Origin of the sequence: uncultured Eudoraea sp. (assembly GCF_947258525.1) — a bacterium.
Lineage (GTDB): Bacteria > Bacteroidota > Bacteroidia > Flavobacteriales > Flavobacteriaceae > Eudoraea.
Genome location: NZ_CAMYIP010000117.1, coordinates 1 through 51,754, shown reverse-complemented (window position 1 = coordinate 51,754; position 51,754 = coordinate 1). Strand labels below are relative to the sequence as shown.

The 51,754-nt window shown below is 38.0% G+C and carries 42 protein-coding genes, 2 tRNA genes and 1 pseudogene; 25 read left to right on the top strand and 20 right to left on the bottom strand.

Annotated elements, in window-relative coordinates:
• Both Q0X89_RS08845 and Q0X89_RS08840 read right to left on the bottom strand, forming a co-directional pair.
• On the bottom strand, positions 1 to 853 hold an 853-nt coding region (locus Q0X89_RS08845; RefSeq protein ID WP_297693246.1), incomplete at its 3' end, for an aryl-sulfate sulfotransferase.
• Positions 854 to 1,062: 209 nt separating this feature from the next.
• Positions 1,063 to 1,746 (bottom strand): cell division ATP-binding protein FtsE, encoded by a 684-nt coding sequence (locus Q0X89_RS08840; protein WP_297693244.1) that lies wholly within the window; start codon positions 1,744 to 1,746, stop codon positions 1,063 to 1,065.
• Positions 1,747 to 1,897: 151 nt separating this feature from the next.
• Here Q0X89_RS08840 and Q0X89_RS08835 point away from each other — a divergent pair, with 151 nt between their 5' ends.
• From Q0X89_RS08835 to Q0X89_RS08820, 4 genes are all read left to right on the top strand, one after another.
• The gene (locus Q0X89_RS08835) at positions 1,898 to 4,918 is read left to right on the top strand and encodes a tetratricopeptide repeat protein (RefSeq protein ID WP_297693242.1); all 3,021 of its coding nucleotides are present in this window, start codon (positions 1,898 to 1,900) and stop codon (positions 4,916 to 4,918) included.
• Between the two features lie 17 nt (positions 4,919 to 4,935).
• Positions 4,936 to 6,687 carry a TonB-dependent receptor gene (locus tag Q0X89_RS08830; protein WP_297693240.1) on the top strand — a complete coding sequence of 584 codons (1,752 nt, stop codon included), beginning with the start codon at positions 4,936 to 4,938 and terminating at the stop codon, positions 6,685 to 6,687.
• Between the two features lie 148 nt (positions 6,688 to 6,835).
• Positions 6,836 to 7,927 (top strand): OmpA family protein, encoded by a 1,092-nt coding sequence (locus tag Q0X89_RS08825; protein WP_297693238.1) that lies wholly within the window; start codon positions 6,836 to 6,838, stop codon positions 7,925 to 7,927.
• 54 nt (positions 7,928 to 7,981) lie between these two features.
• Positions 7,982 to 8,395 (top strand): hypothetical protein, encoded by a 414-nt coding sequence (locus Q0X89_RS08820; RefSeq protein ID WP_297693236.1) that lies wholly within the window; start codon positions 7,982 to 7,984, stop codon positions 8,393 to 8,395.
• An 87-nt stretch (positions 8,396 to 8,482) separates the two neighbouring features.
• Here the strand turns inward: Q0X89_RS08820 and Q0X89_RS08815 are convergent, their stop codons facing one another.
• Complete coding sequence (locus Q0X89_RS08815; RefSeq protein ID WP_297693234.1) at positions 8,483 to 9,028, bottom strand: DUF2911 domain-containing protein; 546 nt, start codon at positions 9,026 to 9,028, stop codon at positions 8,483 to 8,485.
• Positions 9,029 to 9,272: 244 nt separating this feature from the next.
• Between Q0X89_RS08815 and asnB the strand changes: the two genes are divergently transcribed.
• Positions 9,273 to 10,940, top strand: coding sequence for an asparagine synthase B (asnB, locus tag Q0X89_RS08810; protein WP_297693232.1), 1,668 nt, complete (start codon positions 9,273 to 9,275; stop codon positions 10,938 to 10,940).
• 180 nt (positions 10,941 to 11,120) lie between these two features.
• Here the strand turns inward: asnB and Q0X89_RS08805 are convergent, their stop codons facing one another.
• Complete coding sequence (locus Q0X89_RS08805) at positions 11,121 to 12,578, bottom strand: DASS family sodium-coupled anion symporter (RefSeq protein ID WP_297693230.1); 1,458 nt, start codon at positions 12,576 to 12,578, stop codon at positions 11,121 to 11,123.
• A 231-nt stretch (positions 12,579 to 12,809) separates the two neighbouring features.
• Between Q0X89_RS08805 and gyrB the strand changes: the two genes are divergently transcribed.
• Entirely contained in the window at positions 12,810 to 14,750 is a 1,941-nt protein-coding gene (gyrB, locus tag Q0X89_RS08800) for a DNA topoisomerase (ATP-hydrolyzing) subunit B (RefSeq protein WP_297693228.1), read from the top strand.
• Positions 14,751 to 14,916: 166 nt separating this feature from the next.
• On the opposite strand, the gene Q0X89_RS08795 is transcribed toward gyrB, so the two are convergent.
• On the bottom strand, positions 14,917 to 15,288 hold the full coding sequence (locus tag Q0X89_RS08795) for a hypothetical protein (protein ID WP_297693226.1): 372 nt from the start codon (positions 15,286 to 15,288) through the stop codon (positions 14,917 to 14,919).
• A gap of 254 nt (positions 15,289 to 15,542) precedes the next feature.
• On the opposite strand from Q0X89_RS08795, the gene Q0X89_RS08790 reads away from it, so the two are divergent.
• Together Q0X89_RS08790 and secDF are read left to right on the top strand one after the other, a co-directional pair.
• Positions 15,543 to 16,469 (top strand): malate dehydrogenase, encoded by a 927-nt coding sequence (locus Q0X89_RS08790; RefSeq protein WP_297693224.1) that lies wholly within the window; start codon positions 15,543 to 15,545, stop codon positions 16,467 to 16,469.
• 287 nt (positions 16,470 to 16,756) lie between these two features.
• Positions 16,757 to 19,717: a protein translocase subunit SecDF gene (gene secDF / locus Q0X89_RS08785; protein WP_297693221.1), complete on the top strand. Its 2,961-nt coding sequence runs from the start codon at positions 16,757 to 16,759 to the stop codon at positions 19,715 to 19,717.
• Between the two features lie 125 nt (positions 19,718 to 19,842).
• Here secDF and Q0X89_RS08780 read toward each other — a convergent pair.
• Both Q0X89_RS08780 and Q0X89_RS08775 read right to left on the bottom strand, forming a co-directional pair.
• Positions 19,843 to 20,003 (bottom strand): annotated as a pseudogene (locus Q0X89_RS08780) (cold-shock protein).
• A 175-nt stretch (positions 20,004 to 20,178) separates the two neighbouring features.
• Positions 20,179 to 21,423, bottom strand: coding sequence for an ATP-binding cassette domain-containing protein (locus Q0X89_RS08775; RefSeq protein ID WP_297693219.1), 1,245 nt, complete (start codon positions 21,421 to 21,423; stop codon positions 20,179 to 20,181).
• A 242-nt stretch (positions 21,424 to 21,665) separates the two neighbouring features.
• On the opposite strand from Q0X89_RS08775, the gene Q0X89_RS08770 reads away from it, so the two are divergent.
• Positions 21,666 to 21,872 (top strand): DUF2892 domain-containing protein, encoded by a 207-nt coding sequence (locus tag Q0X89_RS08770; RefSeq protein ID WP_297693217.1) that lies wholly within the window; start codon positions 21,666 to 21,668, stop codon positions 21,870 to 21,872.
• Positions 21,873 to 21,909: 37 nt separating this feature from the next.
• Here Q0X89_RS08770 and Q0X89_RS08765 read toward each other — a convergent pair whose 3' ends face one another.
• The 6 genes from Q0X89_RS08765 to folE all read right to left on the bottom strand — a co-directional run bounded on the left by Q0X89_RS08765 (position 21,910) and on the right by folE (position 26,569).
• Positions 21,910 to 22,437, bottom strand: coding sequence for a GNAT family N-acetyltransferase (locus Q0X89_RS08765; RefSeq protein WP_297693215.1), 528 nt, complete (start codon positions 22,435 to 22,437; stop codon positions 21,910 to 21,912).
• A 7-nt stretch (positions 22,438 to 22,444) separates the two neighbouring features.
• Positions 22,445 to 22,939, bottom strand: a complete 495-nt coding sequence (locus Q0X89_RS08760; RefSeq protein ID WP_297693213.1) for a DUF192 domain-containing protein — start codon at positions 22,937 to 22,939, stop codon at positions 22,445 to 22,447.
• A 26-nt stretch (positions 22,940 to 22,965) separates the two neighbouring features.
• A complete protein-coding gene (gene lgt, locus Q0X89_RS08755) occupies positions 22,966 to 23,928 on the bottom strand; it encodes a prolipoprotein diacylglyceryl transferase (RefSeq protein ID WP_297693211.1) in 963 nt (320 codons plus the stop codon).
• A 141-nt stretch (positions 23,929 to 24,069) separates the two neighbouring features.
• Complete coding sequence (gene yidD, locus Q0X89_RS08750) at positions 24,070 to 24,291, bottom strand: membrane protein insertion efficiency factor YidD (protein WP_297693209.1); 222 nt, start codon at positions 24,289 to 24,291, stop codon at positions 24,070 to 24,072.
• Between the two features lie 97 nt (positions 24,292 to 24,388).
• Complete coding sequence (gene cysS, locus Q0X89_RS08745; RefSeq protein ID WP_297693207.1) at positions 24,389 to 25,873, bottom strand: cysteine--tRNA ligase; 1,485 nt, start codon at positions 25,871 to 25,873, stop codon at positions 24,389 to 24,391.
• 15 nt (positions 25,874 to 25,888) lie between these two features.
• A complete protein-coding gene (gene folE, locus Q0X89_RS08740; RefSeq protein ID WP_297693204.1) occupies positions 25,889 to 26,569 on the bottom strand; it encodes a GTP cyclohydrolase I FolE in 681 nt (226 codons plus the stop codon).
• 137 nt (positions 26,570 to 26,706) lie between these two features.
• Between folE and Q0X89_RS08735 the strand changes: the two genes are divergently transcribed.
• Together Q0X89_RS08735 and Q0X89_RS08730 are read left to right on the top strand one after the other, a co-directional pair.
• Entirely contained in the window at positions 26,707 to 28,512 is a 1,806-nt protein-coding gene (locus Q0X89_RS08735) for a T9SS type B sorting domain-containing protein (RefSeq protein WP_297693202.1), read from the top strand.
• Positions 28,513 to 28,638: 126 nt separating this feature from the next.
• Positions 28,639 to 30,066 carry a T9SS type B sorting domain-containing protein gene (locus Q0X89_RS08730; RefSeq protein ID WP_297693200.1) on the top strand — a complete coding sequence of 476 codons (1,428 nt, stop codon included), beginning with the start codon at positions 28,639 to 28,641 and terminating at the stop codon, positions 30,064 to 30,066.
• A 45-nt stretch (positions 30,067 to 30,111) separates the two neighbouring features.
• On the opposite strand, the gene Q0X89_RS08725 is transcribed toward Q0X89_RS08730, so the two are convergent.
• A complete protein-coding gene (locus tag Q0X89_RS08725) occupies positions 30,112 to 31,626 on the bottom strand; it encodes an OmpP1/FadL family transporter (RefSeq protein WP_297693198.1) in 1,515 nt (504 codons plus the stop codon).
• A gap of 33 nt (positions 31,627 to 31,659) precedes the next feature.
• On the bottom strand, positions 31,660 to 33,024 hold the full coding sequence (locus Q0X89_RS08720; RefSeq protein ID WP_297693196.1) for a hypothetical protein: 1,365 nt from the start codon (positions 33,022 to 33,024) through the stop codon (positions 31,660 to 31,662).
• A gap of 129 nt (positions 33,025 to 33,153) precedes the next feature.
• Between Q0X89_RS08720 and proS the strand changes: the two genes are divergently transcribed.
• The 4 genes from proS to rpsT all read left to right on the top strand — a co-directional run bounded on the left by proS (position 33,154) and on the right by rpsT (position 35,233).
• Positions 33,154 to 34,629, top strand: a complete 1,476-nt coding sequence (gene proS, locus Q0X89_RS08715) for a proline--tRNA ligase (protein ID WP_297693194.1) — start codon at positions 33,154 to 33,156, stop codon at positions 34,627 to 34,629.
• Between the two features lie 80 nt (positions 34,630 to 34,709).
• Positions 34,710 to 34,781 (top strand) — tRNA-Glu (locus Q0X89_RS08710).
• An 89-nt stretch (positions 34,782 to 34,870) separates the two neighbouring features.
• Positions 34,871 to 34,942 (top strand) — tRNA-Glu (locus Q0X89_RS08705).
• 39 nt (positions 34,943 to 34,981) lie between these two features.
• On the top strand, positions 34,982 to 35,233 hold the full coding sequence (rpsT, locus tag Q0X89_RS08700) for a 30S ribosomal protein S20 (protein WP_297693192.1): 252 nt from the start codon (positions 34,982 to 34,984) through the stop codon (positions 35,231 to 35,233).
• A 183-nt stretch (positions 35,234 to 35,416) separates the two neighbouring features.
• On the opposite strand, the gene rho is transcribed toward rpsT, so the two are convergent.
• Positions 35,417 to 37,012 carry a transcription termination factor Rho gene (gene rho, locus Q0X89_RS08695; RefSeq protein WP_297693190.1) on the bottom strand — a complete coding sequence of 532 codons (1,596 nt, stop codon included), beginning with the start codon at positions 37,010 to 37,012 and terminating at the stop codon, positions 35,417 to 35,419.
• Between the two features lie 331 nt (positions 37,013 to 37,343).
• Between rho and Q0X89_RS08690 the strand changes: the two genes are divergently transcribed.
• Entirely contained in the window at positions 37,344 to 37,754 is a 411-nt protein-coding gene (locus Q0X89_RS08690) for a DUF4293 domain-containing protein (protein ID WP_297693188.1), read from the top strand.
• 190 nt (positions 37,755 to 37,944) lie between these two features.
• Here the strand turns inward: Q0X89_RS08690 and Q0X89_RS08685 are convergent, their stop codons facing one another.
• Entirely contained in the window at positions 37,945 to 38,439 is a 495-nt protein-coding gene (locus tag Q0X89_RS08685) for a metallophosphoesterase family protein (RefSeq protein WP_297693186.1), read from the bottom strand.
• Positions 38,440 to 38,588: 149 nt separating this feature from the next.
• Here Q0X89_RS08685 and truA point away from each other — a divergent pair, with 149 nt between their 5' ends.
• Together truA and Q0X89_RS08675 are read left to right on the top strand one after the other, a co-directional pair.
• On the top strand, positions 38,589 to 39,362 hold the full coding sequence (gene truA / locus Q0X89_RS08680; protein ID WP_297693184.1) for a tRNA pseudouridine(38-40) synthase TruA: 774 nt from the start codon (positions 38,589 to 38,591) through the stop codon (positions 39,360 to 39,362).
• Complete coding sequence (locus tag Q0X89_RS08675; RefSeq protein ID WP_297693183.1) at positions 39,334 to 41,100, top strand: ABC transporter ATP-binding protein; 1,767 nt, start codon at positions 39,334 to 39,336, stop codon at positions 41,098 to 41,100. Before truA ends, Q0X89_RS08675 begins: the two co-directional genes overlap by 29 nt.
• Positions 41,101 to 41,114: 14 nt before the next feature.
• On the opposite strand, the gene Q0X89_RS08670 is transcribed toward Q0X89_RS08675, so the two are convergent.
• The 3 genes from Q0X89_RS08670 to folP are packed head-to-tail and all read right to left on the bottom strand — an operon-like array spanning position 41,115 to position 43,564.
• Entirely contained in the window at positions 41,115 to 41,897 is a 783-nt protein-coding gene (locus tag Q0X89_RS08670) for a DUF3667 domain-containing protein (RefSeq protein ID WP_297693181.1), read from the bottom strand.
• Between the two features lie 2 nt (positions 41,898 to 41,899).
• Positions 41,900 to 42,685 (bottom strand): diadenylate cyclase CdaA, encoded by a 786-nt coding sequence (gene cdaA / locus Q0X89_RS08665; protein ID WP_297693179.1) that lies wholly within the window; start codon positions 42,683 to 42,685, stop codon positions 41,900 to 41,902.
• A 45-nt stretch (positions 42,686 to 42,730) separates the two neighbouring features.
• Complete coding sequence (folP, locus tag Q0X89_RS08660; RefSeq protein ID WP_297693177.1) at positions 42,731 to 43,564, bottom strand: dihydropteroate synthase; 834 nt, start codon at positions 43,562 to 43,564, stop codon at positions 42,731 to 42,733.
• Between the two features lie 113 nt (positions 43,565 to 43,677).
• Here folP and Q0X89_RS08655 point away from each other — a divergent pair, with 113 nt between their 5' ends.
• The 7 genes from Q0X89_RS08655 to Q0X89_RS08625 all read left to right on the top strand — a co-directional run.
• Entirely contained in the window at positions 43,678 to 44,223 is a 546-nt protein-coding gene (locus Q0X89_RS08655; protein ID WP_297693175.1) for a DUF1599 domain-containing protein, read from the top strand.
• Positions 44,224 to 44,241: 18 nt separating this feature from the next.
• Positions 44,242 to 45,339, top strand: a complete 1,098-nt coding sequence (locus Q0X89_RS08650; RefSeq protein ID WP_297693173.1) for a BT_3928 family protein — start codon at positions 44,242 to 44,244, stop codon at positions 45,337 to 45,339.
• An 83-nt stretch (positions 45,340 to 45,422) separates the two neighbouring features.
• Positions 45,423 to 46,172: a triose-phosphate isomerase gene (gene tpiA, locus Q0X89_RS08645; RefSeq protein ID WP_297693172.1), complete on the top strand. Its 750-nt coding sequence runs from the start codon at positions 45,423 to 45,425 to the stop codon at positions 46,170 to 46,172.
• Between the two features lie 39 nt (positions 46,173 to 46,211).
• The gene (gene prmA, locus Q0X89_RS08640; protein WP_297693248.1) at positions 46,212 to 47,012 is read left to right on the top strand and encodes a 50S ribosomal protein L11 methyltransferase; all 801 of its coding nucleotides are present in this window, start codon (positions 46,212 to 46,214) and stop codon (positions 47,010 to 47,012) included.
• A gap of 20 nt (positions 47,013 to 47,032) precedes the next feature.
• The gene (locus Q0X89_RS08635) at positions 47,033 to 47,308 is read left to right on the top strand and encodes an ATP-dependent Clp protease adaptor ClpS (RefSeq protein ID WP_297693170.1); all 276 of its coding nucleotides are present in this window, start codon (positions 47,033 to 47,035) and stop codon (positions 47,306 to 47,308) included.
• Positions 47,309 to 47,392: 84 nt separating this feature from the next.
• A complete protein-coding gene (locus tag Q0X89_RS08630; protein ID WP_297693168.1) occupies positions 47,393 to 50,194 on the top strand; it encodes a triple tyrosine motif-containing protein in 2,802 nt (933 codons plus the stop codon).
• A gap of 237 nt (positions 50,195 to 50,431) precedes the next feature.
• The coding region (locus Q0X89_RS08625; protein WP_297693166.1) for a SusC/RagA family TonB-linked outer membrane protein at positions 50,432 to 51,754 on the top strand (1,323 nt) is incomplete at its 3' end.

Here is a 51,754-nt window from a genome sequence, read left to right as displayed (position 1 = left end):
TATAGGCAATAGCATTAGTATGGGTAAAGTCGGAATGCTGGTTATCCGGAGTGGCATTTGCCGTCATCATGCCCATTTTTATCCCTTGTTGCACCTGTTCTTCGGTCATTGGGGGTAATATTTCCGAAAATACATTAAAGTTTATTTTACGTGGATTTTCAGCCAAAACCCCATAGTTGTTTTTTGTAGGGTCCTGGTCTTGAACCAAATGATCCCACATATGCCATTCCCATACAATTTCACCGCCGGTCTTTCCGGATGGCTTTATTTCTATGATTTTGTCTGGCCAAAGTCCGGCTTTGGTAACGTGTTCAGGGTCTCTTCCCGCAGCAATAGCCTCTTCCTGGGATTTGGCTTCGTAAGAAATGGCCAGAATATTCCCGTTAGGCATTAATTCAATATCATGATGTATAAGTTCATCCTCATCCGCCCATTCAAAATCCCACAAGATATTCCCATCCCAGTCGTATTCCCTTATTCTTCCTGCTTGTCCTCCTGCTGCGAATGTTGGGAAGTCCGGATCAACTTCTAACCTAACAAGGTTACCATTCTCTTTTAAATAGTTATTAACTATAGCTAATTCCCCTACCCAGCTATGAACCACTTCGCCATCGAGATTAATTAGATGTGATTTGGTACTTTCCGGGGGTACAATCATTACATATCCGGGAGTAGCAAGTGTAGTTTTTTCTTTAAGTCCTCGTTCAACTGTGAGGCCTGTTAAACTTCTGGTGTCTTCAGGTTTCCATTGGCGGATTTCAATTGCTTCTGCTACATCCTGTTTGGGTTTTTCCTGCTTACACGAAAATGTAAGGAGCAGGGCGGAGGCAAATAATACTTTAGTTATTTTCATTATTAGTTTGTTAGGTTGATTTAATTGATATAACAGCAGTTTATATTCAACTATAAAATCTGCTAAGCCGAACTTTCTGGTTTACCAGATTTACCCTCTCATAATAGTCATGCTGCTACATCTTGTTAAATATAGCATATTTATTTTGTAAAACCCCAATTAATTATTGGTAAGGAAATGGTTTTGAAGTTGTTTGAAGTCTTCGAATTCTATACTGCTTTCTGAACAACTTCGAATACTTTGGCCCCATCACATTTCAGGGTTTTGGAGGGATATTTAAGCAGCAAAGCATAATCATGGGTAGCCATGAGGATGGTTCTCCCGGCCTTATTTATTTCCTGAAGTACTTTCATCACCTCCACGCTTGTTTGAGGATCCAGGTTACCGGTGGGTTCATCGGCAAGAATAATTTCCGGATCATTTAACAATGCCCTTGCGATAGCAATTCGCTGCTGTTCCCCGCCAGATAATTCATGTGGGAATTTAAAACCCTTGGTCTTCATTCCCACCTTATCCAACACTTCCTCAATTTTGGCATCCATTTTTTCCGGATCCTTCCAACCGGTAGCTTTAAGTACGAACAACAGATTTTTGTTTACATTTCTATCCGGTAGCAATTTAAAATCCTGGAAAACTATCCCAAGTTTGCGTCTTAAAAAAGGGATATCCTTTTCTTCAAGTGTTTTCAGGTTGAACCCTACTATTCGCCCATTTCCTTCTAATAGCGGAAGATCTGCGTAAAGGGTTTTCATAAGACTGCTTTTACCACTTCCGGTTTTACCGATCAGATATACAAACTCACCTTTTTTTACCTCAAGGGAAATTTCGTTGAGCACCATGTTATCCTTTTGGAAAACCGCTACATCTTTCAGATTCAGAATACTTTCAGTCATATTTTAAATGTTGATATAAAAGTAATAAGTTCCTGCTTAATTAGAGCTTACAAGAAGTAAATTTCTATTATTTAGTTGTCTGATATACTTCGTTACAATATTTGACGTTATTATGGAAAATTACGGTACTTCTTAACAGCTAGAGAACATTATGCGAAAGAAAAAAACCGCCTTACTTCTGTATTTCATTGTTTTTGTTATTTCCGGATATACCCAGGAATCAAAAATTTATACACATCATCAAAAACAGTATCAGGACGCCCTGGCTTTGTACAATAATAAGCAATATCAGGCAGCTCAGACCATCTTTGAAAAAGTACAGACTAGTACCACAGATTTTGAAACAGAAGCCAATAGTGCCTATTACGTGGCTAACGCCGCAGTAAGACTAAACCAGCTTGGAGCAGACAGATTAATGGAAAGCTTTGTAGCCAACTATCCAACTTCCACTAAAAGAAATTCTGCTTTTATGGATGTTGCTGACTATTATTTTGAAAATGGAAAATACCCTTATGCCCTGAAGTGGTATAAAAAGGTAGACCAAAATTCTATTTCGGATCAGGAAAAAGACCGGTTCAATTTTAATATGGGGTATTCCTTGTTCAGTTCTAAAAAACCCAAAGAGGCAGAACGTTTTTTAAGCAGGGTAACCACCTCGGCCACCTATGGCTCTCAGGCCAAATATTATCTAGGGTATATAGCCTATCAGCAAGATGATTATGAGGGCGCTAATGAACGTTTTGACCAGATAGCAGATCAGGAATTGCTAAGCGAGAAGCTTTCTTATTATCAGGCTGATATGAATTTCAAGCTTGGAAAATTTGAGGAGGCAATAGAACTGGCTAAATCACAATTAACAAAATCTGACCGGCAGGAAGTTTCTGAACTAAACAAAATTATTGGAGAGAGTTATTTTAATTTGCAGCAATATGCAAATGCAATACCCTATTTGGAATCTTATAAGGGGAAACGTGGCAGGTGGAGCAATACCGATCACTATTTATTAGGCTATTGTTACTATAAACAAGAAGACTACGCAAACGCCATTGGCCAATTCAATAAAATAATTGATGGAAATAATGGAGTTGCTCAAAATGCATATTACCATTTGGCAGAATGTTATTTGAACCTTGAAAAGAAGCAGGAAGCATTGAATGCTTTCAGAAATGCTTCCCAGATGGAGTTTAATGCTGAAATTCAAAAGGATGCTTATCTTAATTATGCACGATTGAGCTATGAAATTGGGAATCCGTATGAAGCGGTTCCAAAAGTGCTGTCCGCTTATCTGGAAACTTATCCCAATGATACTCATTCCAAGGAAATACAGGAATTATTGGTTGATTCCTATATTACCTCTAAGAACTTTGAAGGGGCCCTGGCCTTATTAGAAGAGAATAGTAGTTTCGCCAGTAAAGCAACCTATCAGAAGGTAACCTTCTATCGAGGCGTTGAACTGTTTATGGAAACAGATTATGCATCTGCACATGCCTTGTTCACCAAATCCTTAAATAATGCACCTGATAGATTGTTCGAAGCACGTGCAAGATATTGGAAGGCAGAATCGCAATATTTGCTAAACGCTTTTGAGGATGCCCTTGCCGACTTTCTTCTATTTAAAAGTAATCCTTCGGCATCGCTTACAGAAGAAGCCAATGATTTAGATTATAACCTGGGGTATACCTATTTTAAACTAAAAGACTACAATAATGCAATTTCTTATTACAAGGCATATGCCGATAAAGGAGCGGATATCGACAAAAAAAATGATGCAAATGTGCGCCTGGGCGATTGTTATTTCGTAACAAGCAAATACTGGCCTGCTATTGAATCCTATAATAAAGTTTTGCAATCTGCCAGTTCGGAGAAGGACTATGCAGCTTTTCAAAAAGCTATTAGTTACGGTTTTATTGATAGGAGTGCTACAAAAATTGAGGAACTCAACGGTTTTATTTCAAGGTATTCCAAATCCAGTTTAAAAGATGATGCCTTATTTGAATTGGGCAATTCCTATATTAAAGAAAACCAGGAGGCAATCGGATTGGAAACTTATGACCGGTTAATTAAAGATTATCCAGGAAGCACTTTGGTACCCCGGGCATTGCTAAGACAAGGACTTGTGTTTTATAATTCCAGCAAAAATGAATTGGCTTTAAGCAAGTTTAAAACAGTAGTACGCGATTACCCCAACTCACAGGAAGCAATTCAGGCGGTAGCTACAGCTAAACTAATTTATGTAGATACCGGTCAGGTTAGTGAGTTTGCCCGATGGGTAGAAGGATTAGATTTTGTTGAGGTGTCTGACACCGAACTGGATAATGCCAGTTATGAATCCGCCGATAAACAAAACCTCCAGGGCAGGAAAGAAGCGGCAATTAAGGGATATGAAAACTATATCAGAGATTTCCCAAACGGATTACATGCTATAAATGCCAATTTTAAGCTAGCCCAGTTATATTTTGCGAAAGGAGATAAAGATAAGGCGCTTCCGGCTTATACATATGTTGCAAACAGTGGTGCCAGTGAATATTCAGAACAGGCCCTTACCAGGGTATGTGAGATTTATATTGGAAATAAAAACTATACCTCTGCGCTTCCATTTCTGCAGCGATTAGAATCAATTGCAGATATTCCACAGAACAGAACCTTTGCCCAATCAAATCTTATGAAGGGGTATTACGAGCAAAATAATTATGACCAGACTATATCTTATGCAGAAAAGGTATTGGAAACAGAAAATATAGACGATAGAATTAAAAGTGATGCACAAATCATGATCGCAAGATCTGCTATAGCTACCGGAAATGAAGAAAGAGCAGAGATGGCCTATGCCGAAGTTTTGAAAATTGCCAGTGGAGGATTAGCCGCAGAAGCTTTATACTATGACGCTTATTTTAAACAAGAAGCCGGTTCTTTTGAGGAATCAAATAATTCAGTGCAAAAATTGGCAAGAGATTATGCGGCCTTTAAAGAATGGGGGGGTAAGGGTCTGATTATTATGGCAAAGAATTATTATGCCCTCGATGACGCGTATCAGGCAACCTATATTTTGGAAAGTGTAATTGCAAATTTTGGCGATTATGATCAGATCGTGGCTGACGCCAAGGGGGAATTGGCCATAATAAAATCGAAAGAAGCACAACGAAATTCATCCATTGTTCCGGATGGCAACTAAATAGTTAAGAACACCATATGCAAAGGGAACTAAAAATAACGATAATCGCTTTAATTGGTCTGGTACAATTCTTATCGGCCCAAGACGAAAAAGACATTGGCACGGAAACAGTAACCGTGGTAAGGCCATATTCACCAACAGTTTCGGATGCCTTCAAGGTTAAATCAATTCCAAACCTAAATGATTCTATCGTTCTTCAAAAAAAGAAAATTAATTACAGTATTTTCTCCATACCCGTAGCATCAACTTTTACTCCGGCCAAGGGTAAGGCGTCTGCAGTGCAAAAGGCCAAACCGGAAAAATTATATAATTCCTATGCTTCTGTTAGTATTGGGAATTTCAGCAACGCCCTCGCGGACTTTTATACAAGCCGGGACATAGACAGGGGTAATAAAAGAGTGGATTTCGGACTTAATCATCGCTCCTCAAGAGCAGACCTGGAAGATGTATTGCTGGACACCGATTTTTACAATACAAAATTGAATGCTTCATATAACCAAAAAGGGCGGGATTTGAATTGGCGCGCTGATATTGGATTTCAACATCAGAAATACAATTGGTATGGGCTTCCCGAAGGCATATTTGATGAAGCCACAATTAGTACAATTGATGAAAGACAAAATTATTTTGGCCTTGAAGCCGGTGCTCAGCTCCAGATGGAAGAATCTTTTTTTTCAGGAGGGGAAGTATTATACCGAAGGTTTTGGGATGCTGTTGATTCCGGTGAGAATAGATTCTTGTTGAAGCCAAAATTTCAGTTTCCGGTTTCTTCCGAAATAGTGACCTTAAATGTGCTTTTTGACTATGTAGGGGGGAGTTTTAAAAATTCCAGTATTAATAGCTCAACGAACCTGTTGGGGATAGATTACGGGCAGATGCAAATTGGCGCAAATCCTAATTTGGTCTTATCCGGGGATAGATATACCTTGAATTTTGGGGTTTCACTGGTTTATGGATTAGACACAGAGCAAAGTGATAGTAATTTTTATATATATCCTCAGATAACAGCCTCATACAGATTATTAGATGATTCGGTTATTGCCTATGGAGGGGTTGAAGGGGGATTAGATCAAAATTCATATTATAGTTTTGTAAACGAAAATCCTTTTGTTTCACCCACACTGACAATACTCCCTACAGACAGACAGTATGATGGATTTCTGGGAATAAAGGGACAATTACTACCTAGTCTGAGCTACAATGTAAAAGGATTTTATAGAGCGGAAAACAGAAAACCCCTCTATAAACTAAATCCTCTTAATGATTTCAGGGATGATGAAAAAGGATATTATTACGGGAATTCATTTGAAATATTTTATGATGATATTAAAACCCTTGGGTTATTTGCTGAATTGAATTTGGATATAAACAGGGATTTCACGCTTGGATTAAACCTTGAACTATTTGATTATAATACCGAAACCAACAATCCTGCATGGAACCTTCCCGATGTTAAAGGATCATTACTTTTGGATTACCAGATTGGAGAAAAATGGTTTCTTGGTGCAAATTTATTTTATGTGGGAGAGCGTCAGGATTTAAGTGCCCAGGTGGTAGAAAATGCTCTGCCGGCAGATTTTCCTTCTACTGTGATAACTTTAGATAGTTTTTTTGATGTAAATGCCCATGTTGGATATCATGTAAACGAGCATCTTTCCGTTTTTGCCAGGGCAAATAATATTGCAAATAATGCATACCAGCGCTGGGCGAATTTTAGAGTACAGAGTTTACAGGTATTAGCCGGGGTATCCTACAAGTTTGATTTTTAATCCACTTTACAAAAAATTGGGGAGAATTTAGATCAATCATCTGCTAAAGACACTGTTAAACGGCATAAACGCTATACTTGAGGATTATTTCTTATTTTAGAATGAAGTAAATAGCCCCGCTCTTTTGATTGCAAAGTATACATACCGCTTGTTACTAGCCTTCTTTTGGTGCAGTACATCTCTGCTGTCTCAAAACCTGATTCAAAATCCCAGTTTTGAGCAGTACGAAGCATGCCCGGCACGTCTGGGCAATTTTGAATCTGATGTCACCCATTGGAGTACGCCAACAAAAGGTTCTACAGACTATTTTAATAGTTGCAGTACTATTATGGGCACACCTGAAAATTTCAATGGTACTCAACCCTCTGATTTTGGCAAGGGATATGCCGGAATTTATCTATATGCCCCGGATGATTATAGGGAATATGTGCAGGTGCCTCTTACTCAAACCCTTGAGAAAGGTAAAACCTATCAGGTTTCTTTTTATATCAGTCTAGCAGAACGTTCTGATTTTGCCGTAAAGGATTTTGGGGTATTGTTTTCGAAGGAAAAATTATCCCTTGATATAAAGAAAGAACTTTCCAAAATGCATAGGTATAAAGTTGAAGGTAACTCGTATAATTCTATGGAAATTGGATATACAAATTTTTATAGAGACACCAGAGATTGGGTATTGGTGAGCACCAGATTTGAAGCTAAGGGAATCGAAAATTATTTGATAATCGGCAATTTTAAAAATAATGCCGGTACCAGAAAGTTTAAGACAAAAAGAGGAGCAAAACAAGGCGCCTATTATTACCTGGATATGGTTGTCTTACATCCGGTACCATTATCTGAGACTTTGGTAAATTCAAAGTACGATGCGGATCTTGTGACCGAAGATTACGAACTCGATAAAATCCATATTTTTAAAAACGTACTATTCAATTTTGATGAATTTAGGTTATTAGACTCCGCCAAAACAGATGTTCAAAAAATCTATAACTATCTGGATGCAAACAAATCGCTTCAGATAAAAGTAGATGGTCATACTGATAATATTGGCACTAAAGCATATAATCAGTATTTGTCAGATAGGCGTTGTTCAGCCGTTGCACAGTATCTATTAGAGCTGGGACTTTCGGAAGATAGGATAAGTTGGAAAGGTCATGGTGGCATAGCGCCTATAGCAAGCAATGACACGGAAGAGGGTAGGCAAAAGAACAGGCGTGTGGCATTTGTTATTTCCAAAAAGGACTAATTCTTACTTAAAAAAATTGCTGTACATTTAGGTATAAATTTAATAACTTTTCAAATGAAAACTATTTTAAAGAATTTCGGCCTTATAGTGGTTTTATTAATATTTTCTAACGGATATTCCCTTGAAATTTGCGATACAAATGATCTTGAAACGGTTTCAACCATTCCAATAAAAAAAAAGAAATGGACTGGAAGTTGGGATTATTTAGTTAAAGATGTACCAATGGAGTATAGTTCCGGGATATTACATGTTTCCAGAAAAAAGAGGGTATATTCTGTGGCATTGGAGATGCCGGGCGGAAAACTACCTGCGGATAATGTAAAGGTCGATAAAAACAAACTTACATTCTCAGTGGATATAGAAGGTAGCAGTGTTGATGTTTCCCTTATTATGGACGGGGATTCATTTAGTGGTGAAACCTATACGCCGGACGGCACTTTTACTCTTGTAGGAAATCGACGAATTTGAGGTACTACGGAATAAATCCTATCAAATTTTAAACAAAAAAAGCCGAAGTCTTGTACTTCGGCTTTTTACTCTATTATTATAGGTCAATTACATACTTAAGCTAAATGGAACGGCAACTCTGGTAGTGCCCCATCCCATTACCATATGAACTCCACTATCTACTTCTTTGAAAGCAATTGAAAATGCTTCCAGGGAATCTCCTCCTGTACTCACAGATGCTTTTGCACGTGCTACATCTGCAGACTCATCATAGGAATAAGCTCCCCACTGATTTAATTTGCTATTTAAAATTACAGTCCATTCAGATCCTCCCGGTACAGTGAAAAGGGAATAAGTACCTGCTTTCACAGCAGTGTCACCAAACATCATGTCTTTATAAAGTATAATTTCAGCCGCTTCGTTAGCACCTGTTCTCCAAACTTTACCTTCTGGGGCAAGTTGAGAAAGCGACCTATCCTTTAACTGTGGTCTGCTATATACAACCTTTATTAATTTATCGGAAACTTTGTAGCTGGAAGGATATGAAGCAATATCTGCCGGACTTTTATCCATTCCGCTAAAATCTTGTGCGTTAATTTCATTTGTAAAAACTACGGCTAATGCCATGATAGTTAATGTCAATACTTTTTTCATAATTGTGTTTGTTTTTATATTCGTCAAATCTAATTAGTAAACCCATTGAGGTCTTATAAAAAGTCGTTAAAATTTTAGCTGCTTACAATCTGTTTGTTCAAGACTGCCATATTAAGGATATTGATTAATAATTATATCAATTATTATTAAAATAGTAACAAATTGAAATTAAATTACCTATTTATGTTTCAATTTAACGAATAAATAGACATCTTTGCCTAATAATTAATATAAAATAAAGACAATGTGTGGAATAGTATGTGCATTTAATTTAAAGGAAAGTACAGAAACCCTGAGACCCCAATTATTGGAAATGTCCAAGAAAGTAAGACATCGAGGTCCGGATTGGAGCGGAATCTATGCAAACCAGAAGGCTATATTGGCGCATGAGCGTCTTGCAATTGTAGACCCTGCATCCGGTAAACAACCGTTATTCAGTGAAGACCAGAAACTTGTTTTAGCTGCCAATGGTGAAATTTATAACCACCAGGAATTAAGAAAACAATTTGAAGGTGTGTACAATTTCAGTACACAATCAGACTGTGAAGTTATTCTTGCTTTATACCAGAAAAAAGGTCATGAATTTCTCGACGATATGAATGGAATATTTGGTTTTGCCATTTATGATTCAGAGAAGGATGAATATTTTATAGCCAGAGATCATATGGGTATAATTCCATTATATATGGGCTGGGATAAAAATGGGACTTTCTATGTTGCATCAGAGCTTAAGGCTTTGGAAGGTACATGTACCAAAATAGAACTTTTCCCACCGGGGCACTATTTGCACAGCAGTGATGGAGAACCAAAAAGATGGTACAAAAGGGATTGGATGGATTATGAAGCAGTAAAGGAAAACCAGACAAGTATTGACGAAATACGGGATGCGTTAGAAGCCGCCGTCCATAGACAACTTATGTCTGATGTACCTTACGGTGTTTTACTTTCAGGAGGTCTTGATTCTTCAGTTACCTCTGCAATAGCGAAAAAGTATTCACAAAAAAGAATAGAGTCTGATGATACCAAAGATGCCTGGTGGCCGCAATTGCATTCATTTTCTGTAGGATTAGAAGGATCCCCGGATCTCGCAGCCGCACAGATAGTTGCAGATCATATTGGTACAGTCCATCATGAAATTAAGTTTACTATACAGGAAGGTCTTGACGCCATTAAGGATGTAATTTATAATCTGGAAACCTACGATATTACTACTATTAGGGCATCAACACCTATGTATCTCATGGCTCGGGTAATAAAATCTATGGGTATTAAAATGGTACTCTCCGGTGAAGGAGCAGATGAATTATTTGGTGGGTACTTGTATTTTCACAAAGCACCGAGTCCCAAAGACTTCCATGAAGAGACTGTCAGGAAATTGACAAAGCTGCATATGTATGATTGCTTAAGGGCCAATAAATCCCTGGCCGCCTGGGGAATTGAAGGCAGGGTTCCCTTTCTGGACAAAGAATTTATGGATGTAGCAATGCGAATTAATCCAAAAGACAAAATGATAAATGGGGAACGAATGGAAAAATGGGTGGTGCGTAAGGCATTTGAATCTGTTTTGCCCGAAAGTGTTGCGTGGAGGCAAAAAGAACAATTTTCTGATGGCGTTGGGTATAGCTGGATAGATACTTTAAAGGAAGTTGTTGACAAGGAAGTGTCTGATGAACAATTAACAAATGCCAAATTCAGATACCCCATTCAAACTCCGACTACCAAAGAAGAATTTTATTACAGATCTATATTCGAGGGGCATTTCCCGAGCGATGCGGCTGCATGGTCTGTACCACAGGAGCCATCAGTTGCTTGCAGTACCAAAATTGCTCTGGAATGGGATGAGGCCTTTAAAAATATGAATGATCCATCAGGACGCGCTGTTGCTAATGTTCACGATGATGCTTATGAATAGTAAAAACTTTATTTCAGAAATACTGAAATTCTGTTTACGAAACCTTCTTTTTAATAAGAAGTAGCTATTGAATTATTAATTAGTCAGAAGGAAGCACCAATATATTGGTGCTTCTGTTGTTAAATGAATTAATCCCGCCAAATACCACCAGAGTTAAATGCCCAAAGTTTTACAAGACAACTAGTATACTTTGTAAAGAACCATAAAAATAAGCATCACTAGTGCCGTTATGATTAATGGTCCAACCATACCAATCAATATACCGCCGAATCTAAAATCTTTTTGTTCCAATTTATCTGTACTATAGGCAATGGCATTCGGAGGAGTAGATATTGGCAGAAACAATGCAGTGGATGCGCATAAACCGATTACAAGTGGTAATACTATTGGGTTATTGAAAGTCAGGATTATACTTATGGGGATCAATATTGTGGCTGTTGCCGTATTACTCATAATATTGGACATTATTACCGTTAAGAAGCCAAAAGCTATTACGAGGGCGAAGAAATTAAGATCATATTGCTGTATTTTTTCTACGTAAAAGCTTGCAAGACCAGTTTCTTTTATTGCCAGTCCAAGTGCAAGCCCACCCGCTACTAACATCAATGTATCCCAAGGGAGCCTACGAACATCATCTCCGTTGATAATACCTGTCATTGTGAGCAAAATAATGGGAAGTAAGGACACAACAGAAGCAGGTATCCCGTGAACTTTCTCCGTTAGCCATAGAAGTAGTGTAATGGACAGAACGGCAAGTACAATGCGCTTCTTAATTCTATCAAACTTGTAATTGGTGTCATTTTTATCATAAGTTTCTTCTTCAAGTTCAATAACTATTCTTTTTTTTCTGGGGATATATTTTTTGGTAAGAACTATCCAAAATAATAAAGTAAGTATTATAGCTAGTGGAAACCCTACAATCATCCATTCCAAAAACCCAATATCAATTCCGTTGTTATTTAAGGCTTCCACGGCTATAGCATTTGGAGGAGAGCCAATTAGGGTACCCATGCCCCCAAGAGAAGCAGAACCTGCAATACCTATTAGAATGGCTTTGGAGAAAGGAGAATCCTTGTCAAGAGTATTGATAAATGGTAATACAGAAGCTATCATCATGGCAGTAGTAGCTGTATTAGACATGATCATGGAGAAAAGTGCAGTTGTAAGCATTAAACCGAGTAATACATATTTGGGTGTTGTTCCAAATCTGGAAATAGAAATTCTGAAAACCTCCTTATCCAATTTTGTTTTACTCATGGCCTCTGCCATAAAAAATCCCCCAAGCATAAGCCAGATAACACTACTCGACCAGGAATTTATGTAACCTATATAATGAGATTGAACATTTGCTGGGTCTATTTGAGAATAGTAGCTGTTCATTGCAAAAATCAGGAATCCAAAAACCAGTAAACCAACAGCAAATGGAGGAATAGCCTCTGTAATCCAAAGGCCAATAGACAGAAATAAGAGAAAAAGCACATAGATTTGGGCCTGATCCATGGTAGCTTCATAAAGCGCGTAAGTGAGTGCGAAAGAAGAAATAATACTCATTAGAAAGTAGATAACCCTGCTTTGAACGTCTACTACTTTCTGTATATGAGACATTAGTTTTAATGAAGCCGTCCTGGAATCTGCCATGCTTATTTAATTTTAGTAAAGATGGTACAAAAGTAAGCAGTACAGGGCCAAAAATACCTAACAAATGTCATGATAATTACCAAAACACTGTGAATGGTTAAACGTATCACAAATTGTTGTTAAATTGTTGATAACTTAAGTACTACATATATTCACCAACACTATATTTTATAGGGTATTACCTATATTTGTAAGATTGCAAAAAATTAAATTATATACTTAAATTATAGTATGAGCGAAGAAGCTAAAAACAAAGAATATTCAGCTGACAGTATTCAGGCATTAGAAGGGATTGAACATGTGCGAATGAGGCCATCCATGTATATTGGAGATATAGGTGTCAGAGGATTACATCATTTGGTTTATGAAGTTGTGGATAACTCAATTGATGAAGCAATGGGAGGACATTGTGATGCTATTGAGGTTACCATTAATGAAGATAATTCAATTACTACCAAAGATAATGGTAGGGGTATACCGGTGGATATCCACAAGAAAGAAGGTATATCTGCACTGGAAGTAGTAATGACCAAAATTGGTGCGGGAGGTAAATTTGACAAAGATTCATATAAGGTTTCAGGTGGTTTGCACGGCGTAGGTGTTTCTGTAGTAAATGCGCTCTCAGATCATTTAAAAGCTTCCGTTCACAGAGACGGAAAGATATGGGAACAGGAATACGAAAGAGGAAAATCACTTTATCCTGTTAAAAGCGTTGGAGAATCAAAGGAAACGGGTACTATAGTGACTTTTCACCCGGATTCTGAAATATTTACGCAAACCATTGAATACAGTTATGAAACCCTTTCCAACAGAATGAGGGAACTTTCCTATTTAAATAAGGGGGTTACAATTAGTATTACAGACAGGCGACATAAGGATGATGAAGGTAATTTTGTATCTGATACCTTTTATTCAGATGAGGGGTTAAAAGAATTTGTTGCTTTTTTAGATAGCAATAGAGAACCTTTAATTCGGGATGTTATAGCCATGGAAGGTGAAAAAAATGGTATTCCTGTTGAGATTGCTATGATCTACAACAGTAGCTATACTGAAAATTTGCATTCCTATGTTAATAATATTAATACCCATGAAGGTGGAACACATCTTTCTGGATTTAGGAGAGGGCTTACCTCAACGCTAAAGAAATATGCAGATAATTCCGGAATGTTGGACAAGGTGAAATTTGAAGTTGCAGGCGATGATTTCAGAGAGGGTCTTACAGCGATTATTTCGGTAAAGGTTGGGGAACCTCAGTTTGAAGGTCAAACCAAGACAAAGCTTGGAAACAGGGAAGTTTCTTCAGCGGTTAGCCAGGCAGTGTCTGAAATGCTTACCAATTATCTGGAGGAACATCCGGATGATGCCAAAATAATTGTACAAAAAGTGATTCTTGCTGCGCAAGCACGCCATGCTGCTACAAAGGCCAGGGAAATGGTGCAGCGGAAAACGGTAATGAGTATTGGAGGTTTACCGGGAAAATTATCTGATTGTTCTGAGCAGGATCCGAGTTTATGCGAAGTTTTTCTTGTAGAGGGTGATTCTGCAGGTGGAACAGCAAAACAGGGTCGGGACAGAAATTTTCAGGCCATATTACCTTTACGTGGTAAAATCCTAAATGTGGAAAAAGCCATGCAGCATAAGGTTTTTGAAAATGAAGAAATAAAGAACATATACACAGCACTTGGAGTAACTATAGGAACGGAAGAGGATAGCAAAGCCTTGAATCTGGAGAAATTACGCTACCATAAAGTGGTTATTATGTGTGATGCGGATGTAGATGGGAGTCATATAGAAACATTGATACTTACCTTTTTCTTTCGCTATATGCGTGAACTAATAGAAGGAGGCCATGTCTTTATTGCAACACCACCGCTTTATCTTGTAAAAAAAGGCAGTAAAAAACGTTACGCGTGGAGTGATAAGGAACGAGATGAGATTGTTGAGAGTTTTGGAGGTAGTGCTCCAATACAGCGCTATAAAGGTTTGGGAGAAATGAATGCAGAACAACTCTGGGATACTACTATGAATCCTGAGTTTAGAACATTAAGACAGGTAACAATTGATAACGCTACCGAAGCAGACAGGATCTTTTCTATGCTAATGGGAGACGAAGTTCCTCCAAGAAGGGAATTTATTGAGAAAAATGCTGTTTACGCGAATATTGATGTATAACAACTAGCATTTAAAAGCAAAAGTCCCGAAGTGAAAACTTCGGGTTTTTTTATTTAGTATGAATGCAAATGTCTCCGAGCTATTTTTTCATGATAATATTTTAAATTAAAAAGCAGCCCTTTAAAAGGGCTGCTTTTCGTAACTATATGGAAAAAAAATTGGGGAATTACTCTCGTTTTGCCAGGATTTCACCTTTTACATTCTCCAGTAACATTCCTTCCGGAGATTCTTTCATGCTCACAACATCTTTGGTCATATCCGTTCCCGGATAAGAAATTGTGTAAACGCCTTCCTCTGCTTCCCAGCTAAAATCAGTTTTGAAGTCCAGAACAGGACCATTGTATTTTTGGTACCTTCCTAAATACACATCATTGAATATCCATTCTTGTCGGACAGTTTGTTTATTGGTTTCACCGGAGCTGATAACATCAACCCTGTACCAAATACCGATTACCGGATCATTGTTTTCTGGGATTCTGGAACAGTTGCTGGCTAATACAATAGCAACTATCGCCATAAATGAAAAAAGCTTTTTCAATTTTAGTAGGTTTTAGATTTGGGATCTATTGGTATTTCTAACGCCTATTATAAAAGAGGTATTGTTAAAAATCGATGTAATACACTTGAATTAGATATTCTTCGATGAATTGCATTTTATTTTAACATTATTATAAAAAACTTTAGCTGAAATCCATAATTTAAAGGAAAATATATGTCGGTAATGAGTTCTTAAATCTGTTAAAATTCTGTAATTTTGTTGGTCTTATCAATCACTTTAAAATATAGTAAATTATGAAAATTACAGTAGTTGGAGCGGGTGCTGTTGGTGCTAGTTGTGCCGAGTATATCGCAATTAAAAATTTTGCTTCAGAAGTTGTTTTGCTTGATATCAAGGAAGGCTATGCAGAAGGAAAGGCTATGGATCTTATGCAAACGGCTTCACTTAACGGTTTTGATACAACCATTACCGGGACTACAGGAGATTATTCAAAAACAGCTGATAGCGATATTGCGGTGATCACATCAGGTATTCCCCGAAAACCAGGGATGACTCGTGAGGAGCTGATTGGTATTAATGCAGGCATAGTGAAAACTGTTGCTTCAAGTCTTTTAGAACATTCACCAAATGTTATTTTAATTGTGGTTAGTAATCCAATGGATACCATGACCTATTTGGTACATAAGAGTACAAATCTTCCTAAGAACAAAATTATTGGTATGGGAGGGGCGCTAGACAGCGCAAGATTTAAATATCGTTTGGCCGAAGCTCTGGACGCTCCTATTTCAGATATTGATGGAATGGTAATTGGCGGGCACAGCGATACCGGAATGGTGCCTCTTGCAAGTCAGGCTGCAAGGAATAGCGTAAAAGTTTCTGAATTTTTAACTGAAGACCGACTCAAACAGGTTGTGGAAGACACAAAAGTTGGTGGCGCCACACTTACTAAACTTCTTGGAACCAGCGCCTGGTATGCACCTGGTGCCGCGGTTTCATCATTAGCACAGGCCATTGCCTGTGATCAAAAAAAGATGTTTCCCTGTTCTACTTTGTTGGACGGTGAATATGGTTTAAGCGATATCTGTATTGGTGTTCCCGTATTACTTGGAAAAAATGGTATTGAAAAAATAGTAGATATTCCCCTAAGTGATACCGAAAAAGCTAAAATGCAGGAGAGCGCTGTAGGTGTTAGAAATACAAACGGGCTTCTGGACGTTTAGTTAAGACTATTTATTTTGAAATTAAAAAAGCATCACCCAGGTGATGCTTTTTTTTATGGGGAGTTTAGTCGTAAAGAATTTTTTGTAGTATTTCAAGCCTGCAAAAATCTTGAGATTATGATTGAATTACAATTGAAATTTCATCAGAGGAATAAAATAAAGCGTTAAATACAAAGGCCACAACAACTTTCATATCCAGACAAATACTGTAAATAAATTGTCAGTTCTTAAGGGAAATGATATATTTGCACGCTGTTTACAAATTCCATCAAAAAATCAATTAAACCATGCAGAATAAAGGACTTATAAAGCTATTTGCTTTCTTGTTCGGACTGGTAAGTATCTATCAACTTTCCTATACATTTATTACCGCTAAGGTAGAAAAAGACGCAACCTTGTTTGCAACATCTGCTGTATCGCCGTCAGAAGAGGATTATGTGGCCAAAAGAGAAGCGGTTGAAGCTACTTATTTAGATTCCATTGGAGGAAATCCTATTTTGGGTTATACCAGTTATGACGATGCGAAGAAAAAGGAACTGAATAAGGGTCTGGATCTCAAAGGAGGTATCAATGTAACACTCCAGATATCAGTAAAAGATATCCTGAAAGGCCTAGCAGATAATACCAAAAACCCCATCTTTAATAAGGCACTGGCTGATGCTGACGCAGCTTCTAAGGACAGCGATGAGACCTATATAGAACTGTTTTTCGAAGCTTTTGATAATATCAAAGGAGATGCAAAATTGGCTTCTCCGGATATATTTGCTAATAAAGGCTTAAGTGATGAGGTTAATTTTCAAATGACCGATGATGAGGTAAAGCCTATTATCCGACGAAAAATTGATGAATCCGTTGTTTCTGCATTCGAAGTCTTGCGCGAACGAATTGATGGTTTTGGAGTTACTCAACCGAACATCCAACGCGAAGGTAAATCAGGAAGAATTTTAGTAGAATTACCAGGAGCAAGAGATATAGCAAGAGCACAGGACCTTCTGTCCAGTACAGCACAATTGGAGTTCTGGGAAACCTATGAACCCGGAAATCAAAGTCTTATAAATTTCTTTATCCAGGCCAACGAAGAATTGAAAACCTTGGTTGAGGATACAGAAGAAGAAACAGTGGATAAGGAAGAATCTGAAATAGATTCATTACTTTCAGACGTAACCCAGGATTCTTTGGATCTTGCCACGGAGAGAAATCCGTTGTTTGAAAAGTTACAATTAAATGCCCCCGGTTTTGCTGTGGGTATTGCTGCTATTAAGGATACAGCCGAAATAGGCTCCTACCTTCGTATGCCGGAGATCAGACGCTTATTACCGGCAGATGTTCAATTCACAAAATTTTTGTGGGAGCGTCCAACCATAGATTCTGAAGTAGCATCTTTATATGCTCTTAAATCTAACCGCGACAATACTCCTAGAATTAGTGGTGATGTGGTGAGTGATGCCAGGGACCAATTCGACCAGTTTAACAGGCCGGCTGTGGGCATGGATATGAACGTAAAAGGTGCCAAGCTTTGGGAAAAACTAACCAGTGAGGCTAACCTTAATAATACGGGAATAGCAATTGTTCTGGACAATAAAGTATATACAGCGCCCGGGGTTTCTCAGGTAGGTGGAATATCCGGAGGTAGTTCTGAAATTACCGGAACTTTTACAGTAAATGAAACCAAAGATATTGCCAATGTGCTAAGGGCGGGTAAATTACCGGCTTCTGCGGAGATTATTGATTCTTTTGTAGTTGGTCCTTCCTTAGGTCAGGAAGCCATAGATAGTGGCTTTATGTCCTTTCTTATTGCTATGGTTTTTGTTTTAATATGGATGATCTTCTATTACGGTAAGGCCGGGATTTTTGCAGATATCGCTTTAGTCTTTAATATTGTTCTCATCTTTGGCGTATTAGCCAGTTTAGGGGCAGTACTTACTTTACCTGGTATTGCAGGTATTGTATTGACCATAGGTATGTCTGTTGATGCTAATGTTCTGATTTTTGAACGGATCAAGGAAGAATTAGCTAAAGGAAAAGGTAAAGGACAGGCCATCTCAGATGGTTTTGCAAATGCCTTGTCATCTATTCTCGATGCAAACGTAACAACCGGACTTACCGCAATTATATTATTGATTTTTGGAAGTGGACCTATTAAAGGATTTGCTACAACCTTGATTATTGGTATTCTAACTTCTTTGTTTACTGCAATTTTTATTACCAGGTTATTGGTAGATTGGTATATATCCGGAAAAGGAAGAACTCTTGATTTTTCTACAGCAATCACCAAGAACCTGTTTAAGAATTTGAATATTAGGTTCCTGAGTAAACGTAAAATATCCTATGTCCTTTCATTTATATTGGTGGCTGTTGGACTATTCTCTTTAACAACTCAGGGATTGGACGAGGGTGTCGATTTTGTAGGGGGACGAAATTACCAGATACGATTTGTAAACCCTGTCAATCCTTCTGAAATAACCAATGAGTTATCTGAATCTTTAGGAAGTGCCAGCGCAAAGACTTTTGGTGATGCTAACCAGATTATGGTTACAACCAAGTATAAGGTAGATGTTCAGGGAACAGAAGTAGATGATGAAATATTAGGGATATTATATACATCTCTCCAAAAATATTTACCGGATGGAGCCACATACGAAGACTTTATACCTGGTGGGACCAATGGCGATATTGGAGTACTTAAGTACCGAAAGGTAGGACCTACGATCGCAGATGATATCAAGAAAAATGCACTTTGGGCCATCTTCGGTTCATTAGCTATAGTCTTTCTGTATATTTTGCTTCGTTTCCGTAAATGGCAGTATTCCTTGGGAGCCGTTGTAGCGGTCTTCCATGATGTATTGATTGTATTGGGTATCTTTTCACTGACCAGTAAAATAATGCCTTTTAGTATGGAAGTAGACCAGGCATTTATCGCGGCAATTTTAACAGTAATCGGTTATTCCCTGAATGATACCGTGGTGGTTTTCGACCGTATCAGGGAAATGGTTGGTGATCATGGCTGGAAAGGTGGAGATAATATCGATAACGCTTTAAACAGCACATTAAGCAGAACCCTGAATACCTCTCTTACAACTCTTGTCGTGCTATTGTCCATTTTTGTATTTGGAGGGGAGTCTTTGAGAGGATTCATGTTTGCGATGATCATTGGAGTAATAATAGGTACATACTCTTCATTGTTTATTGCTACACCGGTAATGTTTGATACACTCCGCAAAAAAATATTGGCAGAGAAAAAAGTCTAACAAATATTAATACTTATTAAAACCGCAAACTTCTCAGTAAGCTTTGCGGTTTTTTTTAGGTTGTAAACAAAAAAAGCCCGTCTAATAAGACAGGCTTTTAAATAAAATTCGTTAAATATTCAGGATTAAACTACCTCAACATTTATTGCGTTTAAACCTTTAGGGCTTTCTTCTAGATCGTAGCTAACTTTATCTCCCTCTGATATCTCTTCGTGTCTCCTTCATCCGGAGTGATAAAACCAAATCCTTTGGCGTTGTTGAAAAATTTTACTGTACCGTTACTCATGATTATATATTAAATTAGCCGCAAAGGTACGTGAATATCCTTCAAATTAAGTATTTAAGTCATTTATTTTGGTATCAGCATCCTTTTTTCACATTTCCTTAAGAAATAAAGGATTACGAACGCCAGCTGATGGCATTTTACCATCGCTTCACTTGTAAACCTTTTAAATCAATTATTATTTATCCAATACCTTACCTACAGATCCTTCAGGTGTTAATTCCAACTGATAAATAAAATGAGCCTTTAACTCCGGTTCTTTCCTATGTGATACAAAAACTATTGATGTCTGGCTTTCTTGCGCCATTTTATTTACCAGAGTAACTACAAGGGCAGCACTTGCATCATCCAAACCGGCAGTTGGTTCATCCAATATTAATAGTAAGGGATGTTTGATCATTGCCCTGGCACACATAATAAGTCGTTGCTGACCAAGACTTAGGTCATGAAAATAACTGTCTTTCTTGTCTTCCATATTTACCAAAGCCAGCCATTCTCTTGCTACCCGCAGTTGGGCCTCACTTGGTTTAATATATAGTCCAATGGAGTCTAAAAGACCTGAGATCAACATATTTTCCAGACTGTGATAGCCCCGGAATCTGTCTACCATGGCCGGGGTAAAGTAGCCGATATTTTTTTTGATATCCCAAACGCTTTCTCCGCTCCCTTTTCTGGAACCAAACAGGATTATGTCCTGTCCGTAGGCCTTTGGGTTATCTCCTGTAACCATTGAAAGGATCGTAGTTTTACCACTTCCGTTTTTACCCGCCAGTTCCCAAAATTCTCCGGTTCTGATCTTCCAGTTAATATTTTTGAGAATTGGTTTCTCTTCGTAGTTTACGGAGACATTTTTAAAACTCACTAAATACTCATGGGCATAATTCAAAGAATTCAGGGCCTGTGGAACACTTCTGTAAAAAACCTTTCTATTTTTTGGTTCTATTTTGGATAAGTCTTTGATTACAAAGAATTCATTGAAATGGAGACAAGCATAATTTGTTATAAATGGAAGCAGATCAACAGACCTGCTTATAAATTGAACAATAAGGACGTGGCCCGATATATTTGCCAAAATTGTTTTGAGCTGTTTTTGTGAATCCCTGTCCAGATTATCAAATGGGTTATCCAGGATCAGGAAATTGGGTTTTGTCTCTAAAAGATAATTTAGAAGGGCCTTTTTACGTTCCCCACTGCTCATAGATTGAAGGCTTTGGGAGGTTGAAGGTGTAAGCAGCTTTTGATCATGCCTTACTTCTTCTTCGATAAAATTGTCTAAGGCCAATTTGGAGAATAATGCACCTTTTAGTCCTTTTAAGGCTTCTAATTCTGGTGGTGGGTTATCCTGAGTGAGCAAATGCTTAATTAAGCCTTGTTTATTGGATTGATTATCTACAAATACAGCCCAGTGTTGTATATGGGTCATAATAGCCTGGATACGGGTTTTAAGCAAATATAGCAGATAGGTACTAAAAGTTTGATCACTAAAATTATTAATTAAATTGGTTAAGGAATTTTAACTTTATATATTTAGAGTCCCTCCAGAAGCAAATTTTATTCTATGAGTAAAAAGGTAATAAAGCTAATACAGGTTTGTACCATTTGTTTGGGCTTAATAACAGGCCTGGTTTTTTTCTTTGACTTTATGTTTAATTAAAATTAAATACTATGAAAAAGAACATGGGTTCTACAGATCGTACTATACGATTTATTTTAGCAGCTATTTTTATCGTTCTCTATTTTACAAATACGGTAACCGGGATATGGGGTATTGTTTTATTAGTTCTGGCGGCCGTATTTATCCTTACTAGTTTTGTCAGTTTTTGTCCGCTGTATGCTCCTTTTGGGTTGAGCACCTGTTCAAAAAAGGAATAATCTTCTTGATTGGTTTTTGTCGAAAATTTCCTAAAACTTAGGATACACCCGAGAATATCCTAAAAATATGAACCGGGATACCTTTGTAACTGGTCGTCTTATCAAGGTGCATCCCATTATTTATGGCTACTTTTTGAGACCCAATATTATCTATGTGTATGATTGAAATTATGGAATCCGAAAGATTGTGTTCAAAGGCATAAGCCTTGCATTTTTTGGCAGCCTCCGTAGCATATCCCTTTCCCCAGTATTCAGGTAATATAGAATAGCCAATTTCCAGTTCCAGGATCTCGTCTACAGTTTGAATCAACAAACCGCACATTCCCACAAGTTTCCCATCCTGTTTGCTTATAAGGGCGTTGAGGCCTCCTAAATTATTTTCATATCGGGTAAATACCATAGTGAACCAATTCTTGCATGCCACTTCCGGCTCAAAAATTTCACCTGCAAAATATTTTGAACTTAAGGGTTCCTCATGAAATGGTAGCCAGGCAGTAAAATCTGTCTTGGAAACTTTTCGGAAAATAAGCCGTTTGCTTTCCTCCCCTTCAAGTAGTAAGTTCATATTACCTCTATTTCATTCTTATAAACTCAATGCGATCACCAATTTCCAGAGAATATTTTTCGCGTTGACCGGCATTTAGTTCCAGTACATATTGAACAGGGACTTCGGAAGACAGGCCCGTCTCATCCATGGGTTGCGCATTTTCCTTATAACTGGCTATCTTCAATTCCTGGTCAATAAAAATAAGATCGAGAGGAATTTTTGTGTTTTTCATATAAAAGGAATGATACAAAACATCCGGAAAGATAAAGAACATTCCCTGATCCGTTTCCATGGACTCACGATACATAAGCCCTGTTTGAGTTTCATAGTCAGTTTCAGCAATTTCAATACTGTAGCTGACAATTAATGAGTCTGACTGTGCTTTATAGATGCTTAGCTCTCCCTCTTTTGTAAAGGTGATAGGCTCTGTTTTAACGGCACTTTTAGGGGTTTCCTTACAACCACCTAGCAGAAAGGCCGTAGTGATAAGAATAAAACCATAAAATTTTAGTTTTTTCATACTATTAATTGCCGGTATAGCGTGTTCTAGGTAGTTGTGCCTTTTTTCCTGAACATGAAATAAAGCCCCACAAGAATAAAAGGAATACTCAACCATTGACCGGTTGATAATGACCCCAAAGTTTCTTCAAAGCCACCCTGGCTTTTCTTTACAAATTCAACAAAGAATCGGATGGTCCAGAGTAATACGAGGAATAATCCAAATAAAAATCCGGATCGATTTTTTTTGTCGGTCTTCCAGTAGAAATAGTACAGGATCAGAAAAACAAATATATAAGCAACACCTTCATACAATTGAGCGGGATGCCTGAAAGGGATCGCACTAAAATATTCAGCAAATTTTGGATTATTTTCCAAAGCTGCATATGCCGCATTAACCGTTTCTTCTTTGGTAATTTGTAACACGGATCCAGCCGGCATATCATCCGAATCCCGAACAAATTTAGTGGCAAAAATAAAGTTTTCATCTGTGATCTTGCCATTTATCTCGGAGTTAAAGAAATTGCCCAATCTTACGAAAAATGCTCCTATAGCAACGGTAATAACCACCCTGTCTAAAACCCATAGCATTTTCATGTCTTTGTATTTCCTGCTTAAAAGGTACATGCCGATAATTATACCTATCGCCGCGCCATGGCTTGCCAGGCCGGTAAAACCAGTAAATTCATAACCATTGATAATTCCAAACAACGTACTTCCGGCTCGTTCTTTTATAGGGAGCAGAATTTCCACAAGATGATTTTTGTAATAAGGCCAGTCGTAAAAAAAGACATGTCCCAGACGTGCTCCAAGCATTGTAGACAGAACTGTATAAATAAACAGTGAATCTAGTTGTTCAAGGGATTTCTTTTCGTTTAAAAAAATCTTTTTCATTATATACCAACCCAGTGCAAAGGCTACTATCCATGAAAGGTTGTAGTATTTAATCTGCAATACGCCAATTTTGAAAAGGGTATCATCAGGATTCCATATAATTCCTAAAAAGTACATAGTGAAAATTTTAAGCGACTAAGATAAGAAAATTGAACAGAGACTAAAGGCAAATAACAGCTTAACTTTTTTGTGCAATTATGCTATTTAGTGCCGGTGTAATAACTATATTTTGGTATGCTTGCAGCTGAGTTTAAAAGTTCAGGGCACTGGATCATAACCTTGGCCACCCCAGGGATTACAGCTAAAAATTCGTTTTATGGCCAGCCAGCCTCCTTTAAAAAGACCATGTTTTTGCAATGCTTCAAGCGTATACTGAGAGCATGTTGGAGAATACCGGCAACTTGCAGGGGTTAAAGGTGAAATTACGGCCTGGTAGAACCTAACCAAAAGAATAAAAGGAGCAATTAAAATTTTTTTCACCTTAAAGTATAGTATTTGATTTCTGATTTATAACCCTGTTAGTCGTAAGAAATTCTCGAAAGTTAACCCTATGCACTAACCAAATTGATATTGCAATTTATTGGGAGACACTAAACGTTGTACCCTCTTTGCTGTCTTTTAACTGAATACCTAGTGCGGCCAACTGATCCCTGATTTTATCGGAAGTCGCAAAATCTTTATTGGCACGTGCTTCGTTGCGTAACTGAATTAATAATTCCACAACACCCGATAACTTCTCTGAATCCTTTCCAGTATCATTTTTAATTTCTAAACCAAGAACATCAAAAACAAAACCATTCATGGTCTCGATAAGTATGTTTTTATCATCCTCAGAAAGCTGTTCTTTCCCCTCTTTTATGAGGTTAATATGTTTAACTCCTTCAAAAAGGTTTGCAATAAGAATTGGCGTGTTAAAATCATCATTCATTGCATCATAACACTTTTGCCTCCATTCCTTTACATCAAAATCTGAAGCAGTTCCGGTTTTTAAGCCACCCAGATTGGCAATTGCCTCCATGAGTCTTTGATAACCCTTTTCTGAGGCAAGCAGGGCTTCATTGCTTAAATCCAGGATACTGGTATAATGCGCCTGCATCATAAAAAACCGAACCACAGAAGGAGAAAATGCTTTGCTGAGTATATTGTTATTACCTGTAAAAATCTCGTCAGGGAGAATGTTATTCCCCGTAGATTTTGCCATTTTTTTACCATTTAAGGTGAGCATATTGGCATGTAACCAATATTTTACAGGAGAATGACCGTTACTTGCTTCTGCCTGGGCAATTTCGCATTCATGATGAGGAAATTTAAGATCCATTCCACCACCGTGAATATCAAAATTCTCACCTAGATATTTTGTGCTCATGGCTGTACACTCAAGATGCCATCCCGGAAATCCATCTCCCCAGGGGGAAGGCCAGCGCATAATATGTTGTGGTTCTGCTTTTTTCCATAAGGCAAAATCCTGAGAATTTTTCTTTTCGTCCTGAGCCGAAAGTTCCCGGGTATTGGAGATCATGTCCTCCAGCTTTCTTCCGCTCAGTTTACCGTATTCGTAATCTTCATTAAACTTCTTGACATCAAAGTATACCGAATCGTTAATTTCGTAGGCATATCCTTTATCCAGAATTTCCTTAATAATCTCTATTTGCTCTATAATATGGCCCGTTGCCGTAGGTTCAATGCTGGGAGGTAAAAAGTTAAATTTTTGAAGGATATTATGAAAATCTACGGTATAGCGCTGTACCACCTCCATGGGTTCTATTTGCTCTAACCGGGCTTTTTTGGAAATTTTATCTTCTCCTTCATCAGCATCATCTTCCAAATGGCCTGCATCTGTAATATTCCTTACATATCGCACCTTATACCCCAAATGCCTGAGGTACCGAAAGATCATATCAAAAGACATGAAAGTGCGGCAGTTTCCAAGATGTACATTGCTGTATACCGTGGGACCACATACGTACATACCTACATGCCCTTCATTAATCGGCTCAAATAGTTCTTTGGTGCTGGAAAGGGAATTGTAAACTTTAAGGCGTTGGGTTTTATATAATTGCATTGTTGCTATATACAATTAGAAATTTGTCTCAAGGTTGATATAGTCAAGAAACTCTCGTCTGGTGGCTTCTTCTTTAAATTTACCACCGTATTCTGCTGTTACCGTACTACTATCCACATCGCGTATTCCTCGTGAATTTACACATAGATGCTTTGCGTCTATTACACAAGCAACATCTTTGGTACCCAGGACTTCCTGAAGTTCTTTTACGATTTGAATGTTCAGCCGCTCCTGTACCTGAGGCCTTTTGGCAAAATAATCAACTATTCTGTTCATTTTTGAAAGACCAACAACAGTGCCGTTTGAAATGTAAGCTATATGGGCTTTCCCAACTATTGGAAGAAGATGGTGTTCACAGGTAGAATAAACCGTTATATTTTTTTCCACCAACATTTCGCCATATTTATACTTATTCTCAAAAGTTGAGGAATTCGGCTTTTTCTTTGGTTCTAAACCACCAAAGACTTCCTTTACATACATTTTTGCTACCCTGTCTGGTGTGCCTTTTAAACTATCGTCCTCCATGTCAAGGCCCAGCGTTAGCATAATTTCCCTCACATTTTCGCGAATCCGTTCAATTTTTTCTTCTTCGCTTAAAACGAATGCATCTTTTCTCATTGGGGTTTGTTCTGACGAGGATACGTGATCGTTTCCTATCTCTTCAAAATGTTCTTCCAATGTTCTGTCTAATTTCATCTGGATACCTCTTTTTCGAAAGGCAAAGATATACATAATATGGCACTTTATATGCTGTTTAGGGCTATTCACAACATAAATTAGTGTTAAGTTGAAGTACAGGGTATTTTTATAAATTCCAAATCGTATACCTGATTATGAAGGGTAAAAGCTTAATATTCTGGTTTTTAACAATTCTTGGGACCAGTTCACTTATGGCCCAGGTGGCAGCTGATTGCGTCAATGCTGTTCCCATATGCAATAATACCCCTGTTAACGGCGGTACCCAGGGATATGGCGTGGATGACTACAATGGAGCCAATACAAGTGGTTGTCTTGAACAAACAATAACCGGGTCCATAGAATCTAATTCTGCATGGTATCGTTTTCGAACCGGGGCATCCGGACAATTGGGATTCAACATAGGTTTTGATTCTTCAGAAGATTGGGATTTTGCACTCTACAGGGCAGCTGACTGCGGCAGTTTGGGAGACCCGGTCCGCTGCAACTTCTTTGATAATAGTGATGAAGAAACATTTATGGGAGTAGGGGAAGATCCAACCGGAAGTCCAACTACAGTACTTTATGAAGATTGGATAAATGTAATGCCCGGTGAGGATTATTATCTGATGATAAATAACTTCAGCAACAACAATTCCGGTTTTTCAATTCAATTTTCGGGAAATATTTTTATTACAAACCCTTTTGATGCCCTGGATTGTTCCATTATAAATAATCTCCTTGGACCTCCCTTGGCGGCATGTGATAACGAGAATGTTATCCTGGATGCAACAACAGTCAATGCGCTGAGCTATACCTGGTATATTGATACAGGTTCAGGGTTTCAATTAATAGCAGGAGAAACTGGTCCTACTTACCAGCCAATGGTTTCGGCCATGTACAGGGTGGAAGTGATTACAACGACCATGACCAATATAATAAGTGATGTACAGGTGGCATTCAATACATCACCAACAACAAATTCTGTCCCGGATGAAACAGTTTGTTCAGATGTCATGGAATTTGATCTAACTCAAAAGGACGCCCAGGCATTGGGTACTCAGGACCCTGCCTCTTTTATGGTGAGTTATCATAGTACGTTGAATGACGCTATGCTGGGTACAGACCCATTAATGTCTCCATATACGCTGAGCACAGGAACTGAAACCATTTTTATCCGAAATACCTCATTAGAAAATCCTCGATGCTATGACGCTTCTGAACAATTTCAGCTGAGTGTTGTGGAAACTCCTGTTTTAAACATTCCTACCGAGATATTTATATGTGAAGATTCAGCAGGTGTAATCATTGGTGAAACCATACCTGATCCTCACTATGCTTATTTGTGGGATACAGGAGAATCAACGCCGGGTATCACGGTCGCACAGGCAGGTACTTATAACTTAACCGTTACTAATAATCAACTGGGACTGTCCTGTTCTTCCTCTGCTTTAATCACAGTGGTTGTTTCTGAAACTCCGGTCATAACTGATGTGATTATTGATGACCTTCAAAACAATAATACTGTCGAAGTTATTACCGATGTTGTAGGTAGTTTCGAATACCAAATAGACAGTGGAGCATTTCAGACAAGTAATATTTTCACTAACGTCTCACCGGGAATTCATACGGTTACCATCAATGACCTCAACGGATGTGGTTCGGTAACGGAGACCATTACGGTTGTAGGATTTCCCAGTTTTTTCACACCTAATGGCGACGGAACTAATGACTATTGGCATATTTTAGGAGTTTCCAACCTGGAAGATCCTATGGTTTACGTATATGACAGATACGGTAAACTATTAAAACAATTAGATAATTCAACCCTTGGTTGGGACGGTACTTTCAATGGTAAGGAATTGCCCTCCACAGATTATTGGTTTAAACTCACCTATACAGATTCTGAAGGTCAGCGAATTGAGGCCAAGTATATCAATAACCATTTTTCATTAAAAAGATAAAAGTTCCCAATTTTTAACGACTGGTCGTTTATCGATTAAGTGCAGAAAAACTTCGGCGAGATATACTAAATTTTAGGCCTTGGAGTTATAGTATTGATTATTTGTATAATGTTAGCCCCTTAATCTATGCGAACACTCGTTAGCTCCCTGTTTTGCACGCTCTTCTTCTGTATTGGAGTTGTAGCTCAGAACTCTGCAGATTGCCGTAGTGCCATCCCTGTTTGTGCTGATGCGCCAATACTATCATTTACTGATGGCCTTGGTGATGTAGATGATTTTGATCCTGATAACATAAGAGAAACCGGTTGTTTGGAAAAGGGAAGTGTTAGTTCCGCAAATATTGAAAATAATACATCCTGGTATGTTTTCAGAGCTGGAACAGATGGTCAAATTGGTTTTGATATAGAGGCATTACCCGCTGTAGGCACAACAATTACGGCAGAATATGATTTTGCATTATACGGCCCGGATACGGATTGTGCTGATATTAGTAATGGAACGGCACAACCCATTAGATGTAATTACGAAGTAAATAGCACAAATTTTACAGGGCTAGGAGTTAATCCGGAAAATGGTCAGGAAGGTGCACCACCTTTAACAGCAAACCAAAATACGTATGATGAATGGATAGATGTTACCGCAGGAGAGATCTATTACCTTTTGATCAATAACTTCAATACAAACTTTGATGGAAACCCTGAGCCTTTTTCGTTAACCTTTACGGGCAGTTCAGTAGATGCAGATCAGAATACTGCACTCGATTGTACACTTAGGGATGAATTTTTAGGATTAGATATTATTGCCTGTGAAGGTGATCCCGATATTACTTTAACGGCTTTAAATTCACCTGCCGGACCAGATATTGCCACCGTTACGTGGACGGTAGATTACGATGATGACGGAACCATAGACGCAACCCTTCCGGGAAGCGGACCACTTGGTGCAGAGCTGGTGGTAACCAGCCCAAACTCAGGGAGGTACTTTGTATCAATATTAACTACACTGGCTACAACAATCACAGATGACATATTAATTACGTATTACGGAATTCCTGTTTTATTGCCTGATCCGGATGGGATTGTTATTTTGGACGACCTGTCCGATAGCAATAATGTAGAGTTTTTTGTAGATGGTGATGGGGATTACGAATATGCAATAAACGGAGGTGAATTTCAGGATGAATCTGTATTTATGGATATTCCGCCCGGATTGAATTCCGTTATTATAAATGACAAGAATGGATGTGGAACTACCGAGCCCATTGAATTTTTAGTAGTAGGATACCCCAAGTTTTTTACACCTAATGGTGATGGTATTCACGACGCATGGAATATTCTTGGAATTGAGACACTAACAGATCCAGTCGTTTTTATTTTCGACCGCTACGGCAAATTATTAAAACAACTGGATGAAACTACTATAGGTTGGGACGGGACTTTTAACGGAAGGCCCATGCCCTCATCTGATTATTGGTTTCGCCTTGAGTATGCCCGCGATGAAGATGGCGTGCAGGTAGCCAATACCATACGAACGCATTTTTCTCTTGTGAGATAAAAAAAGCCCTGATCTAATTTAGGGCTTTTTTCTTATTATTTGAGTTTAGAAATTAATGGTGTATCCGAAGCTATAATTATTCATAACGGCATTTATACTTGCCGGTGTGTTTATGCCGACATCCACAATTTGAGTATTACCATCTCTTTCAGACCTGCTATAAGTGAAGTCTAATCTGCTACCTCCAAAGTTATAACCTATACCCGCAGAAAATCCATTTAAATCGCCTATGGTAATTCCATTTGCATAAGGAGATTGTTCATAGCGATAACCTCCGCGAAGACTTAATTTTTTAATTCGGTATTCGCCACCAACTCTAAAAGTAGATACGGCCCTGAGTTCTCTGCCAATATCGGAGTTAACTGTAGCAAAGCTGGCATCTGATGTAGGCCGCAATTCGGCATTGGACATGTCCTGATAGCTGTAATCAAAACTTAAAAGACCATTAGGGCCAAAGACAAAAGCCATACTTCCGTTAAACTTGCCCGGTGTCTTTATTTTGTACCTTGGGAAAAGATTTACAATGTTAAAATCTATAAAGGTTATATCCGGATTCCTTACGGGCGAATCAGAATTTATTCTTTGTGCAAGATCATCTGTCAGATCATACCAGGTAGGGGATTGATAACTTCCTCCCAGCCTTACATATTTATTTAACCTGGCAATAAGCCCTAAGCTGAACGAAAATGCGTTACCTCTTGACACGAGCAGGTTATCAAAATTTATAAACTGAATCTCTGAGGCTGTATCAAAACCCCTTTCGCTCAATTGTGTGTATTTCTCATAATAAATACTATGAAAATTCAAGGAAGCACCCATATATAGAAAATCCTTGTATTGTGTACCCATATTCATAGTAAACTTACTGTTATACCCCCTGGTAGACTGTAAAAATTCCTGGTTCACGCTGTTATAGTCAGCATTGGAAATATAATCAGTATTGTTGTCATCATTGATATCTACGGGATCAATTATCCCGGACTGAAATCCTAAAAATGCCTGCTGAGGCCCAAAACCCAGACTGCTTCCTATATCCAGATAGGCTTGCTCAATAAGCTCCCCATCCTGAACGAATAATGGGCCCAAAGGCTGACCCTGAGCGAAGGCAAGAAAGTAATTATCAATACCTTCATTACTGTTCCCATTGACAAAAAACTGGTTACTAAAATTATTTACCAGGTCATAATTAAAAGCCAGGGAGTATTTTTTCCAATCGGCATTTTTATCATAATTCTTAAAAACCATTACACCTCCCGCCTGATTTATTTTAAACGAATTAAGCCGGGATCCTGCTGTGCTTCCAAAATAGGTTGCAGTGTTATCCCGATTGTAGTTTGTGCCTGTCATGGTGAACTGGCTATTATTATAAACGGCTGAACCCGCGGGATTTACATTCAATGATGAAAGATCTCCTCCAAGAGCTCCAAAAGCTCCGCTTAAACCCTGAAAACGAGTTGTTCCATGGGTGTTTTCAATACTGTATCTGAGTACATCCTCAATGTTTTGAGCGCTTACAGTTGCACATATCAATAACAGGATGAAAAATGTAGTTCTTTTCATTTTATAAGATTTTAATACTACTGATTTTTGGAATTATTGTCTGCCGCCTCTGCTGCCGCCGCCCCTGCTTCCTCCGGAACTTCTCATGCCGCCGCCAGAACTTCTCATGCCTCCCCCGGAACTTCTCATGCTTCCTCCGGAACTTCTCATGCCACCACCGGAACTTCTATAGCCCGAACTTCTTCCAGAACTTCTTGATCCTGAACTTCTATAGCCCGAACTTCTTGATCCTGAACTTCTTCCAGAACTTCTGTAACCTGAGCTTTTTGATCCAGAACTTCTTCCGGAACGATAACCTGAGGTTCTTGGCATAGAGGATGAAGACCTGGAATATCCGGAACTACGTTGTGTGGTGCCGCTATAAGACCTTCTTGCCGTGCTCGATCTGTTTGTTGTTGAGCCTCTGTTATATGTGCTGTTTCCGGGAGAATATCTCCTGTATGTATTACCGCTGCGTGCGCTGCGAGAATATCCCGGAACAGATCTTGTACTTCTGCTTGTTCTATATGCTCTGTTTCTTGCAATGGCATCCGGGCTTACTGATCTTCTCGCTGTTGCTCCGGACCTGTATGCACCGGAACTTCGCCCTGCAGACGCAGTTCTGGCTGTTCCCGATCTAGAAACATTAGACCTGGATCTGGAAGCTGTTCTTCCGTTTCCTGATGTTAGACTAGATCTTCCTCTGCCTGAGGTAAGATTAGACCTTCCCCTAAGTGAATTTGAAGTTAAAGGATTCGTATAATTATTACCGTAATAACCTCTTCTACTCCTGTTATATGAATATCTTCCATAGCCATAGTAAGGATAGCCCCAGCCATAACCTGGATAGCCCCAGCCATAACCTGGATAGCCCCAGCCCCAGCCTGGATAGCCCCAATAGCCACCCCAGCCCCAGCCATAACCTGGATAACCCCAGCCCCAGCCATAACCTGGATAGCCCCAGCCCCAGCCTGGATAGCCCCAATAGCCACCCCAGCCCCAGCCAATGCCTATACCAATACCAACGCCACCCCATCCCCAACCAGTGTTGTAGTTGTTGATGGTTACATTAGATTGATTGTCACCCCATCCTGCATTTCCTGCATAGTCATTATAACCTTCATAGTAATTTGCTTCCGGTACAACCGCAAGACTATCGTTCACAACGTCTCCTCCATAATAATCATCTACATCCGTGAAGACTTCACCTTCTATGAATTCATCTATTTGCTCTGCTTTCTGACCAAAATAATCACCATAAATACCATCACTTTCCTGCTGTTTCGGCTGCTGTTTTTTCTTTGTATAAACTGCAGGGCTCTCTTCAGCGTAGATACCATCATTATCATAATAGGAAGCTTCCTGATAGGATCCACAGGAAACCAATATTATGGCCGCAACAAGTAAAGTTGTAGTCATTTTTAATTTAGGTAGGGGTAGAGATTGTATCATCGCCTTAAATTTATATTGTTGAACATTTTAAAAATAGTTAGTTTTACCAAACTATTTCGATAATAAGGTCACAAGATTTGTGCCAAAGTATATTTAATGGGAAAAAAATTAACTAAAAGGAGCGAGGATTATTCCAAATGGTATAATGAACTCGTCATCAAGGCTGATCTGGCCGAAAACTCTGGTGTTAGGGGCTGTATGGTCATAAAACCTTATGGTTTTGCCATTTGGGAAAAAATACAGGCTGGCCTGGATAAGATGTTCAAAGACACAGGACATCAGAATGCTTATTTCCCTTTGTTTATTCCAAAATCATACCTGAGTAAAGAAGCGAGCCATGTTGAAGGATTTGCTAAGGAATGTGCCGTTGTAACTCATTACAGATTAAAAAATGCGGAAGACGGAAGCGGTATTGTTGTAGACGAAGATGCTAAACTGGAAGAAGAGCTAATCGTAAGACCAACCTCTGAGACCATAATCTGGGATACCTATAGAAAGTGGATTCAGTCTTACAGAGATCTTCCCCTATTAATCAATCAATGGGCTAATGTAGTACGATGGGAAATGAGAACGCGCTTATTCCTTCGCACAACTGAATTCCTATGGCAGGAGGGACATACGGCACATGAGACCGAAAAGGAAGCTGTTGAGGAATCGGAATTGATTCTGAATATTTATGCAGATTTTGCAGAAAATCATATGGCTGTGCCCGTGATTAAGGGAACAAAAACAGAAAGTGAACGTTTTGCAGGAGCCGTGGAAACCTATGCCATAGAAGCTCTGATGCAGGATGGCAAGGCTTTACAGGCTGGAACTTCACATTTTTTAGGTCAGAATTTTGCCAAAGCCTTTGATGTAAAGTTTGCAAGCAGGGAAGGAAAACAGGAATACGTATGGGCCACTTCCTGGGGTGTTTCAACTCGCCTGATGGGTGCGCTTATTATGACTCATAGTGATGATAACGGTTTGGTCTTACCTCCTAAGCTGGCTCCAATTCAGGTTGTTATAGTTCCAATTTACAAGGGTTTAGAACAACTGGATGCAATTTCAGAAAGAATAAATCCTTTGGTAAAAGAATTGCAGGATAAGGGGATTTCCGTAAAATACGACAAACGCGATACCCATAAACCCGGGTTTAAATTTAATGAGTATGAATTAAAAGGAGTGCCCGTTAGAATTGCAATAGGACAGCGTGACATGGAGAATGGCACCTATGAATTGGCACGCCGCGATACCCTGGAAAAAGAGGTTGTGGAAGCAGATGGAGTAATTGCACGCATTGAGTTTTTAATGGAAGACATACAACGAAATATATTTGAGAAAGCGCTGAATTATAGGGAGGAACATATTACAGAGGTTGATGGGTATGACGAATTCAAAAAGGTTTTAGAGCAGAAAGGCGGATTCATTTCAGCACACTGGGATGGTACTTTGGCTACAGAAGATAAGATAAAAGAAGAAACAAAAGCAACTATTAGATGTATTCCATTAGACTTTAATAAAGAAGCTGGTAAGTGCATGGTTACAGGAAAACCTTCTTTACAAAGGGTACTCTTTGCAAAGGCATATTAAGCATAATCAAAAAAAAATATAATGGAGTTGGTATAGTAAAAAATAATTGTATTTTTGCATCCGCATTTATGCGATCTAATGGCCCGTTCGTCTAGGGGTTAGGACGCCAGGTTTTCATCCTGGTAACAGGGGTTCGATTCCCCTACGGGCTACTAAGTATATTGAAATATTGAAATGTGATTGATGAGAACAGTTGAAAGACACGTAGCTCATTTATTACAGGAGCATTTAAAAAAATAATGGCCCGTTCGTCTAGGGGTTAGGACGCCAGGTTTTCATCCTGGTAACAGGGGTTCGATTCCCCTACGGGCTACAAAAAAACATATAGCCCGAATAAATAAAATATAAAAAAATGGCAAATCACAAGTCGGCATTAAAGAGAATCAGAAGAAATGAAGTTGTGCGGTTACGTAACAGATATCAGCACAAAACAACTAGAAATGCAATTAAAAAATTAAGGAGCGAAACCGATAAAAAGAAGGCTCAAAAGCTCTTTCCTGCTGTTGTAAGCATGATAGATAAACTTGCAAAGCGCAATATTATTCACACTAATAAAGCAGCTAATTTAAAAAGTAAGCTTACAAAGCACATTGCCGCACTTTAGGCTTTAAAAATATATTCTTTCAGGGCCCTGACTTAACTGTTGGGGCTTTTTTTATGGTTGGATTTGAGATAACAAGATGGAAATTGGTCGGGAATAATTCCGTTTAATTTTTCTTGTAGCTATTCCAAAAAAAAATCCCGATGATCAATAACCATCGGGATTCCCTAATTTAAAAGAATTTTTTTATTGACTCATAGTCATCAAAAACTCCTCATTATTTTTAGTTTGTTTTATTCTTTGTTCCATGAATTCCATAGCCTCAATCGGATTCATATCAGCCAGATACTTACGCATTATCCACATACGCTGAATTGTATTTTCATCCAATAGAAGATCATCTCTTCTTGTAGAAGAAGTTACAAGGTCTATTGCCGGGAATATTCTTCTGTTGCTAATTCGTCTGTCTAATTGTAATTCCATATTACCGGTACCTTTGAATTCCTCAAAAATAACTTCATCCATTTTAGACCCGGTTTCTGTAAGGGCGGTAGCTATTATAGATAAAGAACCACCGTTCTCAATATTACGGGCTGCTCCAAAAAATCGTTTTGGTTTGTGCAGTGCGTTGGCGTCTACCCCGCCACTAAGTACTTTACCGGAAGCAGGTTGAACCGTATTGTAGGCTCTTGCCAGACGGGTAATGGAATCCAGAAGTATTACTACATCGTGCCCGCATTCTACCAGTCTTTTTGCCTTTTCCAATACAATATTGGCTACCCTGACATGTTCGGTAGCTTCTTTATCAAAGGTAGAAGCAACTACTTCACCGCTTACATTGCGCTGCATATCGGTAACTTCCTCAGGACGTTCATCTATTAAAAGAATAATCTGATATACTTCAGGATGATTTGCCGCTATAGCATTTGCTATATCCTTTAAAAGCATTGTTTTCCCAGTTTTTGGTTGAGAAACGATCATTCCCCGTTGTCCTTTTCCAATTGGTGAAAACAAATCAATAATTCGTGTAGAGAGGGTACTTTGACGTTCTGCCAGTTTAAATTTTTCCTGAGGGAATAATGGAGTCAGGTGTTCAAAAGAAACCCTGTCTCGTACTACCTGAGGGTCCATTCCGTTAATTTTATTAACCTTTATTAATGGAAAATATTTTTCACCTTCTTTTGGAGGGCGTACATTACCTAAAACAGTATCTCCTGTTTTTAAACCAAAGAGCCTGATTTGCGATTGAGAAACGTAAATATCATCGGGAGAAGAGAGATAATTGTAATCAGATGATCTAAGAAATCCATAACCATCCTGCATGATATCCAGAACGCCTTCGCTTTCAATAATACTGTCGAATTCGTATTCCGGCTGCTTGTATTTATTTTTCAGGTCCTTATCAAAATTACTGGTCTTACCATCCTGACCGTTCTTATGATGCTGAATCTTTTTGCCATGTGGGCCTTTGCTGTGCTGAGGTTTATTCTTTTGCTGCTCTTTAGAATCCTGATTTGAATGGCTCTTTTGATGCGAAACTTCATGTTTAGCTACCTTTTCGGTAGGAGCCTGGGTTTTGGGTGGAGCGCTCTTAAATCTTTCCTTAGCAACGTTGGGTCTATGTTGTTTTGGCGGAGTTTTTTCCGTTACTCCCACTGTAGTTGCTTGCACTGCTTTCACTTTAGTTGCTTGCACTGCTTTGGGATTACTGGCCTGTAAATCAAGAATTTGATAAACTAAATCCAGTTTCTTTAAGGTCTTGTATTTGGGGACACTTAATTCTTTTGCAATATCCTGAAGCTCAGGCAGCTTTTTTGCTTTTAAATCTGAAATCTCAAACATTGAGTATAAAATAAATTATAGTATATAAAAATTGAAGTATATAGTTTCTTTTGGGTATTACATGGGATTGAGACCCCAATAGGTAGGTGTTATATCTACTAACGCCACAATATTACAAATTATTTTAAACAAAACATCTGTTCTTACTTATTTAATTTATCTCCTTCCACTTTTGTTTTGGCAAATGATTCGCCAAAACAGGCTGTATTTATGCTGCTTGGGAATAATTGTTACCATTATCTTAGTCCACAGAAGCACTATTTTTATTTCAATTTTTATGGTAATGTTTTAAAAGACATGTACTTTTGCACTTCTATTTTTTCATAAACTTATGATTCAACGCATTCAAACCGTTTACTTAATTTTGGTCGCTCTGTTTACCGGCGCGTTGCCTTTTTATTTAAACCTTTGGACAGGGACTGAAGGAAATACTGTTTTTGCAAGAGATATTAGTTGGCTTGCATTGGTATATGCAGCTTCTTCCGCCCTGGCGGTTATCACCATTTTTTTATTTAAGAACCGAAAAAATCAATTTGTTTTTAACAGGTTGAATATAATATTGAATCTTTTTTTACTGGGATTTTTCGTTTACCGATCACTAAACTTATCCGGAGAGACCGCTGTTTCTGAGAAGGGTATTGGGATGCTGATTCCTGTATTTTCTATCGTTTTTTTGGTCCTGGCCAACAGGTCCATAAAGAAGGATGAAGATCTTGTAAAATCTGTTGATCGCTTACGTTGAACCTAACATCTTAGTAGTATTAGTGCGTGACCCTGAGGCAAGTTTATCTCTGCTTCAGGGTTTTACGTTATAAATAAAGGCTTTTTGGGCGCTTCCTACTTTGCCCTCAAAACTTTCGGGCTATGTAGAACCGGGCATTCGGTAGTCGCTTTGCGCCTAATGCACAAGAGCTCCAACAATACCTCATTCCCTAGCGCTTGCCCAACTCTATAACTTCAAGGTTCTTTATTTCTTCCCCGTCAATATCAAACCTGAGCATGGTCCTGATCTGATGAAAACCGTTCTTACCACAAGAACCGGGGTTCATGTGCAGTAGATTTAGCTTTTTATCCCACATTACCTTAAGAATATGAGAATGGCCCGAGATGAATAGTTTTGGTGGGTTCTTTTTGATCTGCTCCCTGATTCTCCTGTCATACCTATTGGGATAACCCCCAATATGGGTCATCCAAACATCCACATTCTCACATTTAAACCGGTCGTCCAAAGGAAATTCTTTCTGTAACCGATGATCATCAATATTACCATAAACGGCACGAACAGGTTTTAACGCGCCGAGGGCATCGGTAACATCAAAGGAGCCAATATCACCCGCGTGCCATATTTCATCCGCCTGGCTGGCATACTTAAGAATAGTGTCATCTAAAAAGCCATGGGTATCCGAAAGAAGTAAGATGCGGGTCATTTATTTCAGCAATTGTTTAAAAAGGCATTCAAGCACAATAAGTCCGTTGTATCTATTAAGAATCTGTTCAGATCAGCACAGGGGAGAAGGTCCTTAATTCTAAAGGCTATCTTCGCTATCTTTACCGCTCACAAAAATAGAATAATAGCTTGAGATATTTTGTAGCTTTTTCTTATTTCGGACAAGCCTACCACGGATGGCAGAGGCAGCCTAATGCATCATCTGTTCAACAGTTGATGGAAGAATCATTAAGTACATTGTTAAAATCTACCATAAGCCTTGTTGCCGCGGGGAGGACGGACACCGGAGTTCATGCAAAAAACATGTATGCGCATTTTGATTTTCAGGAAATCAAAGATTTAGCAGAACTCACCTATAGGTTCAATACCTTTTTACCGGAGGATATTGCTATTCAAAAGATTAGTGAAGTTCCTGAGGACGCGCATGCTCGTTTTGATGCCTTGGAACGCACTTATGAGTATTGGATAGTGCAGGAAAAGAACCCATTTTATAAGGATTCTGCATATTATATAAAACACATATTGGATATTCCTTCCATGAATAAGGCAGCAGCCATTTTATTGGAGTATGAGGACTTCAAATGCTTTTCCAAATCAAATACAGACGTTAAAACCTATCTGTGTAAAATTAAATCCGCATCCTGGAAAACTAAAAAAGATAAGCTCGTATTTACCATTACCGCAGACCGCTTTCTTAGAAATATGGTTCGTGCAATTGTGGGGACTTTAATAGATGTCGGACTCGGAAAAATAACACCTGAAGATGTTAAGACTATTATAAAAAGCAAGGATCGGCGAACTGCCGGTGCTTCCGTCCCGGCAAAAGGATTATATTTGACTAAAGTTTTATACCCTTCAACCATTCTGGAATTTAATGGATCAAGACACCGGAAAAGCATTTGATTTTAGATTATTCAATCGAGTATTAGCCTATACTAAACCCTATAGGTTAACTTTCTATGGTGTGGCCATTGCTGCTATTTCTATTTCTGCCTTTGCCGTATTAACTCCGCTTATTGTAGGTGAAATAATTGACGGTGCTGTTAAGCAAGCCGATTCGGAAAAGCTTTTATTCCTTATCCTCACCATGGCTGCCGTGCTTTTCGGGCAGGTAATCAGCCAGCTTTGCTTTAATTATTTCGCCAATTGGCTCGGAGAATCGGTAATCAGGGATATCCGGATTTACCTTTTTAAAAAAATGCTCGGGTTTAAAATGAAATATTTCGACAATTCTTCTATTGGGTTGCTTGTTACGCGCGCAGTAGCAGATTTGCAGCGTATAGGTGAGATTTTTAGTCAGGGTTTTTTTGTTATCGTATCCGACCTGCTTAAAATGATTGTAGTGGCCGTGGTAATGTTGGTTATCAATTGGAAATTAGCACTAATTGTGTTCGCTGTATTACCCGTAATTCTTTACGCCACCCGTTTATTTCAGCGTGCTATGAAGAAGGCCTTCATAGATGTTAGGGCTCAGGTTTCCAACCTCAATTCATTTGTCCAGGAGCGTATAACAGGAATGAAAATAGTACAGCTGTTTACAAGAGAAAAAATTGAAAGCGATAAATTTCGGGAAATTAATAAGAAACATATGAATGCCTGGCTAAAAACGGTGTGGTATAATTCTTTTTTCTTCCCTATCGCAGACATTGTTTCATCTATTACGGTAGGATTAATTGTTTGGTACGGGGGTCTTCAAAATGTTACCAGTATTGAACGAGATGAATACGGGATAATTTTTGCCTTTATACTTTTATCAAGCATGTTATTTCAGCCTCTAAGGCAGATAGCCGATAAATTTAATACGCTTCAAATGGGGATGGTAGCCGCAAACAGGGTTTTTAAAATTCTGGATACTGAGAGCAATATAGAGGATTTAGGGACTGTCGAGAAAGATCATGTACTCGGAAATATTAAATTTTCAAACGTTCACTTCGGTTACCTTGAAGATGAGGAAATTTTGCACGGCATCTCCTTTGATGTAAAAGTAGGTCAGACTGTTGCCATTGTGGGTGCTACAGGAGCCGGTAAATCAACCATTATTAATCTCTTAAATCGTTTTTACGAAATTAATTCGGGTGAGATCCTGGTAGATGATATAAATATCACTAATTACAAATTAGCATCTCTTCGCAGGAATATAGCAGTTGTACTACAGGATGTCTTTCTTTTTGCAGACACCATAGCCAAGAATATCTCCCTGGGAGACGAAACAGTGACATTAGAAAGTATTGAGGAGGCTGCAAAGCAAATTGGGGTGCATGAGTTTATCAACAGCTTGCCAGGTGGCTATCAGTACAATGTAAAAGAAAGGGGAACTATGCTTTCCAGTGGTCAGCGCCAGCTAATTGCTTTCTTGCGCGCCTATGTAAGTAATCCAAGTATATTGGTACTGGATGAAGCCACCTCCTCGGTAGACACTTATTCTGAGCAGTTGATCCAGAAAGCGACGGAAAAGATCACTTCCGGCAGAACTTCAATTATTATTGCCCACAGGCTGGCTACTGTGAAAAAAGCAGATAAAATCCTGGTCATGGATGCCGGTCGAATTCTTGAGAGCGGTACGCACAAGGAATTACTTAAAAAAGGAGGATATTACAACAAGCTTTACGAAGCTCAGTTTTTGGCTGAAGAAGTTGCCTAGCTAATGCGCTAAGTTTACTTTTTTACCGGTGTGAAATCCTCCATGGTAATTGTTCCTGTTGCAAAAAGAATGACATAAAACGCTATAATTATCCCTATATAACCAATAAAAGCCAAAATCAGAAAAAGAAACATTCTAAGAACAAATTGGCCAGCTCTAAATTTATGTATCCTTTGCATTACATATATTGAGTATGCTATCATCGCCGGGAGCATAATAGTAGATAGCTCCAGATAATTACTGGGAGCAACAATTATCATAGTCAGACCTATAGGAAAAGAAACAATACTCCAATGGGCTAAAGTATAGAAGAAAACAATAAGGTATTCTGCAAATACATATCCTTTCTTATTAAAAGTTAACCAACCCGCAATCCCAAAGATTGGGATAAATAAAACAAACACCAATGACGAAAAGTCGAACACGATGGGCATTATTTTTTGATTCAGTTCAGGATTTACTCCTTGATTGAAGACATCAAGGTCCATATTTACATCGAAAACTTTTTGTATCAAAAAAATTGTAAGACCGGAAAGAGTTAGGGCAATTCCCAGATAACTTAACGGATTCAGGTACTTTCTTCGAATACCTGAGATATAACCATCAATGACCTCTGCCGGCTTAGTAAATAAATGTATGAAGGTCCTGAAGAAAGTATTGTCAAGATCAAAAAAACGCTCAATAACCTCATGCCAGAGATTTTTAAATGTAAGTCTGTAGTGTATTACTTTGGCGCCGCAGTTAGGACAGAAATTAAAATCTGTTGGTAGAAGGTTTCTGCAATTTTTACACTCCATGGCTAGAGTAAGTCTAGTTTAATTTTATTAGACAGATCAGATAAGTCTTTGTAGGAAACAAATTCTCCATTGTTTATATAAGAGATCAATCCGGTTTCTTCGCTAAGAACTAGGGCAACGGCATCTGTTCGCTCTGTAATTCCAATAGCCGCCCTGTGCCTCAGCCCAAAACGCAAAGGAATATTACGTTCATTAGATAATGGCAATATGACTCTTGTAGCCGTAATTTGGTTGTTTTCAATAATGGCAGCACCGTCGTGTAACGGACTATTTTTATAAAAGATACTTTCAATTATGGGTTGATTCACTTCCACATTCATAGCGTCTCCTGAAGATTTTACAAAATCTAAAGAATTACTTCGCTTTATTACTAAAATGGCACCCGTCCTGCTTCTGCTCATTTTATCGCACGCTTTAAGAACAGCATCAATATCGAGTTTTGAGGTAACGCCTTCTTGTTTTAAAAATTTAAATCTTTTTACAAAATTCCGGTTTCTGGCAAAATTAGTTGAACCAATCATTAGAAGGAATTTTCTAATTTCCTGTTGGAAAACAACAATTAGTGCAATTAATCCCACAGACATAAATCCACCTACCACGCTACTTATCATTTTCATATCCAGCAATTGGGTTAATTTCCAAAAACCCCAGACAATAACAATTCCAATAAAAATATTGATAGCGACCGTGCCCCGAACAAGTTTATAGATATAATAAAGAAGTATAGCCACAAGGAGGATGTCTATAATGTCGGTGATTTTAAAATCCAGAAAGTTAAAAAAGTCCAATCCTTGTAGTTTTTGTAAAATTAGAAAAAATAGATAAACAAAAAATTAATCTTCAGCTTGCTTTAATGCTTCCAATAATTCAATGCACTCTACTGCTTCTTTAACGTCATGAACTCGTAAAATATTGGCGCCTTGGGTCAGTGCATAGGTATTTAGGACTGTGGTACCATTTAAAGCCTTGTTAGCACTGGTGCCTAATGTTTTATAAATCATAGACTTTCTGCTTAAACCAACGAGTATTGGTAAACCAAAAGTCTTTAAGAGATTCAGATGTTTCAAGATTGTAAAACTTTGAAATGTATTCTTGGCAAACCCAAATCCAGGATCCAGGATTATATCATTTATTCCAAAAGATTTGGCGCGAGCTACTTTTTCAGACAAAAAATAAAGGACTTCTTCTAAAAGTCTATCATATTGTATTTGTTGAGTCATGTTCTGTGGATTACCTTTCATATGCATCATTACATATGGTACTTTAAACTCGGATATGGTTTGTATCATATTGGGATCCAAATTTCCTGCTGAAATATCATTGATCATTGCTGCACCATTTTCCAGACAACGACGGGCTACCTTACTTCTAAAAGTATCAATAGACAAATAGACATCCGGAAAATTGTTTATTAACAGATCTACAACAGGCAAAATTCTTTTTAATTCTTCTTCTTCAGAAATGTCGGGTGCATTGGGCCGCGAACTGTAGGCGCCCAAATCTATAAAAGCGGCTCCTTCATTTAGTAATTTTTCTGTTTGCTTCAATATAGAAGCCTCATCCTTATATCTTCCTCCGTCATAAAATGAGTCCGGAGTTACATTTAAAACCCCCATGACTTTGGGCTTTTTTAAATCAATCAGGGTGCCTTTACAATTTATTGTCATAGGTTTTTTTTAAGCTATTTGGATCGTAATTTATTTTGAAGACCAAGATTAAACTCCGAACTTTGAGGTTTCCATTATTTTGGGTGAAATTTACGCAAATTAGAACAATCTACATGCAGCATACCTCCGAACAGTACGATGCCATTATAACTTCTTGCAGGGACTTATTTTCAAAGAAAATGAAAGATTATGGAAGTGCCTGGCGAATATTGAGGCTCCCTTCTTTAACAGATCAAATTTATATTAAGGCTCAACGCATCAGAAGTTTGCAGGAAAATGAAGTCCGAAAAGTAGATGAGGGGGAAAAATCTGAATTTATTGGGATTATTAACTATGCCATTATGGCCCTTGTACAATTAGAAAAGGGAGTCGCACAGGAACCCGATCTGTCATCTGAAGAAGCCATCAAATTATACAACAAGCATATTGGAATTACAAAATCCCTAATGGAGAAAAAGAATCATGACTATGGGGAGGCCTGGAGAGATATGCGCATAAGTTCATTGACGGATTTGATTATTCAAAAATTATTAAGAGTAAAGCAAATAGAAGATAATAAAGGTAAAACTTTGGTTAGTGAAGGAATTGAAGCCAACTATCAGGATATTATAAATTATTCTGTTTTCGCCCTGATTCATATGAACGAATTTAATGATTAAAAAATTCTAAAAAATTTGATGAAACACTTAGTAGGAATTTCTAGGGTAATTGTTGGAGTTTTATTTATTATCAGTGGTTTTATAAAGCTTAATGATCCTGTTGGGTTTTCGTTCAAATTAGAGGAATACTTTAGTCAGGGCGTACTCGATTTACCTTTTTTAATGCCTTATGCATTGGCCATTTCTATTTTTGTGGTCATTTTTGAGGTAGTTTTAGGGGTATTCTTACTTATGGGCTATAATAAGAGATTCACACTTTGGAGCCTTCTGCTCATGATCTTGTTTTTCACTTTTCTTACTTTTTATTCTGCATATTTCAATAAGGTCACGGATTGCGGCTGTTTTGGTGATGCCATAAAACTGACACCGTGGGAATCCTTCACAAAAGATGTTGTTCTTCTGGGGCTCATTCTTATTCTATACTTTGGAAGAAGACATATTAAGCCACTTTTAAGTCTGCGTGCAAGACAGATTATCGCTTTAGCGTCTGTAGTGCTTTGTATTGTCTACGGAAATTATGTACTTAATCACTTGCCTGTAATAGACTTCAGAGCATACAAGATAGGAGCTAATATAGAAGATGGGATGGAGGTACCCGAAGACGCTCCCAAAGCCGTGTTCGAATATGCGTGGAAGTTTGATGTGAATGGAGAAGAAAAAGTACTGGTGACTAATGGGGATTACCCCGATGCAGATGGAGAATTTATTGGTGTGGAGACGAAGGAAATACAGAAGGGATATGAACCACCTATACACGATTTTACTATTGAGCAACAAGGTGAAGATTTTGCATCTTTGTTAATGCAAGAATCAAAATTATTAATTTTAGTTGCCTACGATCTCGCTAAAAGTGACTATAAGGCATTTGAAAAAGTTAAACCAGTTTCCGATAAAGCTATTGAACAAGGATATAAAGTTATAGGAATGTCAGCATCTAATGAGGAATGGACCAATAAGATTATTGAAGAATACAAGCTGGGATTTGAATTTTATTTTACAGATGAGACTACCTTAAAGACCATAGTCAGGTCTAACCCGGGACTTTTAATCCTTGAAAAAGGTACTATAACTCAAAAAGTGCACTATAATGATATTGAGGATTTGGAGTTTAATTAAATTTATTCTGTACACCAAGGAAACGAATCCTGATTAATAATTAGAAGTAAACAACCTATATTGTAAACATAAAAGAACTGAAAATGAGAAGTAAAATTGTTGCCGGAAATTGGAAAATGAATAAGAACTTAAGTGAAACACAAGTATTATTGGGAGAGATATCGGATAAATTGCCGGATACTGAAGCGGAGGTTATTGTAGCTCCTACATTTGTAAATCTGGCAGAAACAGCCCGTACTCTCAAATCAACAGACATAAAAGTAGCCGCCCAAAATATGCATTATGCAAAAAGCGGAGCCTTTACCGGTGAAATTTCGGCTGATATGCTTCTAAACATCAATGTAGATACTGTAATTATCGGACATTCAGAGCGAAGGGCTTACTTTGGAGAAACAGACGAACTTTTGGCTAAAAAAGTAAAGGCAGCATTGGAAAATAAAATGCGCGTAATATTTTGCTTTGGTGAAGAATTGGAAGAGCGAAAGGCTGGTAATCATTTTAAAGTAGTAGAATCCCAGCTAAAAAACGGCCTTTTTGAATTACCTGCCGATGTATGGTCGAAAATTGTGCTTGCCTATGAACCGGTTTGGGCTATTGGCACAGGAGAAACCGCTTCCCCGGAACAAGCACAGGAAATGCATGCTTTTATCAGGAAGACCATTACCGAAGCATATGACGCCTCAATAGCAAATGAAGTATCCATATTATATGGAGGTAGTGTTAAACCCGCTAATGCCCGCGAGATATTCTCAAAACCCGATGTAGACGGAGGTCTAATAGGAGGGGCTGCTTTGGTGGCAGATGACTTCATTGCCATTGTAAAGGCAATCTGAACCTAAATGCAAGAACTCTTTCTGGAATAGCGGTTTAAAATAAAGCCATTACAACCGGCTACGGATATCTTAATTGCTGAACTGAGTGAACTGGGTTTTGACAGTTTTGTGGAAACAAAGGACGGACTGCTGGCCTATGTGAAAAAGGAAACCTGGAATCCTATAGCATTGCGTAATGTTCAAATCCTTTCCGATGAAAAATTTAGGATTGATTATGATGTAGTTGAAATAGAACAGGAAAACTGGAATGAACGCTGGGAAAAGAATTTTGAACCCATCAACGTGGACAACCAATGCGTTGTAAGAGCACCATTCCATGATATTCCGGATGTATGTTATGATATAGTCATTACACCTAAGATGAGTTTTGGAACAGGGCATCATGAAACTACCCATATGATGCTTCAACTGGTTTTGGCACTCGATTTCACAGGTAAATCTGTATTGGATATGGGATGCGGAACTGGTGTTTTGGCCATTCTGGCCGCTATGAAAGGCGCCAGCTCCGTAGATGCCATAGATATAGATAACTGGAGTTATCTGAATGCCCGGGAAAATGTTGTCGGAAACAATTGTGAGCAGATAAATGTGTTTGAAGGTGATGTAAGTTTATTGAGAAATCAAAATTATGATATTATCATGGCGAATATTAATCGCAATATTTTACTTGTGGATATTCCCATATATGTTGACCACCTCAAAAAAGGAGGAATATTACTTTTAAGTGGTTTTTATAAAGAGGATATTCCCTTAATTTCAAAAGAATGTGAGGCAAATGGACTTTCATTTCAAGAAAATTTGGAAAAAAATAACTGGGTTGCCTCAAAATATGTATTTTAGTTACACAAACACCTGTCTATATGAGTACTAAGGAAAAAGTCTCCGAAGAACTACTTTTGGATGAGGAGACGGTTAAAAATAACGAAATAGTTCTATTCAATGATGATGTGAATACTTTTGAACATGTCATACACACATTAATCGATGTTTGTGAACATACACCGGAACAAGCGGAGCAATGTTCATTAATAGTTCACTACAAAGGTAAATGTACCGTTAAAACCGGAGAGTATAAGGAATTAGAACCTCGCTGCAGCAGATTACTGCAAGCAGGATTAAGTGCAGAGATCGTTTGAGTTCCAATATGCTTACGGAATAATTAGTGATATAATATTCTTTTCTTAACTTTAAAAAGAATAGTTCCTCTTTATACGCTTAGTTTGAGAATTACCTTTATTCTACTGTTATTATTTTGCAATTTTCTGGTTTATACTCAGGAATTACCTCCTATTCAGAATTATGCACCCTATGATTACGGCGCAGGAACACAAAATTGGGCAATTTCTCAATCCGACGAAAAGTTGATTTATGTAGCCAATAATGAGGGTTTGCTTGAATTTAATGGGGCGCAATGGAAATTGTATCCTTCTCCCAATGGCACTTTAATAAGATCTGTCCATGTGGTTGATGATTTGATTTATACCGGGTGCTACATGGAATTTGGCTATTGGAAAAGAAATAAATTTGGCGATTTAGATTATTTTTCCCTCTTAGGTCAGCTAGATGAAGACTTGATAGAAGATGAGCAATTCTGGAATATCCTGGAATACGAAAAATGGTTGCTATTCCAGACTTTAGATCGCATTTATATTTATAATACCGAGGATAAAACTTTTGATATCCTCCCTTCCAAAACTGTAAGGGCAAAAATTTTCAAAGTAGAAGGAACCATTTATTTTCAAAAAGACAATGAAGGTATATTCAGAATTGAAAATGGCCAATCCGTCCTTGTCTCTAATGATCCGGTAGTAAAGAGTAATATTATTATTGGTGTATTTCCTATTGATAAAGAGTTATTAATACTTACTGAGGGTAGTGACTTCTATTATCTTAATTCTGAAGGTCTTAAAAGATGGGATACCGAAATGAGCAAGGAAATGGCATCTATAAATGTTTATAGTAGCTTACAGCTTAAAGATGGCAGCTTTATTTTAGGGACAATTTCAAACGGTATTTATCATCTGGATTCTAAGGGTCGGATAATCAGAAAAATTAACCAGGAGAAAGGCTTGAACAATAATACGGTACTTACAATTTTTGAGGATACTGAGAACAATTTATGGCTTGGATTGGATAATGGGATAAGCTCTATAGATTTAGATTCTCCATTTAATGAATATATTGACAAAATAGGAAAGTTAGGGGTAGTATACGCTTCCATAATATTTGATAATAAACTTTACCTGGGCACAAATCAGGGCTTGTTTTATAAAAAACTGAATGAGGAAGGTGAATTTGAGTTTATTGAAAATACTATAGGACAGGTATGGTGCCTAAGATCTATTGATAATACATTGTTCTGTGGGCATAATGAAGGAACCTTTATTATTGAGGATGACCAGGCAAAACAAATATCAGATTTTCCAGGCACCTGGGATTTAAAAATCACAGGTGAAAATCCAAATTTGATACTACAGGGAAATTATTCCGGGTTGAGCGTTCTTGAGAAATTAAATGATGAATGGAGGTTTAGAAATAAAATAGAAGGATTTGATATTTCGAGCCGGTTTGTTGAATTAATTGAGGAAAATCAAATATTAGTGAATCATGAATACAAGGGGATTTTCAATATTTCTGTTGATAAGGATTTAAAAAGAGTACTTAATATTGAAGAAGAGACATCAAAAGGTATTGGATCCAGCCTGGTTTCTTATAATGGCAATCCTTTGTATACAACTAACAATGGGGTATTTAAATATGAGAGAAACCAAAAAAAGTTTATCCTGGACACCCTGTTAACAGGTAAATTATTTAATCAGGATGAAGGAATAATTGGTGTATTAAATGCCGATAATAAGGCAAATAGGTTATGGGGATTTACGGAATCCAACATTGTTTATGTTACCCCCGGTAAATTTAATAACGAGCCACAAGCCGTCAGAATACCGGTTCCAAATAATTTTAGAAGAGATCTGGGAGTCCCGGGATTTGAGTCTATTACACCCCTGAGCGAAAGACATTACCTGATAGGAATTTCCAATGGATATATAACATTGGATTTAGATAAAATAAAACCGCAAGAATATACAATCAATATTAATTCAATTTCCAAGGAATTCTATAATCATCCAAGTGACAGAATTTCGATTGAGGAGGGTAATGAAATTGAATATGAAGACAATAACCTTAATTTTTCATACGCGGTAGCTGAGTATGATAAATATTCAGAAGTATATTATCAATATAAATTAGATGGAATTTACGACGATTGGAGCAGTTGGTCTTCAACATCTGAAATATCATTCAATAATTTACCCTATGGAACCTATAACTTCAGTGTTAGAGCAAAAGTTGGTAATACACTCACTAATAATACAGCTTCTTACTCTTTCAGGGTTAAAAGACCGTGGTACCTTTCCAATATGGCAGTTTTGGGATATATTCTTCTAACATTATTTATTGCGTTTTTAATTCATAAGGCATATCGGCACTATTACCACAAAAAACAGAATCGTCTGCTTCAGGAAAATAGAAAGAAACTGAAACGGAAAAAGTTAAAAGCACAGAAGAAGATTATCCAAATGAAAAATGAGCAGTTGAAATCAAAGATTGATAGTAAAAATCGTGAATTGGCTGTCTCAACCATGAGCATAATTCGCAAAAACGAGTTTCTCAATGCTATTAAGGATCAATTGAGGGACTCTGAGAGTACAGATCAGGTTAAATCGGTAATAAGAACAATAGATCGCAATATAAATAATTCAGATGATTGGAAATTTTTTGAAGAAGCATTTAATAATGCGGACAAGGGGTTTCTCAAAAAAATAAAAAAATTACACCCGGAATTGTCTTCAAACGACCTTCGCTTGTGTGCTTACCTTAGATTGAATCTGTCGTCTAAGGAAATTGCTCCATTATTAAATATATCGGTTCGCAGTGTGGAAGTTAAACGATATCGTTTGCGTAAAAAGATCAATCTATTACACGAAGAAAACTTAACGGACTACATATTAGATCTTTAACTTATCACAACATTCAACAAAAATACCACAACATTACCTATACAAAGTACAAAATTTATGAATTTAGTTAGCTTGCTAATACTTCAATAAAATAGCATACCCGTAATATTTAAGGGATATTTTTGAGAATATAATAAAAACACTACAAGTTTTTTATTATGTATGTTTTTTGTATAGGTCTTATATGGCAAAAACCATTTTATAAACCATATATTGCCTCATCAAAAAATACTACACATGAAGTACTTTGTTTTATTTCTTACCCTCCTCTGTTGCACGTCTGAACTTTGGAGTCAGGACTTAACCATAAGCGGTATTGTAAAGGATGCAGTTCTAGATCAGCCCTTGCCGGGGGTAAATGTTATTGTTAAGAACGAAACAAGAGGCACCACAACAGATTTTGATGGAAATTTTATTATTGAGAATATCAGTGTAGGAGATATTCTTGAATTCTCGTATTTGGGCTATATTAAACAGGAAGTAACAATTCAAAATTCCAATCCGCTTGCTATTGTTATGCAGGAAGATGTTAGTGCATTAGATGAGGTCATTGTTGTGGGTTATGGAACACAAACCAAAAAAGAACTTACGGGAGCAGTCTCCGTTGTAGGTTCGGAAAGTATTGAAGAATTAAATCCAACTCGAATAGAACAAGCCCTTCAGGGACAGGTTGCCGGGGTGCAGGTTACTGCAGAATCTGGTTCACCGGGTAGTGGTTCAAATATCCGAATTCGTGGTATTTCTACCAATGGGGATAACAGACCCTTAATTTTGGTAGACGGAAACGTTATCGAAGACTTGAGTGTTATTAATCCAAGTGATATAGAAAGTATTAATATTCTTAAGGATGCCACAGCAGGTATTTATGGTGTAAGGGCTGCTAATGGGGTAATCCTGATAACTACTAAAACAGGTAAGCGCAACACGGAATTGAAATTTAATTATGATGCCTGGGGAGGATTTCAGCAAACCTCCAGACAAATTCCGGTTTTGGATGCTACGGAATATGCTATCATTGTCAACGAAGCTTTTGCAGCTGGCGGAGGAAGCTCGCCTTATCCGGATGTTTCTCGTTTAGGAAGAGGCACCGATTGGCAAGATGAAGTATTCCAGACAGCTCCGATAATTAACCAAAATATTACTGTAAGCGGCGGTGGTGAGAAAACAACATTTTCTGCTGCATCGTCTTATTTAACTCAGGATGGAATTGTAGGAGGTCCTAAGGCTAATTTTAGAAGATATACTACCAGAGTTAACTTAAATTCGGAAATTTTTGAAGATTTCAATGTGGTGGCCAACCTCCTATACACCGGCACGAATCGTAAAACCCTTCCTGAAAACGCTTTAGGATCAGTACTGTTTAATGCACTGAATAATGCACCTACTTTTGCAGTTAAAGATAGGAATGGAAATTTTACACTTGCTGAGGGACTTGGTAATGAAGTAATTAATCCTCTCGCTCAGGTTGCAAATACCTTTAATCAGACTAATGTAGACAAGAAAAGAAAAAAAATAGGAGCGAGCTATAAGTTTCTTGAAGATTTTACGGCAGAGGCCAGT

Coding starts and splice junctions, on each gene's coding strand:
- Q0X89_RS08840 (WP_297693244.1), bottom strand. CDS start 1,746: ATGACTGAAAGTATTCTGAATCTGAAAGATGTAGCGGTTTTCCAAAAG.
- Q0X89_RS08835 (WP_297693242.1), top strand. CDS start 1,898: ATGCGAAAGAAAAAAACCGCCTTACTTCTGTATTTCATTGTTTTTGTT.
- Q0X89_RS08830 (WP_297693240.1), top strand. CDS start 4,936: ATGCAAAGGGAACTAAAAATAACGATAATCGCTTTAATTGGTCTGGTA.
- Q0X89_RS08820 (WP_297693236.1), top strand. CDS start 7,982: ATGAAAACTATTTTAAAGAATTTCGGCCTTATAGTGGTTTTATTAATA.
- Q0X89_RS08815 (WP_297693234.1), bottom strand. CDS start 9,028: ATGAAAAAAGTATTGACATTAACTATCATGGCATTAGCCGTAGTTTTT.
- asnB (WP_297693232.1), top strand. CDS start 9,273: ATGTGTGGAATAGTATGTGCATTTAATTTAAAGGAAAGTACAGAAACC.
- Q0X89_RS08805 (WP_297693230.1), bottom strand. CDS start 12,578: ATGGCAGATTCCAGGACGGCTTCATTAAAACTAATGTCTCATATACAG.
- gyrB (WP_297693228.1), top strand. CDS start 12,810: ATGAGCGAAGAAGCTAAAAACAAAGAATATTCAGCTGACAGTATTCAG.
- Q0X89_RS08790 (WP_297693224.1), top strand. CDS start 15,543: ATGAAAATTACAGTAGTTGGAGCGGGTGCTGTTGGTGCTAGTTGTGCC.
- secDF (WP_297693221.1), top strand. CDS start 16,757: ATGCAGAATAAAGGACTTATAAAGCTATTTGCTTTCTTGTTCGGACTG.
- Q0X89_RS08775 (WP_297693219.1), bottom strand. CDS start 21,423: ATGACCCATATACAACACTGGGCTGTATTTGTAGATAATCAATCCAAT.
- Q0X89_RS08770 (WP_297693217.1), top strand. CDS start 21,666: ATGAAAAAGAACATGGGTTCTACAGATCGTACTATACGATTTATTTTA.
- Q0X89_RS08765 (WP_297693215.1), bottom strand. CDS start 22,437: ATGAACTTACTACTTGAAGGGGAGGAAAGCAAACGGCTTATTTTCCGA.
- Q0X89_RS08760 (WP_297693213.1), bottom strand. CDS start 22,939: ATGAAAAAACTAAAATTTTATGGTTTTATTCTTATCACTACGGCCTTT.
- lgt (WP_297693211.1), bottom strand. CDS start 23,928: ATGTACTTTTTAGGAATTATATGGAATCCTGATGATACCCTTTTCAAA.
- cysS (WP_297693207.1), bottom strand. CDS start 25,873: ATGCAATTATATAAAACCCAACGCCTTAAAGTTTACAATTCCCTTTCC.
- folE (WP_297693204.1), bottom strand. CDS start 26,569: ATGAAATTAGACAGAACATTGGAAGAACATTTTGAAGAGATAGGAAAC.
- Q0X89_RS08735 (WP_297693202.1), top strand. CDS start 26,707: ATGAAGGGTAAAAGCTTAATATTCTGGTTTTTAACAATTCTTGGGACC.
- Q0X89_RS08730 (WP_297693200.1), top strand. CDS start 28,639: ATGCGAACACTCGTTAGCTCCCTGTTTTGCACGCTCTTCTTCTGTATT.
- Q0X89_RS08725 (WP_297693198.1), bottom strand. CDS start 31,626: ATGAAAAGAACTACATTTTTCATCCTGTTATTGATATGTGCAACTGTA.
- Q0X89_RS08720 (WP_297693196.1), bottom strand. CDS start 33,024: ATGACTACAACTTTACTTGTTGCGGCCATAATATTGGTTTCCTGTGGA.
- proS (WP_297693194.1), top strand. CDS start 33,154: ATGGGAAAAAAATTAACTAAAAGGAGCGAGGATTATTCCAAATGGTAT.
- rpsT (WP_297693192.1), top strand. CDS start 34,982: ATGGCAAATCACAAGTCGGCATTAAAGAGAATCAGAAGAAATGAAGTT.
- rho (WP_297693190.1), bottom strand. CDS start 37,012: ATGTTTGAGATTTCAGATTTAAAAGCAAAAAAGCTGCCTGAGCTTCAG.
- Q0X89_RS08690 (WP_297693188.1), top strand. CDS start 37,344: ATGATTCAACGCATTCAAACCGTTTACTTAATTTTGGTCGCTCTGTTT.
- Q0X89_RS08685 (WP_297693186.1), bottom strand. CDS start 38,439: ATGACCCGCATCTTACTTCTTTCGGATACCCATGGCTTTTTAGATGAC.
- Q0X89_RS08675 (WP_297693183.1), top strand. CDS start 39,334: ATGGATCAAGACACCGGAAAAGCATTTGATTTTAGATTATTCAATCGA.
- Q0X89_RS08670 (WP_297693181.1), bottom strand. CDS start 41,897: ATGGAGTGTAAAAATTGCAGAAACCTTCTACCAACAGATTTTAATTTC.
- folP (WP_297693177.1), bottom strand. CDS start 43,564: ATGACAATAAATTGTAAAGGCACCCTGATTGATTTAAAAAAGCCCAAA.
- Q0X89_RS08655 (WP_297693175.1), top strand. CDS start 43,678: ATGCAGCATACCTCCGAACAGTACGATGCCATTATAACTTCTTGCAGG.
- Q0X89_RS08650 (WP_297693173.1), top strand. CDS start 44,242: ATGAAACACTTAGTAGGAATTTCTAGGGTAATTGTTGGAGTTTTATTT.
- tpiA (WP_297693172.1), top strand. CDS start 45,423: ATGAGAAGTAAAATTGTTGCCGGAAATTGGAAAATGAATAAGAACTTA.
- Q0X89_RS08635 (WP_297693170.1), top strand. CDS start 47,033: ATGAGTACTAAGGAAAAAGTCTCCGAAGAACTACTTTTGGATGAGGAG.